The 57,671-nt window shown below is 47.8% G+C and carries 48 protein-coding genes and 1 pseudogene (1 of these 49 running past the window's edge); 15 read left to right on the top strand and 34 right to left on the bottom strand.

Annotated features, from left to right (window positions below):
- Positions 1-160, bottom strand: the 5' end (the start) of a protein-coding gene (locus tag AB6805_RS28840; protein ID WP_370912899.1) for a RagB/SusD family nutrient uptake outer membrane protein. Its footprint begins 1,529 nt before the window's first position; the window shows 160 of its 1,689 coding nt (coding positions 1-160); it begins with the start codon at positions 158-160; its stop codon lies beyond the left edge, outside the window.
- 23 nt (positions 161-183) lie between these two features.
- Positions 184-3,255, bottom strand: coding sequence for a SusC/RagA family TonB-linked outer membrane protein (locus tag AB6805_RS28835; RefSeq protein WP_370912898.1), 3,072 nt, complete (start codon positions 3,253-3,255; stop codon positions 184-186).
- A 321-nt stretch (positions 3,256-3,576) separates the two neighbouring features.
- Here AB6805_RS28835 and AB6805_RS28830 point away from each other — a divergent pair, with 321 nt between their 5' ends.
- The 5 genes from AB6805_RS28830 to AB6805_RS28810 all read left to right on the top strand — a co-directional run bounded on the left by AB6805_RS28830 (position 3,577) and on the right by AB6805_RS28810 (position 12,196).
- On the top strand, positions 3,577-4,617 hold the full coding sequence (locus AB6805_RS28830) for a LacI family DNA-binding transcriptional regulator (RefSeq protein WP_370912897.1): 1,041 nt from the start codon (positions 3,577-3,579) through the stop codon (positions 4,615-4,617).
- A gap of 155 nt (positions 4,618-4,772) precedes the next feature.
- Positions 4,773-6,923, top strand: coding sequence for an alpha-glucuronidase family glycosyl hydrolase (locus tag AB6805_RS28825; protein ID WP_370912896.1), 2,151 nt, complete (start codon positions 4,773-4,775; stop codon positions 6,921-6,923).
- Between the two features lie 27 nt (positions 6,924-6,950).
- Positions 6,951-7,700 (top strand): SDR family NAD(P)-dependent oxidoreductase, encoded by a 750-nt coding sequence (locus tag AB6805_RS28820; RefSeq protein WP_370912895.1) that lies wholly within the window; start codon positions 6,951-6,953, stop codon positions 7,698-7,700.
- A gap of 13 nt (positions 7,701-7,713) precedes the next feature.
- Positions 7,714-10,245, top strand: a complete 2,532-nt coding sequence (locus tag AB6805_RS28815) for a glycosyl hydrolase 115 family protein (RefSeq protein WP_370912894.1) — start codon at positions 7,714-7,716, stop codon at positions 10,243-10,245.
- A gap of 31 nt (positions 10,246-10,276) precedes the next feature.
- Positions 10,277-12,196 (top strand): sialate O-acetylesterase, encoded by a 1,920-nt coding sequence (locus AB6805_RS28810; protein WP_370912893.1) that lies wholly within the window; start codon positions 10,277-10,279, stop codon positions 12,194-12,196.
- A gap of 21 nt (positions 12,197-12,217) precedes the next feature.
- On the opposite strand, the gene AB6805_RS28805 is transcribed toward AB6805_RS28810, so the two are convergent.
- Genes AB6805_RS28805 through AB6805_RS28795 form a run of 3 tightly spaced genes read right to left on the bottom strand, consistent with a single transcriptional unit; the run spans position 12,218 to position 15,068 of the window.
- Positions 12,218-13,243 (bottom strand): ABC transporter permease, encoded by a 1,026-nt coding sequence (locus AB6805_RS28805; RefSeq protein ID WP_370912892.1) that lies wholly within the window; start codon positions 13,241-13,243, stop codon positions 12,218-12,220.
- Positions 13,185-14,204: an ABC transporter ATP-binding protein gene (locus tag AB6805_RS28800; RefSeq protein ID WP_370912891.1), complete on the bottom strand. Its 1,020-nt coding sequence runs from the start codon at positions 14,202-14,204 to the stop codon at positions 13,185-13,187. The genes AB6805_RS28805 and AB6805_RS28800 overlap by 59 nt, the downstream gene beginning before the upstream one ends.
- Positions 14,205-14,210: 6 nt before the next feature.
- Positions 14,211-15,068 carry an NEW3 domain-containing protein gene (locus AB6805_RS28795; RefSeq protein ID WP_370912890.1) on the bottom strand — a complete coding sequence of 286 codons (858 nt, stop codon included), beginning with the start codon at positions 15,066-15,068 and terminating at the stop codon, positions 14,211-14,213.
- Between the two features lie 214 nt (positions 15,069-15,282).
- Here AB6805_RS28795 and AB6805_RS28790 point away from each other — a divergent pair, with 214 nt between their 5' ends.
- Both AB6805_RS28790 and AB6805_RS28785 read left to right on the top strand, forming a co-directional pair.
- On the top strand, positions 15,283-15,939 hold the full coding sequence (locus tag AB6805_RS28790; RefSeq protein ID WP_370912889.1) for a 4'-phosphopantetheinyl transferase superfamily protein: 657 nt from the start codon (positions 15,283-15,285) through the stop codon (positions 15,937-15,939).
- 164 nt (positions 15,940-16,103) lie between these two features.
- Positions 16,104-16,475 (top strand): response regulator, encoded by a 372-nt coding sequence (locus tag AB6805_RS28785; RefSeq protein ID WP_370912888.1) that lies wholly within the window; start codon positions 16,104-16,106, stop codon positions 16,473-16,475.
- Positions 16,476-16,857: 382 nt separating this feature from the next.
- Here AB6805_RS28785 and AB6805_RS28780 read toward each other — a convergent pair whose 3' ends face one another.
- From AB6805_RS28780 to AB6805_RS28765, 4 genes are all read right to left on the bottom strand, one after another.
- Entirely contained in the window at positions 16,858-17,631 is a 774-nt protein-coding gene (locus tag AB6805_RS28780) for a hypothetical protein (RefSeq protein WP_370912887.1), read from the bottom strand.
- 70 nt (positions 17,632-17,701) lie between these two features.
- Positions 17,702-18,229 (bottom strand): hypothetical protein, encoded by a 528-nt coding sequence (locus AB6805_RS28775; protein ID WP_370912886.1) that lies wholly within the window; start codon positions 18,227-18,229, stop codon positions 17,702-17,704.
- A 77-nt stretch (positions 18,230-18,306) separates the two neighbouring features.
- Positions 18,307-18,837, bottom strand: coding sequence for a GNAT family N-acetyltransferase (locus AB6805_RS28770; protein WP_370912885.1), 531 nt, complete (start codon positions 18,835-18,837; stop codon positions 18,307-18,309).
- Positions 18,838-18,842: 5 nt separating this feature from the next.
- Entirely contained in the window at positions 18,843-19,364 is a 522-nt protein-coding gene (locus tag AB6805_RS28765; protein ID WP_370912884.1) for an N-acetyltransferase family protein, read from the bottom strand.
- 66 nt (positions 19,365-19,430) lie between these two features.
- Between AB6805_RS28765 and AB6805_RS28760 the strand changes: the two genes are divergently transcribed.
- Entirely contained in the window at positions 19,431-20,903 is a 1,473-nt protein-coding gene (locus AB6805_RS28760) for a PLP-dependent aminotransferase family protein (protein ID WP_370912883.1), read from the top strand.
- A 5-nt stretch (positions 20,904-20,908) separates the two neighbouring features.
- Here AB6805_RS28760 and AB6805_RS28755 read toward each other — a convergent pair whose 3' ends face one another.
- Positions 20,909-22,336 carry a hypothetical protein gene (locus AB6805_RS28755; RefSeq protein ID WP_370912882.1) on the bottom strand — a complete coding sequence of 476 codons (1,428 nt, stop codon included), beginning with the start codon at positions 22,334-22,336 and terminating at the stop codon, positions 20,909-20,911.
- 276 nt (positions 22,337-22,612) lie between these two features.
- Complete coding sequence (locus tag AB6805_RS28750) at positions 22,613-25,009, bottom strand: TonB-dependent siderophore receptor (RefSeq protein WP_370912881.1); 2,397 nt, start codon at positions 25,007-25,009, stop codon at positions 22,613-22,615.
- 278 nt (positions 25,010-25,287) lie between these two features.
- On the opposite strand from AB6805_RS28750, the gene AB6805_RS28745 reads away from it, so the two are divergent.
- The 4 genes from AB6805_RS28745 to AB6805_RS28730 are packed head-to-tail and all read left to right on the top strand — an operon-like array spanning position 25,288 to position 30,444.
- Positions 25,288-25,962: a response regulator transcription factor gene (locus tag AB6805_RS28745; protein ID WP_370912880.1), complete on the top strand. Its 675-nt coding sequence runs from the start codon at positions 25,288-25,290 to the stop codon at positions 25,960-25,962.
- Positions 25,963-26,013: 51 nt separating this feature from the next.
- Positions 26,014-26,688, top strand: coding sequence for a response regulator transcription factor (locus tag AB6805_RS28740; RefSeq protein WP_370912879.1), 675 nt, complete (start codon positions 26,014-26,016; stop codon positions 26,686-26,688).
- Entirely contained in the window at positions 26,685-27,968 is a 1,284-nt protein-coding gene (locus AB6805_RS28735) for a sensor histidine kinase (RefSeq protein ID WP_370912878.1), read from the top strand. Before AB6805_RS28740 ends, AB6805_RS28735 begins: the two co-directional genes overlap by 4 nt.
- A 55-nt stretch (positions 27,969-28,023) precedes the next feature.
- Positions 28,024-30,444 (top strand): TonB-dependent receptor domain-containing protein, encoded by a 2,421-nt coding sequence (locus AB6805_RS28730; RefSeq protein ID WP_370912877.1) that lies wholly within the window; start codon positions 28,024-28,026, stop codon positions 30,442-30,444.
- Here AB6805_RS28730 and AB6805_RS28725 read toward each other — a convergent pair.
- From AB6805_RS28725 to AB6805_RS28710, 4 genes are read right to left on the bottom strand one after another with little or no spacing between them, the layout of a single operon-like run.
- The gene (locus AB6805_RS28725) at positions 30,428-31,354 is read right to left on the bottom strand and encodes a transporter (protein WP_370912876.1); all 927 of its coding nucleotides are present in this window, start codon (positions 31,352-31,354) and stop codon (positions 30,428-30,430) included. The two genes, AB6805_RS28730 and AB6805_RS28725, sit on opposite strands and share 17 nt — an antisense overlap.
- Positions 31,355-31,367: 13 nt before the next feature.
- Positions 31,368-32,408: a cytochrome-c peroxidase gene (locus AB6805_RS28720; protein WP_370912875.1), complete on the bottom strand. Its 1,041-nt coding sequence runs from the start codon at positions 32,406-32,408 to the stop codon at positions 31,368-31,370.
- 11 nt (positions 32,409-32,419) lie between these two features.
- Positions 32,420-33,301, bottom strand: coding sequence for an MbnP family protein (locus AB6805_RS28715; protein ID WP_370912874.1), 882 nt, complete (start codon positions 33,299-33,301; stop codon positions 32,420-32,422).
- A 13-nt stretch (positions 33,302-33,314) separates the two neighbouring features.
- Positions 33,315-33,680, bottom strand: a complete 366-nt coding sequence (locus tag AB6805_RS28710) for a hypothetical protein (RefSeq protein ID WP_370912873.1) — start codon at positions 33,678-33,680, stop codon at positions 33,315-33,317.
- A 186-nt stretch (positions 33,681-33,866) separates the two neighbouring features.
- On the opposite strand from AB6805_RS28710, the gene AB6805_RS28705 reads away from it, so the two are divergent.
- A complete protein-coding gene (locus AB6805_RS28705; RefSeq protein ID WP_370912872.1) occupies positions 33,867-34,340 on the top strand; it encodes an RDD family protein in 474 nt (157 codons plus the stop codon).
- A gap of 59 nt (positions 34,341-34,399) precedes the next feature.
- Here the strand turns inward: AB6805_RS28705 and AB6805_RS28700 are convergent, their stop codons facing one another.
- The 18 genes and pseudogenes from AB6805_RS28700 to AB6805_RS28615 all read right to left on the bottom strand — a co-directional run bounded on the left by AB6805_RS28700 (position 34,400) and on the right by AB6805_RS28615 (position 55,249).
- A complete protein-coding gene (locus AB6805_RS28700; RefSeq protein ID WP_370912871.1) occupies positions 34,400-35,884 on the bottom strand; it encodes a DUF1254 domain-containing protein in 1,485 nt (494 codons plus the stop codon).
- 16 nt (positions 35,885-35,900) lie between these two features.
- Positions 35,901-37,004 carry a formylglycine-generating enzyme family protein gene (locus AB6805_RS28695; protein WP_370912870.1) on the bottom strand — a complete coding sequence of 368 codons (1,104 nt, stop codon included), beginning with the start codon at positions 37,002-37,004 and terminating at the stop codon, positions 35,901-35,903.
- Positions 37,005-37,213: 209 nt separating this feature from the next.
- Positions 37,214-37,774, bottom strand: coding sequence for a DUF4136 domain-containing protein (locus tag AB6805_RS28690; RefSeq protein ID WP_370912869.1), 561 nt, complete (start codon positions 37,772-37,774; stop codon positions 37,214-37,216).
- 31 nt (positions 37,775-37,805) lie between these two features.
- A complete protein-coding gene (locus AB6805_RS28685) occupies positions 37,806-38,618 on the bottom strand; it encodes a hypothetical protein (protein ID WP_370912868.1) in 813 nt (270 codons plus the stop codon).
- Positions 38,619-38,635: 17 nt separating this feature from the next.
- Positions 38,636-39,685, bottom strand: a complete 1,050-nt coding sequence (locus AB6805_RS28680) for a DUF481 domain-containing protein (protein WP_370912867.1) — start codon at positions 39,683-39,685, stop codon at positions 38,636-38,638.
- Positions 39,682-40,701: a hypothetical protein gene (locus AB6805_RS28675; protein ID WP_370912866.1), complete on the bottom strand. Its 1,020-nt coding sequence runs from the start codon at positions 40,699-40,701 to the stop codon at positions 39,682-39,684. The genes AB6805_RS28680 and AB6805_RS28675 overlap by 4 nt, the downstream gene beginning before the upstream one ends.
- 339 nt (positions 40,702-41,040) lie before the next feature.
- A complete protein-coding gene (locus AB6805_RS28670) occupies positions 41,041-42,342 on the bottom strand; it encodes a BatD family protein (protein ID WP_370912865.1) in 1,302 nt (433 codons plus the stop codon).
- Positions 42,343-42,359: 17 nt separating this feature from the next.
- Positions 42,360-44,084 carry a VWA domain-containing protein gene (locus tag AB6805_RS28665; protein WP_370912864.1) on the bottom strand — a complete coding sequence of 575 codons (1,725 nt, stop codon included), beginning with the start codon at positions 44,082-44,084 and terminating at the stop codon, positions 42,360-42,362.
- A complete protein-coding gene (locus AB6805_RS28660) occupies positions 44,077-45,069 on the bottom strand; it encodes a VWA domain-containing protein (RefSeq protein ID WP_370912863.1) in 993 nt (330 codons plus the stop codon). The genes AB6805_RS28665 and AB6805_RS28660 overlap by 8 nt, the downstream gene beginning before the upstream one ends.
- A complete protein-coding gene (locus tag AB6805_RS28655; protein ID WP_370912862.1) occupies positions 45,047-45,547 on the bottom strand; it encodes a DUF4381 domain-containing protein in 501 nt (166 codons plus the stop codon). The genes AB6805_RS28660 and AB6805_RS28655 overlap by 23 nt, the downstream gene beginning before the upstream one ends.
- 6 nt (positions 45,548-45,553) lie before the next feature.
- Positions 45,554-46,504, bottom strand: a complete 951-nt coding sequence (locus tag AB6805_RS28650; protein ID WP_370912861.1) for a DUF58 domain-containing protein — start codon at positions 46,502-46,504, stop codon at positions 45,554-45,556.
- On the bottom strand, positions 46,504-47,463 hold the full coding sequence (locus tag AB6805_RS28645; RefSeq protein WP_370912860.1) for an AAA family ATPase: 960 nt from the start codon (positions 47,461-47,463) through the stop codon (positions 46,504-46,506). The genes AB6805_RS28650 and AB6805_RS28645 overlap by 1 nt, the downstream gene beginning before the upstream one ends.
- A gap of 73 nt (positions 47,464-47,536) precedes the next feature.
- The gene (locus AB6805_RS28640) at positions 47,537-49,087 is read right to left on the bottom strand and encodes an arylsulfatase (protein WP_370912859.1); all 1,551 of its coding nucleotides are present in this window, start codon (positions 49,085-49,087) and stop codon (positions 47,537-47,539) included.
- A gap of 150 nt (positions 49,088-49,237) precedes the next feature.
- Positions 49,238-50,318 (bottom strand): annotated as a pseudogene (locus AB6805_RS28635) (DUF1214 domain-containing protein).
- A 306-nt stretch (positions 50,319-50,624) separates the two neighbouring features.
- Complete coding sequence (locus AB6805_RS28630) at positions 50,625-51,338, bottom strand: outer membrane beta-barrel protein (protein WP_370912858.1); 714 nt, start codon at positions 51,336-51,338, stop codon at positions 50,625-50,627.
- Between the two features lie 17 nt (positions 51,339-51,355).
- A complete protein-coding gene (locus AB6805_RS28625; RefSeq protein ID WP_370912857.1) occupies positions 51,356-52,558 on the bottom strand; it encodes a BamA/TamA family outer membrane protein in 1,203 nt (400 codons plus the stop codon).
- A 28-nt stretch (positions 52,559-52,586) separates the two neighbouring features.
- The gene (locus AB6805_RS28620; protein ID WP_370912856.1) at positions 52,587-53,120 is read right to left on the bottom strand and encodes a hypothetical protein; all 534 of its coding nucleotides are present in this window, start codon (positions 53,118-53,120) and stop codon (positions 52,587-52,589) included.
- 17 nt (positions 53,121-53,137) lie between these two features.
- A complete protein-coding gene (locus AB6805_RS28615) occupies positions 53,138-55,249 on the bottom strand; it encodes a hypothetical protein (protein WP_370912855.1) in 2,112 nt (703 codons plus the stop codon).
- Between the two features lie 957 nt (positions 55,250-56,206).
- Between AB6805_RS28615 and AB6805_RS28610 the strand changes: the two genes are divergently transcribed.
- On the top strand, positions 56,207-56,833 hold the full coding sequence (locus AB6805_RS28610; protein WP_370912854.1) for a DUF4136 domain-containing protein: 627 nt from the start codon (positions 56,207-56,209) through the stop codon (positions 56,831-56,833).
- A 21-nt stretch (positions 56,834-56,854) separates the two neighbouring features.
- On the top strand, positions 56,855-57,469 hold the full coding sequence (locus AB6805_RS28605; protein WP_370912853.1) for an outer membrane beta-barrel protein: 615 nt from the start codon (positions 56,855-56,857) through the stop codon (positions 57,467-57,469).
- Here AB6805_RS28605 and AB6805_RS28600 read toward each other — a convergent pair.
- Positions 57,452-57,671, bottom strand: a 220-nt coding sequence (locus AB6805_RS28600) for a hypothetical protein (protein WP_370912852.1), incomplete at its 5' end; no start/stop codon positions are given. The genes AB6805_RS28605 and AB6805_RS28600 overlap by 18 nt on opposite strands.

Below are 57,671 nucleotides of genomic sequence, written 5' to 3'. Positions count from 1 at the left end.
CGTACAGGTTATTTACTGATGCATCAAAATCTTCCGTTGTTTTAAAGGCATTGGAAGTACTGAGGAACGACAGCGCTTTTTCATCCAGGAAATCATGCTTACAGGAAGTCGCGGGTGAACAAAGCATTAATACGAGTGATATCCGATATAATGTCTTCATAAAAAATATTTTTACAACGTGGATTAATAAACAATACTCAGACCTACGGTGAAACCTCTCAGGACGGGCCTTCCGCCGATGATCAATCCCATAGGATTACCATCGTTGTCGTTGGCTTCAGGGTCCCAGCCTTCCCAGTTGGTCCAGGTATAAAGGTTTTTACCACTCACGTACAGGTTGATCGATTGTGCCTTGAATTTCTTCAGCAGCGAGGTGGCGAGGTTATAAGACAGCGACACATCCTGCAGTCTTACAAAGCTTCTGTCCTGGTACATGTTAGGTTCAATCTTCGCACGGGAGCCGGAGATATTCCTTGGATATTTACCCGTTGGATTGGAGGGCGACCAGAAGTCGATGCCCTGCAGGTTATTCACTCTGATGCTGTTGTCTTCCCGGAAAAACGACGGGTTGTTATTGCCGAGGTATCCATCTTTACCACCCTGCACTGAATTCAGGAATAAGGTAAGGGTAAAAGCTTTGTAGGAAAATGTCTGCAATAAGCTCATGCGATAGGCAGGCTCCTGCCGGCCGAGAAACACTCTGTCGGCCTGCTGGGTGATATCATTGTCTTTGTTTTGATCTACGATCCTGACGGAGCCCACCGGGAAGCCTGGAATCCTTGTATCATTGAGCTGATAGATCCCATCTAATTTATAGTCGTATATGGCCTTGATGGATTTACCGACAAACAATGAACTTGACACGAGGTCGTCTTCTTTGCCATCTCCGTTAGCATCCACACCTGTAAGCGTAACGATCTTGTTATTGTTAGCGGAGAAATTAAAGGAGGCAGACCATTTGAAATCCTTTTTGTCTATGACGTTGTAGTTTAAAGCGGCTTCAAAGCCGGCGTTACGGATCTGGCCGAGATTCGTATAAATATTGCTAAAGCCGGTTACGCCGGGAATAGCCACGCTGTACAACAAATCGTAGGTATTATTCCGGTAATAGTCTAAACTGCCACTCAGCCTGCTGTTGAAGGCGGCGAAGTCAACGCCCACATTCATTCCCTTTGTACGTTCCCACTTCAGGTTATCGTTTCCTAATGAGGCTACCTGCTGACCAAATGCGGTGGTACCGCCATCGCCATATACATACGCAGCGCTGGTGGTTACCCTTGCAATGGAAGTATAGCGCGATGTTTGGTTGCCTGTTACGCCGTAACCGGCGCGTAGTTTAAGGTAGTTGAACGGCGTTACGCCCTTCATGAAATTTTCTTCTGATGCTATCCAGCCGAGTGCCAGTACAGGGAAGGTGCCATATTTATTATTCTTTGCAAATCCCGAAAAACCGTCGCGGCGCAGTATGGCGGTCAGCAGGTATTTATCCCGGAATTTATAGTTGACGCGCGCCATCTGGTAGGCCAGGTTTTCTTCCCATGCATCCGACTGTGCCAGCTGGATGTTGCCCTGGGAAAGGTTGTTGTAGCTAAGTGTCAGCCGCGGAAATCCTCTCGCTTCAGAAAGGGTGCTGTTGAACTTTCTTCCTACGGCGCCATATAATAACGTAGCGGTGATATCATGACTGCCAAAGGTTTTGGAATAAGTAAGAATATTATCAAAGGTATAATCATAATAATCCTGGAACTCTTTGTAGGCCCTTCCTGTTAGTCCTGCGTCATAGATACTGGAAAAGAAGTGTTTTGATAAGCGGTAGTTGTTACCAAAGTTCATCCGGTAGTTGAGTCCTTTCAAAAAAGGAAAGTCTATGTCCGTGTATATATTGGCGAAATAATAGTTTGTTCTGTCGTAGTCGTCTACGTTATAGGTGGTGAATGGATTTGGCTCCAGCGTATTCATCGGAAACGGTATCAGTTTACCGGCGGTATCATATGGAACGATGAGGGGCGTCATGCGTTGCAGGCTGCCGAAAGACGGCTCTGCGCCATCCTGGTTGATAAACGCCGCGGAGGACAGCAGGCCCACTTTCCACCAGGATAAAGGCCTAGTTTCGATGTTGGCGCGGATAGATTTTCTTTTAAATTTATCGTTGATGATAAAACCTTTCTGCTCTACCAGGCTGCCGGACAGCAAATAGGTAACGCGGTCGCCGCCGCCGGAGATGCTGAGGTTAGTTTCCCCGATCGTGCCGGTGTTGGTGCCTTCTCCAAACCAATCGTAGTTATTGGGCAGCAGTCCGCCTTGCGGGCTGCGGATACTGTTATCTGCCACGTCTTCAATTTTGAAGTTGGGGTTAGGTGTTGTATAATCCGGGCCCAAGTAAGCTTTATCGTAAAATGCTTCTTTCAGATAGTTAAGATATCCTTCCCGGTCGTATGGTTTCAGGTTGCCGACGGTTGGGTATTGGTTGGTATAGGAAGTAGAAAATGAGATGCGTGGTTTCTGGTTGATCTTTCCTTTCCTCGAAGTAATCAGTATCACCCCGTTGGAGGCTTGTGCGCCGTAAACCGCGGTGGAGCTGGCATCTTTCAGTACATCAATGGTAGCGATGTCGTCGGGGTTGATGTAAGAAAGGGAGCCGGTGTATTGAATACCATCGAGAATGATCAGCACGTTCTGGTTACCGTTGAGTGTTACGCGGCCCCTGATGGAAATGGGTGGGGTGCCGCCGGCAACGGTAGCGATGCCTACGTTTAATCCTGGCACGGTTCCCTGCAGGTACTGACCTATATTGGTGTTGGGCGCTTCACGCAGTGTTTCCAGGTTTACGCTGGCTACGGCGCCGGTTAAGTCCTTTTTTCTTTGCGTTCCATATCCTACCACTACCACTTCCCCGATATCCTTTGTGGCGGGGATAAGTTGCACTTTTATGTTGGTATTGTCTTCCACCCGGATTTCCTGGCTGGCGTATCCGATGCTGGAAATAATAAGGACAGCACCTTTGGCGGCTACCACAGAAAATTCACCGTTGGCATTGGTCGTTTGTCCTTTGTTAGTGCCTTTTATGGCTACGGAGGCGCCGAGAACGGGATCGCCGCCATCGCCGGTAACGCGTCCGTGGATCGCTTTATCCTGTGCCAATGAAAGAGGCGGCCTGGCTAGAAGGCAGGCGGTAAAAAGAGCGATTGTCAATATGCGGCTGATTGACAGCCTGACTATGCCCTGTTTGTGCTTTAATTTTTCAGTTTTTTTCATAACGATTAATGTCGTTTAGACAATTATAAAAAATGGAAAAGGAAGAGATGGAGTCTGTCTATCGTGGTTGCTCCTTTTTATTAAGCTATAAATTGATCAGGGACGCCCGTAAAAAGGTGAGCGCTACAGTTGTGTTCCTTGATTTTGGTTGATCATTCAGTTGTTTCATAACGGGCGTTTTGCGTAAAAAAAATTGATCGCTGGCTGATGGTCAGGGTTTGTTCTGTGAAACGAATATAAGAAAAAATCAGATTTACGTAACCGATTGCATTTTTTTATTCAGAAAAAGTTCATTTCCTTTGAGCAACAAGCTGTACTAAAATGTCAGAGGACCGGGAAGTAACGATATACGACATAGCCAAATACCTGAATGTTTCTGCCGCCACAGTGAGCAGGGGGTTGAAAAACAATCCCATGATCAGCAAAAACACCCGGAAAAAGATCGTGGAGGCCGCAAAATCGCTTGGTTATCAATCCAATACATTTGCCAGTAGTTTAAGGAGCAGGCATACGCATACGCTGGGCGTACTGGTACCGCGACTGAACAGTCACTTCATGTCGTCGGCGCTGGCTGGCATGGAAAACGCCGCCAACCGCCATGGTTACAACCTTATTATTGCGCAATCGCTGGAAGATGTGGAGAAGGAAAAACGCAATGCCGCCACCATGTTTAATAAAAGAGTGGATGGACTTCTCATCTCACTTTCCTCCAATACACAGGACATTAACCACCTGGAGCCTTTCTTCAAACGGAAAATACCGGTCGTGTTCTTCGACCGCGTGTTCCCTCATGAGGAAAGCACCTCCGTTGGCATCAATAACCAGGAAGCGGCCTATAATATTACCAAACACCTGATCGGGCAAGGCTGCAAACGGATCATGCACCTGGGGGGAAATTTACTACGGAACGTTTACCAGGAAAGACTGAACGGCTATAAGCAGGCGCTTCACGACCACCACCTGGCCTTCAGCAAAAAACTTTACTTAACCAGCACGCTTTCAGAACAGGCGGGGACAGACGCCGCCAGGTACATCCTGGACCTGCCCGCCGGCGAGCGTCCGGATGCGGTATTTTCCGCCAACGACACAGCCGCCGTGTATTGCATGCTGGCCCTTAAAGCCGCCGGCCTCCGTATCCCGGAAGATATTGCCTTCGCCGGCTTTAATAATGACCCCATCAGCCGGGTGATTGAGCCCAACCTCACTACCATGGACTATTCCGGCAATAGCATCGGGGACACCGCCGCTACCTATTTAATTAACCACCTTAAAGGGATCAGCAACCTGTATACCACCGATGCCATTACACTCCGTGCGGAAATGGTGATCCGGGCTTCCTCCCTGAAAAAATTACGGGAATAGGTTTTTTTTTAAGATATTTACGCAACCGATTGCGAAAATAGTGCGTAAAAAGCGGCTATTTGCGTTATTTTGGAACCGTTATGAAAGAATTATTCCACGATGATGATGAGCTATTCCGGTAGCTTTATCAGCCACATAAAATAGTTATTGCCGGTATGAAAAAACTCACGTTATTGATAGGATGCCTCTGCTGTTTTCTCATCACAAAAGGAGAAAACGGATATGATCTCTGGCTGAGATATACACCTGTTGCAAATAAAACATTGCTGCATTCCTACCACGAAAATATTACCACCATCATCACCAGCGGATCATCCCCTACGATGGACATTGTAAGCAATGAACTGTCGGCAGGCCTATCCGGTTTACTGCAAACTACCATTCATCACGGTGCTGCTATTAACCGCAACGGCGCTGTCATTGCAGGCACACCCCGCTCCTCTTCCCTGATCAGCAACGCCGGGATTTCCATACCGCTGCAACAGGCCGGTGAAGAAGGATTCGTTATTATCTCTAAAATACTGAACGGCAAACGTTGCATCCTCATCAGCGGCAACTCGGAAAAAGGAGTGCTGTATGGTACCTTTCATTTCCTTCGCCTGCTGCAAACGGAGCAATCCATCCAGCAGTTAAATATTATTTCCGCACCGAAGATCCGGCTTCGGATGCTGAATCATTGGGATAACCTGGACCGGACCGTAGAAAGAGGCTACGCCGGTTTTTCTATATGGAACTGGCATACGCTGCCCGGTTATATTGATCAGCGGTACATCGATTATGCAAGGGCCAATGCATCCATTGGCATCAATGGCACCGTAGTAACCAACGTAAATGCAAATGCCCTTGTGCTCACCAAACCTTACCTGGAAAAAGTAAAAGCGTTGGCAGATGTACTCCGGCCTTATGGCATCAAAGTCTATCTCACCGCCAGGTTCAGCGCGCCGATGGAAACCGGCGGACTAAAAACCGCCGACCCGCTGGATACGTCCGTACAGCGTTGGTGGCAGGAAAAAATAAAAGAAATATATACCTATGTGCCGGACTTCGGCGGCTTCCTGGTGAAGGCCAACAGCGAAGGACAACCCGGTCCGCAGGATTATAAACGCACCCATGCCGATGGCGCCAATATGCTCGCAGATGCCATCGCTCCTTTTAAAGGCGTGGTTATATGGCGCGCATTTGTTTACAGTCACGAGAACCCGTTAGACCGCCACAAGCAGGCCTATGATGATTTTGTTCCACTGGATGGTACCTTCCGGTCAAACGTATTGGTACAGGTAAAAAACGGGGCCATTGATTTCATGCCGCGGGAACCCTTTCATCCGTTGTTTGGCGCCATGCCTAAAACGCCCTTGATGATGGAGTTCCAGGTAACGCAGGAATACCTGGGTCAGGCTACCAGCCTTGTATTCCTGGCGCCGTTGTTTAAAGAAACGCTGGAGAGCGACACTTACGCTAAAGGCAAAGGCAGTACCGTTGCCAAAGTAATCGACGGCAGCCTGGATCATCATTCCTTAACAGGCATGGCCGGTGTTGCCAATATTGGCAATGACATCAACTGGTGCGGTCATCCGTTTGCGCAGGCCAACTGGTATGCACTCGGCCGCCTCGCGTGGGATCATACTTTGTCCAGCGAACAGATTGCAGACGAATGGCTGCGGATGACGTACTCCAATAATCCTACATTCCTGAAACCAGCATCTCGGCTGATGCTGGAAAGCCGCGATATCATTGTACAATATTCCAATCCTCTTGGCCTGCATCATATTATGGGTACCAGTCACCATTACGGACCCGCGCCCTGGGTAAATAACCAGCAGCGCCCGGAATGGAATCCCGTTTATTATCACAAAGCAGATAGCGCCGGCATAGGCTTTGACCGCACTGCTACCGGCAGCAATGCCCTTGCACAATACCAGCCGGCAGCGCGGGCGCAATGGGAAAACAGGCAAACCTGCGATGAAAAATACCTTTTGTGGTTTCATCATGTGCCCTGGACTTTCCGGATGAAAAGCGGCAACAGCTTATGGGAAGAACTGTGCTATCAATATTATAAAGGAGCTGAACGCGCCGGTAAAATGCAGGATACCTGGAAAAGTTTACAGCCATTTGTAGATACACAAAGATTTGAACAGGTAAACATGTTGCTGAAAATTCAACACGAAGAAGCGATCTGGTGGAGAAATGCATGTATATTGTATTTTCAGACCTTCAGCAAAATGCCCATACCGGCGTCGTACGAACAACCAGGCAAAACACTGGAGTACTATAAAAGCCTGCGGTTCCCGTTTGCACCGGGTATTTAACCACAGCATATTAAATCAACGAAGAAGATGACACCAACAAAAAGAAAATTAGCGATTGTAACAGGCGGCGGTTCAGGGATTGGCCTGGCCATCGCCGAAAAGTTCGTGGAACAGGGAATCGAGGTGGTGATTGCAGGAAGAAACCAGGAAAGACTGGATGCCGCCCAACAAAAACTTGGCGCGCATTGTCATGCTATCAACTGTGACGTAACCGACCTTTCCGCCCTTCCCGGTTTTGTACAAACAGTGATTGACAAATACGGCCCCATCAATATACTGGTGAACAACGCGGGTACCAACATGAAAAAGGATTTCACGGAAGTAACGGATGAAGAGTTTCAACAGGTAGTCCTTACCAATCTTACAGCCGTTTTCACGATGAGCCGTGAGGTAGTCAAAAATATGCTGCAGCAGCAGGCTGGCTGCATTATCAATATCAGCTCTATGGCTGCCCAGTATGGTATTCCTAAAGTGATTGCGTATTCTGCCAGTAAAACGGCTATCGACGGCATGACCAGGGCAATGGCTGTGGAGCTGTCGCCCAAAGGCATACGGGTGAACGCTATTGCACCCGGGTTTATTTATTCCGACATGACGGCAAAAGCATTGGACAGTGATCCGGAAAGAAAAGCAAAGGTATTTGGCAGAACGCCGATGGGAACAATGGGACAGCCAGCCGACATTGGCGAGGCCGCGTGGTTCCTTGCCAGTGATGCGGCAAAATTTATTACCGGCGTGATATTACCTGTAGATGGTGGAAACAGTATTGGTTTTTAACAACGCTTAGCCGATGAAACGGATCATATCTTTCTTAACAATAAGCCTGCTGGCTATTTGCTGTGATGCGCAATCGATCATTACAGATAACGCATCAAAAGCAGCGTTTGCCCTGACCCGCGCGGTGATTTGCGTGGACCCGGACGACGGCCAGCCGGTGTTGCAATCGGCCAGCTGTTTGCAACAGGATATTGAGATGGTTACCGGCGTAAAGCTTCCGATATCAGCGACCATTCCCGATGGCCCCGCGATCATCATCGGATCCAATGAAAGATCCAAGCTTGTGCGTGCGCTTACAGCAGCGGGGAACATCCATCCCATCTCCCTGAAAAACCAATGGGAAGGGTACCTTATACAAAGTACTGCCAACCGTTTGATTATTGCGGGAAGCGACAACAGGGGAACCGCTTATGGCGTATTTGAAATATCCCGGCAACTGGGCGTATCGCCCTGGTACTGGTGGGCAGATGTGCCGGTAAAAAAAAGAACGCAGTTGTTTGTTAAACAGCATATCACGATCAGCGATGCGCCCAAAGTGAAATACCGCGGCATTTTTATAAATGATGAAGCGCCCGCATTGGCTAACTGGAGCAAAGAAAAATTTGGCGGCTTTAATCATCGCTTCTATGAAAAAGTATTTGAACTGATCCTCCGGCTGAAAGGCAATTACCTCTGGCCCGCCATGTGGGGTAATGCGTTTTATGATGATGATTCGTTAAATATCCGGATGGCGGAAAAATATGGCATCGTGATGGGCACCTCCCATCATGAACCATTGATGAGGGCGCACGATGAATGGAGAAGATATGGAACCGGGCCGTGGAATTACGACAGCAATGCCGTAAAACTAAAAGCCTTCTGGCGCACCGGTTTACAGCGGGCTACCAATGAAAAGATAGTAACAGTGGGCATGCGCGGGGATGGCGACGAGCCCATGTCGAGAGAAACAGCAACGGCTTTACTGGAACGGATTGTTGCTGATCAACGAAAAATCATCAGCGATGTAACCGGGAAACCCGCCAGTGAAACACCGCAACTCTGGGCCTTATACAAAGAAGTGCAGGACTACTACGACAAAGGAATGAGCGTACCGGATGATGTAACCCTGCTGCTTTGCGACGACAACTGGGGCAATATCCGCAAACTGCCCAAACCCGGTGAGAGAAGCCGCCAGGGAGGCTATGGCATCTATTATCATTTTGATTATGTAGGGGCTCCCAGGAATTACAAATGGCTTAACACCAATTCAATTGCCAGGGTATGGGAGCAAATGCACCTTGCCTGGGAATTCAATGCCCGGCAAATCTGGATTGTAAATGTGGGAGATATCAAACCAATGGAATTTCCCATTTCCTTCTTCCTGGATTATGCCTGGAACCCGGAAAAGACCAGCCCCGGCGACCTTCAGCAATATACCGAACAATGGGCTGCCGCCCAGTTTGGAACACCGTATGCAAAAGATATCGCAGCTATCATAGCCGCCTACACAAAATTTAATGCCAGAAGAAAACCCGAGTTGCTGGATGCCAATACCTACCGGCTTAACTATGATGAATGGGGAACGGTGGTAAAAGATTACAACGAACTGCTGAAAAAAGCCAGCGCGATAGATAGCCTGTTACCCGCTGCGTATAAAGACGCCTACTTCCAGTTAGTACTGCACCCGGTGAAGGCATGCGCCAATTTGAATGAGCTGTATTACTATGCAGCGCTCAACAAAGAAGCTATTAAGAATAAACAGCTAATGGCCAATACCTATGCCGACCGGGTAAAAGCATGCTACCTGGAAGACTCGCTGATCACGGTTGCTTATCATCAATTAAACAACCGGAAATGGAACCATATGATGGACCAGACGCATATTGGCTATACCAACTGGCAGCAACCTCCGGTGCAAAAAATGCCCGCGGTGAAATATTTGCCGGCAGATTCAGCGGAAGAAAGAAAAGCACCGGGCACGCACAAGCTGATGCGCGCAAACATTCCCGGCGGTGTTACCGGTAACGTTTTTTACCAGGAGGAAGAAAAAGGCGTTTCCATAGCAGCAGATCATTTTACGAGAGCCATTCATTCAAACGGTATTACGTGGACGATTTTGCCGGATCATGGAAGAACCGGTTCCGCCATCACGCCTTTTCCGGTTACCGCAAAAGAGCAACAACCTGTTGGCAATGCGCCGCATGTGGAATATGATTTTTATACTTACAGCAAGGGTGAAGTTACCGTCAAAGCTTATTGCTCTCCCACACTGAATTTTCACAGCAACAAAAATGGTTTGCAATATGCAGTATCCATTGATAACGAAGCACCGCAAATCATCAGCATCAATAAGGAAGATGCCATCACTTACACCAGCATCTGGAATAAGTGGGTAGCTGACAACATCATCATCCAATCCAGCAAACATACCCTCTCCACCACCGGTAAACATACGTTGAAATACTGGATGGTCAACAGCGGTGTGATACTGCAGCAACTGGTGCTCGATTTCGGAGATCTGAAAGAAAGCTATCTTGGTCCGCCTGAAACAATTTTTAAAAAATAACGATATCCCTTTCCGTTTTAAAGTTCCTGATATGAAAAAGATAATTCTCCTCCAGTTATTCCTGCTCGCCGTATTCAGCGGGTTCGCACAGTTGAAATTACCCCGGCTTATCCGCGACAGCATGATCCTTCAAAGGGATGAAAAAATAAAATTGTGGGGATGGGCTACCAGTAATGGAAAGGTGCAGGTCCGTTTCAATGGCAAAACATACCAGGCGAAGGCGGATGCAAATGGCAACTGGGAAGTGCATTTGCCGCCTACTAAAGCCGGTGGGCCTTACAACATGGAGATTACTGCGGGTAATAAAATTACCCTGCATGATATCCTGTTTGGAGATGTATGGTTTTGCAGTGGCCAGTCGAACATGGCGCATCAACTGAATGTTCACGATGTAATATATGCCCGCGAAATTGCGGAAGCGAACTACCCGCAGATCAGGCAGTTCCTGGTACCAGGTGGCACCGGCTTATCCGGCCCCATCCCCGACCTGCCCACCGGTTACTGGAAACCGGCCATAGGAGAAGAAACCAGGCCATTTTCAGCAGTCGCCTATTTCTTCGCGAAAAAGATCTACGAAAAATACAAAGTACCAGTAGGCATCATTAATGCCAGCGTAGGCGGAACGCCGATTGAAGCATGGATGAGTGAAAAAGGCCTGAAAGAATTCCCTGCGGCCACGGCAACGATGAACAAAAATAAAGACACCGCTTATCTCAACAGCTTCAAACGGCAACCGGTGAATACGGTGAAACCACCGGCAGACGCAGGACTGGCAGGAACCGATAAATGGTACGACGAGGCGTATAGCCCGAAAGGCTGGCGCAGGATTAATATTCCCGGTTACTGGGAAGACCAGGGCATTAAGGATTTAAATGGCGTGGTATGGTATCGCCGGGAAATAGAACTCCCTGCTGCGATGGCCGGCAAGCCCGCTAAAGTATTCCTGGGACGGATCGTGGATGCGGATGAACTTTACATCAACGGCAAACAGGTGGGGCGCACTACTTACCTGTATCCGCAACGCAGGTACCAGGTACCGGCCGGTGTGCTGAAAGCAGGTAAAAACCTGTTCGTGGTGCGTGTTACCAATACCGCCGGCAAAGGAGGATTTGTACCGGATAAACCTTATTGCATTTTCTCCGGTACCGATACCGTTGATTTAAAAGGCGACTGGCAGTATAAAGTGGGCGCCGTTTTCAGGCCTTTACCCCGCGAAGGCGTAACCGCGGGTATCAACCTGCAAAACCAACCCGCTGCATTATATAACGCGATGGTGTTCCCGGAAATCAATTATACCATAAAAGGTTTTTGCTGGTACCAGGGCGAGACGAATGCCGGTGAGCCCAGGCAGTATGCAAAGCTGCTACCGGCGCTGATCAGCGACTGGAGAGCTAAATGGAACCAGGGCACTCTCCCCTTTCTGTATGTGCAGCTCCCGGGATTTATGGACTACACCTACCTTCCAACAGAAAGCAGCTGGGCCATGATGAGGGAGTCACAAGCTAAGGCGTTGTCGGTTCCCAATACGGCGATGGCGGTGGCGATTGACCTGGGCGAGTGGAACGACGTTCATCCTGATAATAAAAAAGCGGTGGGTGAACGCCTGGCTCTTGGCGCCATGAAAGTGGCTTACAAAGAAAATATTACCTCCAGCGGCCCGCTTTACCAATCGGCTGTTACCAGGGAAAACAGCATCGTTATCAGTTTCACCGATACGGGCAGTGGGCTGATCACCAATGATGGCGAGGCGCCATCCACCTTTGAGATTGCAGGGGCTGATAAGAAATTCGTTCCGGCCAATGCGAAAATAGAGGGGAATAAAGTGACAGTATGGAGCGACGAGATCAGTGCACCCAAATACGTCCGTTATGCATGGTCTGATAACCCGGTGAATCCTAATTTATATAACCGGGAGCTGTTGCCCGCATCACCCTTCAGAACGGACGAGTGACGCGGGGAATACAGCAGATGCTCAGGTACGTATTTCCCTTCGCATAAAAAGATAATAGGAAAGCGCGAAGCATACTACAGTGGCGGCGATCAAACCGCTTACCTGCGGCCATACCACCAGCAGGCTTTCCCGCACGGAAAGCGGCGACGGTATGGCCCCTGCCATCTGCTCCATAGTGAGTGGCCCCAGGCTGCGTACAGAAGGCATCAGCAGCGTGGTAGTGGCATCGGTATACAGCTGGCTTGGTATAAAGCGCAGGAAGGTTAAAATAATCCTGTTATAGGCCAGCAACTGATCCTGGCTTAATACATCCGGATCCGGCAGGAATGCTTTCACAATAATATTCAGCAACACCTGGTAGAAGACCGTAAAGAATAACCAGATAGCGATGGCCGTTAATGCGGAGGTAGCCGTTTGACGAAACTTTACGGACAACAGGATGGAAAGGTTCAGCCAGAACGATACGTAGATCACACTTAACACTACAAAACACAGGATACGTACAAACTCTGAAGGCTCAATCCCTACGCCGGTAATAATGAGGCCGCCGCCGATCATCAGTAAGTTCAATGACAGGAACAATGTGCTGACAACAATCAGTGACGCTACAAATTTTGCATTGATCACGGAGTCGCGGTACACCGGTTGTGCCATCAGGCGGATCAGGGTACCGTTGGATTGCTCAGAGTTAATAGCATCGAAGCCCAGGCTAATACCCAGCAACGGCCCCAGGAAACCCACAAATACGTGGAAAGGAGGTAGCGTACCATCCGTGGTGGTGAGCAGCTTCAGGTATAAAAACAACCGGTCAGGATCGCCCGCATTGGACACTGCTTTGCTGATATTGGTCATGGACACATACATGGAGCCCAGGAAAGTAAGCAGTATCAGTCCGGCTAAAATGATAAACCGCCAGCTGTGTATCTGATCGGCCACTTCCTTGCGCACCATCACAAAAAATGGATTCGTTGCGCTGTTTTGTTTCTTCTCAACGCTTTTTGAACCTGCCGAAAAAAGACCGTTGAAATAAGCCACCTGACTTTTCATTGGATGTATTTTCCTTTAAATTATTTTCAAAATATTGTTGATAGATTTCATCGAGGCCATAGCTTTTCTGCTGTACGCCGGTAACATCAAAACCTTTGCCCACAAAGAAACGCACAATGTCGGGGGTAATGTTCTCCTGGCCGGAGATTTCCACCAGGGTTCCATCGGCGTTTACCTTACTGACTGCAGGCATTTGGAGGAGTTCTTTTTCCAGTGCGCCGGCATCGTTGATGGGTGTTTTTATGGTTACCTGCACCATAAAGGGCGCGGTGTTGAATAAGTTGGCCGCCAGCGTTTCAATATTACCTTCCGCCAGTAAGTGTCCGCCAACGAATATGCCTACACGGTTACACACCTGCTGCACCTGGTGCAGGTGATGTGACGACAACAAAATGGTGAGGCCCTGGCGCTGGTTTAATTGCCTGATAAGCTCCAGGAAATCCCTCACACCTGTGGGATCAATACCCAACGTGGGTTCGTCGAGGATAATTACTTCCGGTTGTTTGATCAGTACTTCCGCCAGGCCAAGCCGTTGTTTCATGCCGCGGGAAAAGGCGCCTGTTTTTTTGTGTATGGCTGCACCGAGACCTACTTCCTCCAGCATATTCCGGGCAACGCCTGTTACTTCTGTTTCCGGGATGCCGTTGAGCCGCCCTATGTAGGTGAGGTTTTCCAATGCGGTGAGTTCATTGTAGAAACCAACACTATCGGGCATGTACCCTACTTTTCGTTTTACCGGGATCGGGTTCCGGGAGGCATTTAGCCCGCAGATGCGCGCTTCGCCTGCGGAAGGTTCTGTGAGGCCGAGGAGCATTAATATAGTGGTGGACTTACCCGCACCATTAGGTCCGAGCAGTCCGAATATTTCGCCCTTCCCGATGGTGAGATGGAGGTTGTCCACGGCCTTCAGGGAGCCGTAGTATTTGGTCAGCCCATTTATTTCAATAATTGGTTGTTCCATAAGCTGCTATCTCCTGCCATATTTACGGATAAGGTAATAAACGGCGCCAAGTGCGGCCACTATCACCAATACGCCCAGCCATCCTGTGAGTGCAGATGTTTTCACCATCATACGGAAAGCTGCACTGGCGTTGGCATTGGTATTTTTAACAGAGAAGTTGGTGACGTAATCACCTGCGAGTGTTTTGTCCGGCACACTCAGTGTAGCGGTAACTTCCGCATCTTTTCCCGGTTCCAGTCGGGTAATGGTGGAGGGAACAAATGCCGCTTCCCATTGCGGGGGCGCCTGTGCGGAGAGGTCGAGGTTGTCGAGCGTAATCGTCCCCGTATTCTTCACCACCAGGTGAATTTCTTTCCGGTTTCCTTCGGTCACTTCATCGCTTAGCCTGCCTGATGGCGTGGTGAGTGTGACCGCATAGCTTCCCTTCACTACCGCTTCGAGATCCAGCTTCGCGGTATCTGTTCCGGTAATGGCCAGCACGGGGATATTATACTTGCCGGGTTTTGTTTCAATGGCCGGATTAATTTCCAGGGTGATGTCCTGGGTCTTTTCTGAATCGATGTTCAGCGATGTTACCTGTACGCCTTCTACTTTAAAGGAGGAGTTCCATCCGGCGGGCAGGCTTGCAGAAAGTTGATAGACACGGGATGCGGCAGATCCGTTATGAAGCCGGGTGTTGTAGGTAAACGTGGTGTTGGTAGCGGCTTCAATGTTAATGAGTCTTGCCGTAAAAGGTGGTGATGAATGATTGTTTCCCTGGGCAATTCCCTGTTTAGCGAATAAAACGGATACAAGCAAAAAATAAAAAAGAGAATGCGGATTCAGCGTAATCCGCCGGCGATAGTGGTTGTTCCTTGCTGACATTGCTAACATAAGATTAATAAATAATAATTATATTCTGATGAAATAATAGCTATTTACTTCTCCATATAGCGGTGGAGAATAGTGATCCGATGTTTCCTAAACGGCGGCCAATTTAACAAGAAATATTAAATGCAATTGCAAAAAAAATGTGAAAATTCCGGAGTAGATTGCAGGTGCAGCACCTGCGAGCGTTTTTTCTTAACCTGATAAAAAAATGCCGAAGACCCTTATCTCTGTTTATTACAGTTGTTATGATACACCCCTGCCCGCGGAAACTTTCAACGGGCTGGTGGCCGCCCTGCCGGAAGGTATGAGGGCGGGCATACAGCGGTTCAGACGTTGGGAAGATGCCCATGCCGGTTTGCTGGGCAAGCGTTTGCTGCAATATGCCCTTCCCGGCCATTCGCTGGCTGATATCGCATACACGGTACACAGGCGGCCGTTTATTAAAGGGGCACCCGATTTCAACATTTCCCATGCAGGTAATATAGTGGTATGTGCGGTTGCCGGCAAAGGTGATGTGGGTATTGACATTGAAAAGCCCACATCATTATCTGTTGAAGACTTTCACCAGCAGTTTACCCCGGAAGAATGGGATGCTATCCGTAACGATCCGGCATCACCGGAAATTTTTTACCGGTACTGGACCCGGAAGGAAGCCGTATTAAAAGCCGCCGGCACAGGTTTGAATGAAGCATTGCACCTGCTTAACGTTATGAATGATGCGGTTTCTTATCATCAACACACCTGGCAGCTTAGCGCGGTACCCATCATGCCCGGCTACGTATGCCATGTTGCATCCGGTGAAGCGGAGATAGCTATTAATACGCATGCGGTGAGCATGCAGGAACTGGTATCCATGTACCGGTAACGCCCGGTTTCTACCTCGGATTGTAGAAAATTATCTTCATAAAATATCCAAAAACATAAAATTATCATCACCCTTAAATTATTGATAAACAATCAGTAAGAAGTAAAATTCCCGTTTTTGGTGCGATATTGGTTTATGATACGGGCACATCAAATCGTATTGCTATGACCAGGAAAATCCTAATCACAGAAAGCGATGTTGATATAAAATTGCTTTTATCATCATTGCTTAAGAAGCATTACCAGATATCTTTCTTGAATGATGCTGAATTATTATTGAAAGGGTCATTTGAGAAACCAGATCTGTTCATCTTAAACAGTCAGCTACCGGACCACAGTATACTGGAAGTATGCAAACACCTGAAATCACATGCTGACACGAGGGAGATACCGATACTGATCATTTCCGCGTCAGAAGATATCGACTCCTTAATGGAAGAATGTCCGGGTGACGATTTTATCAGGAAGCCCTTCTCAGGGGGTGAGTTACTGGAAAAGGTACACAGTGCCATTAATACGAAGATTACGAGTAGATAACTGATGACCGGGTCGCCTTCGGCGGCCCGGAAATTGTCTTGGAGCAGGATTACATTGATTATACTTATTTGCTTGATTTTTACTTTGGGGGATTATTGTGAGATAGATGGGAGATACTGTGGGATAGGGAGAGACATGGAGGAGGATTACTTTTAACGTGTCGTTGAGGTGGACTTGATCAGGAGGTGTTCTTTTGATGAGATGCTTTTAATAAACCGGGGGAAAAGGAGGCTTAAAAGACAGGTTTCTGTGAGTATTTGGGGGTATGTGATGTTTAAGCAGATGGAAAACCAGGCAATTTGTTGTGTAGGCGCATGAGGGTTGGCGAAGAGCGGCTCTTCGTTGCGTAAAAAATAATTTTTTGAGAGAGAATGGCGTTGCTTCATTCCCGTTGTCGTTGAGCTGCCGGGTGTTGGGGCCTGCGACTGATGCGGATTGGTTCTGGCTGAAGGGACCATCGCTTTCTTACATCAGGGATGCTGCCGGCCTTGAGACGCTTTTGTTTGGTGGCTGCAGGCGCCATTACTGCTACTATATCTGCCGCGAAAAAACGGCGGTTACCCGTTGCAATGGTTCCATTAAAACTTCTTACCTGCAAGATGATCAGCAGGGTTCCTTTTCCTGGTGTATTGGCTTCCAGTTCCAAACCGTTGAAAGGCTGGTGTAAGTCGAGCATGACGGTGGTGCTGCTACGGCCGGTAATCCGGCGCTCCCGGAAACAGATACGTACGGCCGTTACCGTAACTTCCAGGTGGGAAGCCTCTCCTTGCGGCGGTAAACTTTGCGCCGGTATTTTTAACAGGCCTTGTTGTGAAACCACTGGCGGATGAGGGAAGAATTGTTCCGTTCCGGTGTAGCGGTTTACCCGGAATCCTTCGAGGCCGCGGAGACTATCACTGCTTGTTTGTATCAAGGCTTTGTTTAGCCGGTTAACGAGCGCCCCGTCGTGGTGAATATGCAGCTGTGGAATGATGGCCCGCCGGATCAGTTTTCCTTTCCTGCTAGCAACGCCAAAGTTCCTGGAAGCCTTCCGGGTAGCGGCAGTTTGCCTTACTGCTTCCGGCATGGTGCGAACGAAGTAATTTCCGTTCCTCCGGTAACCAATGATATTGCCCAGCTTACCGGTAAAGCGGAGCAACCCTGTTTGTTTTGCCATAGGCGTTAACTGTTGTTTTAAAAGTTAAAAAATAAACAACAACAATGGATGCCGGAATAATGCTGAAAAACTAGTCTTTTTTACCGTGTCCTTTTCCGTTATTACCTTTCCCGTTATTGCCTCTCCCATTGTTGCCCTTTCCGTTGTTACCTTTCCCTTCTTTATATTTTCCATTCTTTGGATGTCCTTTTACCACGTAATATTTTTCGTCGTTGCTATAACGGATGATCTGCTGTTTGCCATAATTACCTTTATACCTTTTGTATTTACTGCGGTATACATCCGGATGAAGGTATGGCCTTGGTTCATTCACCACCACTTTATAGCCCCTGTTTAAATCGTAATGATAGCTGGCGGGCAATGATGGGGCGAAGATCCATCTTCCGCCGTTCAGGTATATAAAGCGCCGTTCAGGCACGTAATAATAGGCATCCACATCGGGCAGATAATAGTATTCTGCATAGTCGTATCCAACAGGACCCCAAAGCGGCTGATTACCAATATTCACATTTACATTTATCCCGACCTGTGCCGAACCGGTATTCCCATAAAACAAACCGGCTATAGCTAAACAAGTGACAATCAATATCTTTTTCATGATCTTGTTATTTATAACCTTATAGTTCCAAACGGAGTGCCAATTTGCAGAACCCGGTATCCGGCGGGGCTTTTCACTTATCCCTGCCAGGCTTCCCTGCTGATTTCATACACAAAATTCAGCCTGGGCGCTTCTCCAAAATAAATCACTTCCTGTTCGGCAATCTTTTTTGCCCCAATACGGCCAATGGATACTTGTGAACGGATATTATTTACCCCGATATGGAAGTAAACCGATGAAACGAATTGGAAAATATACTCCAGCATGGTCGCTTTTACCAAATGGTTAACGCCCGTTCCCCAATATGATTTGGCATAAAACGTATAACCTATAAATATGCTGTTTTCCTGCTCATTATATTCATAAAACCGTGTGCTTCCTATAACATTCCCGGTGGCTTTGTCCACTATTTTAAAGGCCCCTTTGCTTTGCATGGCTCCTTCAAAGAATACCCCGAATACTTCTTTTCTCCAGCGGTCTTTATTGGGATGCTGCTCCCATATTTCCGGATCTGATGCCACGGCGTATAAAGCGTCGAAATCTTCCTGCTGCAACGGCAGGATCATTACTTTTTCGTTTTCTAACGTAGGTTGTATGTTAAAAATCATTGGTCTTATTTTAAAATTTTCTTCATCATGATATCTGTTTGCTCATCATCACCCAGTTTGAAAATATGTTTATCAAACGCCGCAAAACCATTTTTCGTGTAAAAGCTGATGGCTCTCTGGTTTTCTTCCCAAACACCTAACCAAACGTAGTGGGCATTTACCTGCGTTGCAATTTGCATCGCTTGTTCATAAAGCATTTGCCCCACTTTTTTGCCATGAAATTCCTGTAACACATAGATCCGTTCAATTTCCAGTGCTTTGTCGTCCTGCAACTCGGTTTGTGATTGCCCGGTATTCAGTTTCAGATACCCGATTACCTTATCATCCAATACCGCAAAATAAAATGACGAGCCTTCATTATTCAATTCGGCGGAGAGCTTTTCTGTCGTAAAACCCTCTTCCAGGTATTTAGTCATATTTTCTTCGGTATTCGTGGCCGAAAATGTTTCGTAAAAGGTTTGCCGGCCGATTTGTTGCAACTGCGCCATATCGGTATCCGTTACTTTCCTGATGATGATATTCTCCATATGTACTATTTTCCGGATCAAAACTACCCATAAATTGGATTACATTTGTAGTCCAATTATAATAAAATGGGTAGTCCAATTTTAGCACAGTTTTTTGATGGCCTGCGTTTCGACCCTTCTTCCGGCAGGGCCGTTTATCTTCAGTTTGCGGATGCCCTTTTGTTGCTGATAAAAAACGGGAAACTGCGTTCAGGGCAAAAGCTGCCCGGTTCAAGGGATGTTGCCGCCCTGCTGCGCCTCAACAGGATTACGGTATCCAAGGCTTATGAAGAGCTGCAGATGCAGGGTTGGCTGGAAAGCTATGTAGGGCGTGGTACGTTTGTGTCGTCGCATATTCCGGAACCGGCGCCCCATGTCCTGCGGCATGGCGGTACAGCGGCAGTTCAAAAAAAGGCAGGATTTTCTGTTACGCCGAAACCTTATGCAGAAATTTCACTGGTGAGTGCGGAGCTTCATTTAGACGACGGATTTCCTGACCCGGCATTGGCGCCAATAAAAGAACTGTACCGGGCCTACCGGAACCAACTGACAAGAAGCGGTCTTTATCACAAATTCGGTAGTTACAGTCACCCGGGCGGCTCCTATTTTTACAGGGATGCCTTATCCCATTACCTGAATGAAACCAGGGGATTAAAGACTACGGCCAAAAATGTTCTTTCGGTAAGAGGTACGTTAATGGGCGTAAACCTGGTATGTAACGCGCTGATTGAAGAAGGCGATGTTATTGTTTCCGGCGTGCCGGGTTGGAATAGAGCGGAACTTAACTTTGCTCACGCCGGCGCGAAACATATTACCATACCCGTGGATGAAAACGGCCTGGTGGTCGACGAACTTAAAAAGATCTGTAAGAAAAGAAAGGTCAGAATGGTGTATGTAACCCCGCATCATCATTATCCCACCACGGTAGCGCTGCGGCTGGACCGAAGACTGGAACTGCTCCGGCTGGCCAATGAATATGGTTTCATCATTTTTGAAGATGATTATGATTTTGACTTTCACTATAAACACCGCCCGTTATTACCGCTTGCAAGCGCCGATGAAAACGGCATGGTTATTTACTGCGGGTCTTTCAGCAAAAGTTTTTCGCCTGCTTTCCGTATGGGGTACCTGGTGGCTGCAGAAAACGTTATTGAACACCTGGCGAAAGTCCGTATCCTGCTGGACCGGCAGGGCGACCATATTTTAGACAATGCCATGGCCGGCCTGTTAAATGACGGCACGTTGCAACGATATCTCAGAAAGGCCTTGCCGGTATATGAAAAAAGGCGCAACCTTTTCTGCGACCTGTTACACCGTGAATTGGGTGATGCAGTAAGCTTCACCATTCCCGAGGGCGGCATGACCGTGTGGACGGAATTTGACCCATCGATCGACCTGGAAAAATTAGCACAAAGGGCCCTTGGCAAGGGGTTATTCCTTTCGGATGGTAAAGCCCATCAATACCGTAACTACCATGCCAATGCCGTGCGGCTTGGCTTTGCCTCTTCTTCAAACGAGGAATTGACGAAGAGTGTGGCCATATTGAAAGGGCTGATCTAAGGGTATTACAGGTTATGAATAAAGGCAATCATCAAAGCGGCCGTAACGCGTGTAGCCGGCACCGCGCCAATGGTACCTGTTAGGAGATTAGACTCTTTCGGATCATCGAAGTTAATAGGTTGCTGGTAACTGCCGGTATGGCCGTAGCCCAACAAAATGCCTGTGCGGAGATTATACTGTCTTCTTTTGATATTTACCCCCAGCTGGCAGTAATAGTTATCCCATGTAGACGTATTAGGCGAAAAGCCATCGGTATTCTCCCTGCTGGCGTAGTTGAAATCGGTTCTGAGGGAGCAATAGCCTGTTAACTGCGGCTTCAGCTGGTAACTAACGCCAACGGACATATTAAAAATGGCCTTTCTGCCTTCCCTCATTTCCAGCAATGCAATGGCGGATGAATTACTATTCCCGGTGTCGGGTCTTTGAAAAATTTCAGGCCGCGGGGTGAGGATATTATAGTCTTTTATTTTCAGAAAGTATTCCGCCGCCATATACACCTGTCCTTTGCGATAGTCATATGCATATCCAAACGCCGCACTGGCGGGCACTTTGTAGTTCGTCTTCAGGTTAGTCTGCCGCGTGTTCGCCAGCAGGTTGATGGGGTCTTCGTCCAGGAAACGGACATTGGCGATGGCCATGTTGCTCAGTAAAGTTCCCCGTCCACGTATATGAATAAGGGGCGACGACAACAAAAACCCGAAATGATGTTTCGTTACTTCATAGCTTAAACCGGCCTTTAGTTTTAAGCCGATGTGATGATAATCCACCTGGTACGCACCCTCGTTACTGGCCAGTGGCAGGGTGCTGGAGGTATTGCTGCCAATCAGTGCACGGGCGGAAACGGTTTCACTGTAATGCTGGGAACGGGATTGTCCTTCTGCCATAAAACCGATGGCCCAGCGGTCAGACAATTTAAACCCTGTGCTGATAAGGGCAGAGGTTTCCCGGGTAAGATTCTGAAAATTGTACTGACCAAGATAATATTCCAGTCCGGGGCTCCCGCTGCCGTCAACCACATTGAGCTTTGTATCCTGTTGCTGGGATACATTGTAATTCAGCACCGCAGTATGTGTAAGTGCATAGCCGATATAAACGGGTTTCCTGCGGCCCAGGGACACGATGCCGGATAACATCTGGGGCACGCTGGAAGTGATACGTGAATGCAGGCTTTTCCCGGTACCGGCGCCATCTTTTATTTTGATGGACTCCACCTGGTACACGGTTCCTGAAATAGAAGCGGTTTTCTTTCTGGTAAGCGCCTGCAATGCGGGATTATAAAAAAGAACGCCGCTATCTTTATTATTAGCAATAACAGCACCGGGCGTAAAAAAGCCACCAGGGCCATAGTTTCCAGACCAATAATTGGCGTCCTGGGCAAACAATAACTGGCTTATGCATATAAAAAGGATGCAAGTGATAATTGCTCTGTTCATCATGCTGTACTTGAGGAGTGAATAAAACGGTTCCCTACTGAACAACTAAGCCGCGAAATTGTTTGGAGCGGATTTTGTCTTTCTCGCTGATTACGCTGATTATACTGATTACTCGGATTTTTACTTTTGGATTTTTTTGGATTTTTAGATTAATAATTAAGGGAGATAAAAGCGAGTATCCGCTTCTATCTCCCTTAATCCTCTATAAATCAAAAAGTAAAAATCCGAGTAATCAGTATAATCAGCGTAATCAGCGAGAAAGACAAAATCCGCGCATTAGAATTTGTAAGACACCGTGCCCGTAAACTGCGTAGGCGGTATTGGATTGATGCTGTAGTTTTCGTGTACGTAGTAGCTGTAGGTGTTGGTAACGTTAGATACTTTACCCATTACTGCGAAGCGTTTGAAAGCGTATCCGGCGCTCAGGTCGAGGGTAGAGAAACCGGGAACAGAAATCAGGCGGTTATATTTTTGTGTTTGATTGACCGTGTTGTTCCAGCCTGCGTAGCGCTGACCGAGGTAGTAGTATCCAACGCCGAGTTTCAGACCTTTCAGTTTTGTTTCCTGTAAGGTATAGAATGCGCTGGCATTGGCGGTATGATTGGGGTTACCTACCAGGCGTTCGCCTTCTATGGAGCTGCCGTTAAGTCCTGATGTTTTTTCGATGGTCATGTTGTTATAGCTGTAGCCTGCTATCAGATCCAGACCGGCTACAGGATGCCCTGCGATATCCAGTTCCACGCCCTGGCTGAGGGTTTCGCCGATCAGTGTTTTAATGTTGGTGTTACTGTTAACGGTGGTGCCATCGCTTAAAAACGCCGCCATTTGTGCGTAGTTGTTATTACGGATGCGGTATGCAGTAACGTTAACGGACAAACGTCCTTTCAGGATATCATTTTTCACACCCAGTTCATATTGTTCGATAGTGGATGGCTTCAGGTTTGCGCCATAGATATCCTGGCCGCTGTTGGGCGTAAATGAAGTGGAGTAGCTGGCGAATACTGCGGTAGAAGCGATAGGCTTGTACACCAGGCCGAAGCGCGGTGAAAATGCGTGATCGTATTTGGATTTACCGGCCGTTTTGCCACCTTTAAAGTTATAGGTAACCGGGGCTTCTGTTTGCAGGTAAGAGAACCGCACGCCTGCCAGTACTTTGATTTTTTCAGAGATGCTGATCAGGTCCTGTACGTAAGCGCCTAACCTGTTTACCGGTGCATTGAGAACGGTTTTCAGCGTGTCTGCCGGCATATCGGTACGGTATGGGAACTTATTGGGTTCGTATACATTGATGATATCGTAGATACCGGTGGTTTTGTTGATGGATGGTACGGTGTAGCCGTAGGTGCCTGTGAGGTACCTGTCGGCGTCCACGCCGGCGAGAACCGTATGTTCTATGGCGCCGGTTCTTACGTTACCGGTTAAATCCACCTGTGCGGCGTAGTAATCTTCATTGGTACCATTTCTTCCCAGCGGGCGGGCCCAGGTGCTGTCGCCTTTTGCCTGGATCCTTTCGATGGAGTAATAGTCCCTGTAATATTTAGAGTAAGCGATATTGCCGGTTATTGCCCAGTTATCGTTCAGTTTATGTTTGATGTTGGCAGATGCGGTGGTTTGTTGTGTATGTGCATATTGCCATGGAGCGCCGTAAAAAGTATTGCGGGGCACTTTGATCAATGCGGTATCGCCGATGGAACCAGTACCAAAGTCGGGGGTAAAATCGTGTTTCAGGTAATCTGCCTGCACTACTAATTCCGTGCGGTCGCTCAATTTGAACAGCAGGGAAGGATTTACATAATATCGTTTGGAGTGTACCTGGTCGCGGTAGCTGTCGGCTGTTTCGAAGGTACCGTTTACGCGGTAGGCTATCTTTGACGACAGGGGGCCGTATACATCGAAAGCGGGTTTCAGTAATCCGTAGCTGCCGGCACGGAGATTTACTTCACCACCGAAATTGAATTTGGGTTGTTTGGTTACCATGTTCATCACAGCACCGGGAGAAACGTTACCATACAGGATGGCGGCGCTGCCTTTCAGCACTTCTACCCTTTCGAGGGAGCTCATTTCGGGCATAGCGCCGGAGTTAACGCGGGCGCCGTTTTTGAAGGTATTGGTGCTGGAAAATCCGTATCCGCGGGCATTGAATGTTTCCTGGGTACCGGCTCTCATGGAGGCCATGTATACGCCGTTGATGTTTTTTACCACGTCGCTGAGGCGTTGTGCCTGCTGGTTTTCCAGTACTTCATGGCCGATGATGGACACGCTTTGCGGCAGGTCCATTACCGGTACCGGTAATTTGCCGATGCTTACCGGTCTTTTATTGATGGTTCTTGTTTTAGTGCCGTCTACCACTACTTCGTTCAACTGGCTGGCGGTTGCTTCCAGTGCGATATTTACTGCGGTTACTTCATCTGCGCCAATGGTTACGGATTGGTTCAGTGTTTTAGCGCCGGTGTAAGAGATGATCAGTGTATAATTACCGGGCTTTACATTCTTCAATGTAAAGAGACCTGCTTCGTCGGTCAGGGTACCTTTTTTAGTATCTTTTAATCCAATTGTTACAAATGCTGCAGGCTGCCCGTCGGCGGAGCTGATCTTTCCTTTAATGACACCTGTTTGTGCCAGTACAGTAAGGTTGATAAAAATGAGGCCGAGAATAAAGTATAAATGTTTCAACGAGATTAATTTTGTGCAAAGAAAAATCAATCCTGTCGATTAGCTCAGACGGATCGGGAAAAGTTCGATGGCCCTTGTACACCGTGATTAACCCCTCTAAATGCGGTGATACCGCCGTTATCCATCTCCCTAAAAGATAAACAAAGTACCAAACAATACACAAGTAGCTGTTATACAACATATTAAGAAAGACGCCCAGGATGACTATGTGACGCTAGTCCCATACCGCCAACGGGTAAATTCAGAATTAATTCAGAATTGAAGTTTAATTTAGTGCCATGAAATTACTGATTATAGAAGACGAGATACAGCTGGCACAAAGCATTATCTCTTATTTATCAGGTGAAAATTACGTATGTGAATATGCAGGTACCTATCAGCAGGCATTGGCAAAAATAGAGATGTTTGACTATGAATGTATCCTGCTGGACTTGATGTTACCCGGCGGCGATGGTATCAGGCTGCTGGAAGAAATAAAAAAACGGGAGAAAGACGAGGGCATTATCATCATTTCTGCGAAAGACTCCTACGAAGATAAAATACAGGGATTAAAAACCGGGGCAGATGATTACCTGGCAAAACCGTTTCATTTACCGGAGCTATCGGCCAGGATTTTTTCCGTTATCAGAAGAAGAAAATTTAATAACAATAATATTATCCGGCAAAATGAACTCACCATTAACCTGCTGGCTAAAACAGTGCTCATTAATAATGCACCTGTAACCCTCACAAAAAAAGAGTTTGACCTGCTACTCTATTTTATCAGCAACAAAAATAAGGTTATCTCTAAAAATGCGCTGGCGGAGCATCTTTCAGGCGATATTGCCGGTATGCTTGACGACCACAATTTCATTTACGCCCACATCAAAAATCTGAAAAAGAAACTAACGGAGGCCGGGTGCGGTCATTATCTTAAAACTATTTACGGCACCGGTTACAGGTGGGAAGTGTAGTACTCCTTTCAAATTTCAAATTTATTCAAAATTCGCCCCTACTTTTGAAAGATGAAAGTACTCCTCATTGAAGACGAGCAACAACTGGCAGACAGCATTATCCGTTATTTATCGGGTGAGCATTACCTGTGTGAACATGCGAAGAGCTACCAGCAGGCGTATGAGAAGATCCACCTTTATGAATATGAATGCATATTACTTGACCTGATGTTGCCCGGAGGAAATGGCATCAAACTACTGGAACAAATAAAAGAAGAAAATAAAGATACCGGTGTTATTATTATTTCTGCCAGAGATGCCATTGATGATAAAATAAAAGGGTTGCAGACAGGCGCAGACGATTATCTGGCTAAACCATTCCATCTTTCGGAGCTAAGCGCCCGGATCTATTCCGTGATTCGCAGAAGAAAATTTCAGAACAGCAATATTATTGAACAGAACGAACTAAAGCTGGACCTGCTCGCAAAAAAAGTACAGGTGCATCAGCAGGAGGTATTCCTTACCCGGAAAGAGTTTGATCTGCTGATGTATTTCCTCGGCAATCAGAACAGGGTGCTTTCAAAAAATGCGCTGGCAGAGCATCTTTCAGGGGATATTGCAGACATGCTGGACGACCATAATTTCGTGTATGCACATATCAAAAACCTGAAAAGAAAACTTAGTGAAGCAGGTTGTGATAATTATCTGAAAACAATTTATGGAACCGGTTATAAATGGGAGATATGAATAAGCTGCTTAACAAATCGATGAAGGCATTTGTGTTATATGCCGGGATTGTACTGGCATGCAGTATTCCCGCGTATTACGCCATCATCGACTTTATCTGGGAACATGAATTAAAAGAACATAACCGGATTGAGAGTGAAACCACCCGGCAAAACTTACAGGCGCTTTCCCTCACCAATGAAGAACTTACCGAAAGTGTGACGCTGTGGAACAAACTACGGCCGGAAACACAATTGCAACCCGCTGCAGCAGTACGGCCGGATTCCACCTATAACATCTACCGGAAAAATAAATATATACCTGCAAAGGGCTGGGACAGGTTCCAGGGGCTTGTTACTTATTTTACTATCAACGGAAAAGTATTCCGGCTCACCCAGGAAGCCAATATGGAGGAATCCCATGAAACCATTATTGCCATTGCGGGTGTGACATTCCTCTTTTTCCTCATCCTGCTGGGCGGTCTTATTTTTATCAGCCGGAAAATATCGGAAAAACTGTGGCGGCCTTTTTACAACAGCCTGCAAAAGATTCAGTCGTTTGACCTTCACAAACAATACGCCATTCAATTTGAGAAAACCGGCATTGAAGAATTTGAAACGCTTAACCATCACCTGGAAAAACTGATTGCGGGCAATATTGCAGTATACAAACAACAAAAGGAGTTTACACAAAATGCGTCGCATGAATTGCAAACGCCATTGTCTATCGTAAAATTTAAGCTGGACCTTTTATACCAGAGCAAGCCGATAACGGATGAACAGTCTGAGCTTATTAACGAGGCACATCAGTCGTTATCTAAGGTAACACGGATCAATAAAAACCTTTTACTACTGGCTAAAATTGAAAACAGCCAGTTTTCCGGGAAAGAAGCCATCAACCTGTCGGCGCTGCTGGAAAATCATATTTCATTACTGGAGGATTTCCTGGAGGACAAGCAACTGCAGGTGATCAGGCACATTACGCCAGGTGTGGTATTATCAGGGAATAAAGTGTTGGTGGAAATTATGCTGACGAATCTTATCATGAACGCCGTGCGGCACAGCAACCTGGGCGATACTGTGATGATGACACTGACGGAGCGCCAACTAGAGTTTTCCAATATGGGTGCAGCTCCGTTAGAGGAAAAGATCCTTTTCAGGCGTTTTGGCACCTCCTCTCCCAACAGCACCGGCACCGGGCTAGGGCTGGCCATTGTGCGCCAGGTATGCCGCCTGCATGGCTGGCAGGAAAGCTACCGTTTTGAAAACGGCTTTCATATTTTTACTGTGGCATGGGCATAAATTCTAAATTCCTGCCAAATCGTATTTCATCTTTGCCATCATAAAGTATGCAAGGATGAAACGATTGATCTATTTTCTCTTACTGGTATTACCTGGCGTTGTGACACAGGCACAGGAGAAAGACGTAACGGTTTCCGGAACGGTAAAAGATGCTAACAGTAAAGCCGTGTTGCCATTTGTGAATGTAACCTTACACAAAACAGCCGATTCTTCTTTTGTAACCGGGGTTATTACCAGCGAAACAGGCAGCTTCCGCATGGGGCCACTGGCAAGCGGACAATACCTGCTGAAGATCTCCTATATGGGTTATACTACCCGCTGGCAACCATTGCTGGTAGGACACCTCAGCCAATTCCTGGATGCCGGCAATATAGAATTGGTTGCCGGCGTAACGCATATCAATGAAGTAACTGTTACCGGGAAGCAGGATGCGGTAACGGATAAGATGGATAAAAAAACATTCCTGTTATCTTCCAATATCAGCCAGGCCGGCGGTTCTGCGCTGGAGGCGATGAAAAACCTCCCCGGCGTTACTGCCGGCCAGGATGGCAAAGTGCTGCTGCGCGGCAGCGATAAAGTAATGATACTCATCGACGGTAAACAAACCGCACTCACCGGCATAGGCGGGCAGGCCGGCCTGGATAATATCCCCGCCTCCGCCATCGAAAAAATTGAGATCATCAATAACCCTTCCGCGAAGTACGATGCCAACGGTAATGCCGGCATCATTAATATCATCTACAAAAAAGAAAAAAAAGAAGGTATTAATGGAAAGATAGGTCTTACTACCGGCCTGGGCGCCCTATGGGAAAAGAAAGGTAATCTTCCGGGTATACGCCCACAGTACACCGCAACGCCCAAAATAAACCCTTCGCTATCACTGAACTACCGGAAAAACAAAGTAAACCTTTATCTGCAGGGTGATCATCTCTATACCAAAACCCTTAACAAAAACGAGTTTACCGAAAGAATATATGATCACGGCGATAATACTTTGCAGCAGCTGAAAAGAAACCGGACCACCAATATTACTACCGGCAAAGCTGGTATGGACTGGCAACCAGATGAAAACAATACAATCAGTATATCCGGTTTATTCAGCAGTGAAAAGATCCTTGACCGGGGTGATGAGCCCTTCTTTGCCACGGATCTCAGCGAAAGGAAACGGCTGTGGCAATTCCTCGAAGACGAGCTGAAAACCACGGCTACCTTTTCTGCCGGCTGGCAACATGCCTTCAAACAACCGGGGCGTACGTTGAACGTGCAACTGAATTATACTTTTCACCGGGAAGATGAAAAGTATTTTTTCACGAACATCATGCCTGCCTATACCGGGTTGGATTCTTTTAAACTCCTGTCTGATGAGCATGTGGCTGATCTGAATGCCGATTATGTGCATCCGTTAAAGTATGGCCGTTTTGAAGGAGGGATTAAATTCCGGCGGCGTTATATTCCTACCAATATGCAATTCAAACCGGGTATCCAGTCTCCTCTCGACACCACTGCCGGCGGCTGGGCCAACTACGGCGAAATCATACCCGCCGCCTACGGTATGTTTGTATTTGAAAACAGAAACCTCGAAATAGAAGCGGGTATGCGGGTGGAGTATGTTGACCTGCAGTATGATGTGAATCCTGAACACCGTACCTATAAAAGCGATGGATACCACTATATACAACCGTTTCCAAATGTGCGGCTATCTTATCTTATCAATGATCAGCATAAATTATCTTTTTTTTATAACCGGCGGGTAGACCGTCCGAATGAAGTAGACATCCGTATCTTTCCAAAGTATGACGACGCTGAAATTATAAAGGTGGGCAATCCTGAGCTGAGGCCGCAGTTTACCAATACATTTGAACTGGGCTATAAAACCAGCTGGCGCAATGGCTACCTGCACCCTGCACTTTATCACAAACGGATGGATGCCACTATTACACGCATAGGCAGCACCGTTAGTAACAGCACACTGATCTATAACATATTCCAGAATGCGGGAAAAAGCTATAACACCGGTATTGAAATCAACCTGGCGCAGCAGATCAGCCGGTGGATAAATTTCAACCTATTGCTAAACGGATACCAGAACATCATTGCTGCTTTTACCGTGGTGAATAAATACCCGGTGGAGAACACCTATTCCTCATCGCGGCAGGAAATGTTTTCCGGCAACATTAAATTCAATGCAATGTTCCAGCTGCCACGGCTGGTGGAAATACAGCTGACAGCGATCTATCTCGCCCCTGATATCATCCCGCAGGGAAAAATATATTCCCGTTTTTCAGTTGACCTTGGTGTAAAAAAGAATATTGGCAACAACGAGTTTTTTGTGAATGCCACAGATATAGCCAATACCCTGCGCATCCGCAGAACGGTGGAAGGCAATGGTTTCCACTACACCGGCACGGATTACCTGGAAACACAGGTAATCCGCGTGGGATATAGTTATAAGATGGGTACTAAAACAAATAAGTAACATGCACCATTACGCGGTTGCCTGCTTTAATCCGGGTATCAGCCAGCTGTTGTGAAATAACGGGTTGGAAATTTCCACCTATGGAAACAACGCCCATGGTGGCTTCCACACCCAATGTGGTCAGCAGTGAATGTCCGCCCGAAATATCCACGGCATACTTTTTTCCTTCCGTATCTTTTTCGGCGGTTTCATACAGTATCCCTGCATTGGGCGCCAGCGTAACTTTCTCCGCTGCCCTTATTTTATAATAGGCCAGTATGTTTGCGGTGAATTTATTCCCATACTGGTAATCGTATTTATTATAGCTATTGATTTTGTAACTCACGTTGGTATTTACCCCGAAGTCCATTAGCCGCACATCGTACATGGCATTTAAGGTAAAGTCGGTGCTGGCGGTGCCCAGCTGGAAATTATTGGGCGTATCTTCATTTTCCTTATGTTCAGTTGGCTCATATTTCCCCGTAGGTACTTTAATGCCCCCTCCTATCCATAACGATTGCACCAGCAGTTTGCCGCCACGGGTAGTATGCTGTTTATCCAGCAGCTGGTAATAGCCAACCACCGCTATATCTCCGATACCGGATTTATGCATGGTGACGCCCTGGTTTTCGCGGCTGTTGAAGTTGACCGGTATAAACCCCAGCACCCGGAAACGTTTGCCGATGTTCCATCCGCCCCAGAGTTCCGCTGTCTGGTAGGTTTCGTTGGTAGTAAGATAGGATGTGGCGCCACCGGGACCCAGGTGGGAACGCAGCGTTTTGTACTGGTAGCGGATACCGATAAACTTCTTTTTAAAATCCGGCAGCAGGCCGATGTAGTAGCTTCCTACCCCGCAGCCGCAGATATCACAGGCCCTGGCTTCGTAGCAACCGGTGGTGATCATCAGCAGCAGCAATAGTATTTTTTTCATCTGTCGTATCATTTTATTGCGATTCTTCTGAGAACCGTTTGTCTTTAACAAAATTCCGGTCGTTCAGCGTGTTGAGGAATACCAGCAGTAATTGCTGCTCTGCTGCGCTGAGTGTGATGCCGGGTTTCGCGTTCATTTTCAGCAGCGGATCGAGCGTTGGGCCGTCCTCCACTTCCGCTGCATAATGATTTAATACGCCCTGAAGTGTATAAAAGCGGCCATCGTGCATATAAGGAGCGGTGTAAGCGAGGTTACGCAGGCTGGGCACTTTAAACTTATACTTGTCCGCCGGGTTTAGTGTGATCGGGTACCGGCCTTCATCGTTGTTTGGACCCGTGCCGATGCCATTGTTCCGGAAGGAATGATCCGTGAACAGCGGTTCCTGGTGGCAGCTGTTACATTTTTGCTGAAACACGGTATAGCCCTGCTGTTCTGCCGGTGTAAACGTGGCCTGCTTACGGGTTACGCTGTCGTATTTCGATTGATCGCTGACCACCATTACCATGAATTGCGACAGTGCTTTCATCATCCGCGCGGTAGTTATTTCTTCTGTGCCGAATACTTTTTTAAACAGTGCCGGGTAGGGCGTTGTTTGACGTAGTTTATCCAGCACATTGCCCATTGTTTCATCCATTTCCACGAAGTTGGTGATGGGTGCTACCGGTTGCAGGTCGAGGTCGAAAACGCCGCCGTCCCACATGAAAGTGGTATTCCATGCCAGGTTCATGATGGGTGGTGAATTGCGGCTGCCGAGCCGGTCGTCGATACCATGACTTACATCATGCCCATGATGCGTAAAGGCGGCGGTTTGTATGTGGCAGCTGCCGCATGAAATGGTATTGTTGCGGGAAAGCCTCGGCTCATAGAACAGCTTGCGTCCCAGTTCGAATCCTTCTTTTGTAATGGGATTACTGACCAGCTTATACACCGGCGCGGGGAATCCCGCGGGCTGCTGAAAGCCGGTAAATGTATTGGCCGGATCTTTTAATTCATCATTTTTACCGCATGCAGACAAAAGGAGTACCAGCAGGATACGCCAACTAAGTTTAGCCATGACCGTTAGTTTTAATTTTCCGTATGATCGTGGTGGAACATATGGCTGTAGTTATCCGCTATTTTTGCGCTGAAGTCGCCAAACATCACGGTGGGATTGGATAAGATGCTAACGGTGGTAGCGCCATTGAACATTTTCAGCACATCTGCCATCAGGTGGATATTTGCTTCCCTGCCCTGCCTGACCTTTGCGGTGCCGCCGGCAGTGAGATTGATGGTAATGGTCCTGTTATTGTTTAAGGTAGGTGCGCTGTATCCGCCGAAGCCACCGATATGGTAACGGAATTTGTGTTGCCCGCTGGGGTCTGTTGGAGCGGCGTCTGAGGTGCCTTCCATTTTAAAGAAGATGTAGCCCATATTCCAGCCCCAGTACATACCGTCGTCCATTCCGCCGGCAGGGTCCAGCACGCCGGTGCGTTTGCTTACGTCCATTACGCTGCTGAGGCTGTCCACACCCAGGATGAAGCTGAGGGAAGTATATTCACCTTCCGGCACGCGCACTTTTACAAACTGCGAGGCGGGGTCTGATTCTGATACCAGGAAATAGCTGCTGTCTTTAGGAACGGTGTATTCCTGTCCGCCGGCATTCCTCACTTTGATATTGGTGATAAAATATTTCAGGCGGTCTACTTTAAAAGATTCTCCTGCCGCATTCACATAAGTACCGGTATTCAACTGGAGGTTTTTATCGCCTGCGATGTTATCAAACTGAATAGATAGTGTCGCTTTCGTGGTTTCATTAGCTGCCGGGGTGGTGTCGTCTTTTTTGCAGGCGGTGATGCCGCTGCTGATCACCAGGATGGTGAGTATAATTTGCCTGATACGGTACATGTTAAATGGTGTTATAAAGAAATAAGAATGAATGATCCGGGCAATAGAAGGCCCTGTCTGCATGGGCTGCAGACCTTTAAAGCATATGCGAAACCGGGGCGATGGGCGGGCGGAAAACGGATGCGGGCTGGTCAACAGGAGCGCCCATATTATCACATACCGGGTAACTGGTACTTACAGTAGTGAATGCTGGTTTCAAAATATTATTATCAGGAAGACAGGCATAAAATATTTCGCTCCTGTTATCTGTTTTACTCCAGGGGCTTTCGTGTTCTTTCCGGTCTTCCTCGCGGAGTTGTTTTGCCAGGTGGCATTTACCGTTACAATGCAGTTGTGGTTGATTGCGGTTAATACACAAATTTTTCGCGATGTACTCCTGGTTTACATAAAACCCGAGCATCACCACATAACGGCCTGATAGCTGGCAAAACCAGATCATCATTAGCAGTACCGTTATCATTTGTTTCCGCATTCCTTACGTGGTTGTAATTTCCTGCAAAGTTATTTCTTTGATAAGTGTTTGCCTGAAAATGAACGGGACAATGATTTAGATAAAGTGACTTTTTTTCCGGGGAAAAATAAAAACCACCTGATTATTTTATAATTTACTTTAAAATCCTTTTAACCTATGGAATTACAAACACAAGAATCCATCTTTACGGATGAGGCCACGCTTGAAATGGCTGGTCATGGCCGGCGCCTGGCGAATTACATCATAGACCTGGTCAGCTTTTATATTGTCCTGATAGTGGTAATAATACCTATTACGATTGCCTATCCGGATCTGCTGGATTTTGCGGATTCGCCCGGGATGGACTATCTCGACAGGTTGCTGGCCATGGTGGCATATGGCTTTTATATGGGTGTGATAGAAGCAGTATTTAAGGGAAAATCGCTCGGCAAACTTATCACGGGCACCCGTGCAGTAAATGAAGATGGGAGTGAAATATCGGCTAAAACCGCTTTTCTGAGGGGGTTGAGCCGTGCAGTTCCGTTTAATGCTTTCAGTGCGTTTGGCGGCTGGTGTCATCCGTGGCACGACCGGTGGACAGATACGTATGTAATTGATGTAAAGAAATCAATTTTACCGGTGGGGAAATAGCTTACAGAAGCTCCGTTGTTATGACGGAGCTTTTTTGTTTTATATACCTGAGGTGTTATTTACTTTTTCACTCTTGTAATATCCTCCATCTTCCAGCTCTTATCGAAATATGCGGCGGTTGGGCCATAAAAGCGCATATAGGCAAACCAGTGTTTACCGGGTAAGGTTTGTACCCAATTCTTTTCTTTTCCTTCCGGCGCTTTTGGACCAAAATAGAGGTCTACCGAGCCGTCGTTATTTTTGATCAGGTCTTTCCTGGACGAGAGGTCTGCATTTCGTTGGGGGTTATCTATCAGGCAGCGGGTATTGGAATCATACACGGTGAGCGACCAGAAGTTTACTGCCGGCGGGTTAGCGGGTACATGCAATGTATAGTTAAGGTCACCGAGCAGCCATTCGCCATCTTTATCTTCATAGGCGCCGAGGTAAGCCTGCCCAACATTGGCTATTTTGGTGATCATCGCTTTTGAGTAGGTAACGGCTTCAAAAAAATAGGAAGTACGCTGGAAGAACTCATCATAACTGGCTGCGCGCTGGGAGGGGTCGCCGATGATCATCACATAATCCCATTTCCGGTCTGGCCAGTGATACACACTATCGAAACGTTTTGCAAATGAATTTACCATGGCCATTTGTTTTCCTCTTTCTGCCGCAGCGATCAATATTGTTTTTTGCCTTTCTGTGGGGGCAAATGGTTTACCCTTCTTTACACCCAGGTTATCCAGCCAGGCCATAAAAAAGCGGTCGCGTTCCTCTACCGGTTCTTCCTGGATGATAGCGTGTAGCCGTTCCCAGTAGGCCAATCCATCCGGTTGTCCGCCAAAATATTTTTTACCGGAGGGGCTTACTACTTTTGTCGGTGTAGGGTTTGCTCGTTGAGCATAAGGATATATTTTAACGGCGTGTACCAATGCTTCTGCCTTTTGGGGATCGGGGTCGAGTGCCCGGAAACCAAAGAACACATTCATGGTATTACAGGGAACGATAAAAAATCCGGGGGCTTTAAAATCTTTTTGTCCGGGTGGCACTAAAACATATTTACCACCCTTTCCCTTGTCAGGGCCCATTTCACCAATGACCGCCTGTTCGCGTTGCCAGAAATCGGCTAATCCACCGGCTGTATGACCTTGGGGCATTTCAATAACGGTGGGACCATTTCCGGCCAGGTCTATAAAATCCATGATATATGGTGTGGTAGCATTTGCTGTTAAGATACCCAGTTTATCTTCATAGGTATTATAAAATACGAGGTCGTTGCTGTTTGCCCCGAATACATCATAATGCACATGTTGCCATTCCGCAAAAGCAACGATGGGTAGTCCCCACAGGTAGCACTGTACTGCTTGTTGGTAGTCCATTTTATCAAACAGGGTATTGATGGATTTTCTGGCGGGAATATCCTTGTCTACGTATACAGCAGCTGTATCCGGATCGCTGATGGCCACATTATCCTGCTTGTTGTCCGATGCCGGCGCAGTGTTTTTCTGAGAGTTGCAGGAAAATATGACCAGGCCCATTAGCAGGCCACTTAATACATTTTTCATGATGGGTATTTTAGTATTATTTATTCTGCACCAATATAGTTTTCTCTTTCCCGTTGTCTTTATCTTTCACGCAGCGGAAGCCGATATGCGAGGCGCCGGAGTCAAAGGAAGTACCTCTTCTCGCGCTGGGGCGGTAGTTTACGCAGTAATCATTGGCGCATAGAAAGGAGCCGCCTTTGGTCACTCTTTTTATGGCGTACTGGTCTTCCGGGTCGTAAGTGCCGGCCGGGCCTTGCGGGTCGACCTGTACGGCGTGGACATTCATTTTTTTATAGAAGGAAGCGTCGTACCAGTCGGCGGTCCACTCCCATACGTTGCCGGTCATGTCAAACAGTCCGTAGGGATTGGCGGGAAAACTGGCTACCGGCGCGGTTCCTTTAAATCCATCTTCTCCCAGGTTCTTATCCGGGAAATGCCCCTGGTAGGTATTGGCCATATACCGGCCGCCGGGTTTAAAATCATTTCCCCAGGCATAGCGTTTTTCTGCCTGTCCGCCTCTTGCGGCGTATTCCCATTCTGCTTCCGTGGGCAGGCGTTTGCCGGCCCATTTAGCGTAGGCGTTGGCATCTTCCCAGGCAATTTGTACTACGGGGTGTTTCCAGCGGCCCTCGAGGTTACTGCCCGGACCTTCCGGGTGTTTCCAGTCGGCGCCGGCCACCCATTTCCACCAGTTGGAAATATCGCCGGTGTTTACCGGGTGATCCGGGGCCACAAATACCAGTGCGCCGGGCACCAGCAAGTCGTCGTCGGGTTTAGGCGTTCCGGGGGGCAATTGTTTGCTGATATCTTCCCATAGGGGTTTCCGTTCGGCTACGGTGATATATTTGGTAGCGTCGGTAAACGCTTTGAATTCTTCGTTGGTGACTTCCGTTTTATCTATCCAGAAGCCCTCTACCTTAACGGGATGTGCGGGTCTTTCCTGGTCGTATGCATCTTTTTCATCGGTGCCCATCATAAATTGTCCACCAGCAATCCACACCATGTTGCCGGGATCCTTCTTATCAGCGGCGGTAGCATACCTTGAGGGAACGGCGCAGCAAACAGCTTGTCCTGTTTTGTCCGCGGCCTGCTGCTGCGGTTGTTGCTGGTTGCAGGACACAGCTATTATCAATAACGGCAAATACCTTTTTTTAATCATCATTGTACATCTCTTTAACAGATAACAAAAAGACAATACTCACTTCTTTACGGCACCGTCGTTCCAGGAGGGCAAGCGCCCTCCCGGGCCGACAGATGGAGGGAAAAGAACCATGCGACAGATAAACACCAACATGTTCTCATGTGGGTTGTCAACATAACAGTTAATTTATTGCTGTATCTAAAATGCTACTACATTTTTGCCGGGAAGCTCGCCATGATCTTTGTTACGGCGGCAGGGATCTTTGTATCCGGATCTTTGATCGGACCATCGATCTGGCTATTGCCTACGCCTTGCCATAACAGGGATCTTTTTTCGCGGTCTATCACGTCAATGATGAGGGAACCGTCGATGTATTTATCTACCGAGAAGGTGGTGTTGCTGGAACCCATGCCCATGCCGCCACCCCAGTAGTAAGGTCTGTAGAAACCACCGTAGCCATAATAATCGGTATTAGCCGTTACGTTTTGGCCTTGTTTGGCAATGGTGATTGGATTTACCAGCAGATCAGCGCTGGTGGTATCAGATTGTGTATAGCCCTTTGCCACCATAGCGGCGATCACGCCATTGTTGATACGGTCCCTGTTTAATTCGCTGATGGGGCTTCTCTGACCGGCGGGGTTATAGAGGGCAAAAGTTTTGTACCCGGTAAAACTGGCTTGTTTATTCACGTCTGAAGTTACCTTCAACGTGGGTCCGCAGGCGGCCAGCATCAATAGTGCAAAGGCAGAATAGAGGAGTGTTTTTTTCATAATATTCAGTTTATGTGAGGTTGTAAAAGAATCATTTAGCTTTTTTTGCCCACTGCAGGTTCAATCCAAAAAACACCTGGTATGCAGGCTGACCGGCGCCTTCGCTGTATACGGTGAGTTGTGGTTCAACAAAAATGTTTACCATCATATTGTTTGCCTTGAACACTTTACCTGCGCCAAGGCCAAATGGGATCAGGGTGCGTTGGTTCTCAAAATCAAACGTCCATATGGCGCCGGCGCTACGGGCATACAATCCCGCTGCTATGTTGAAAGTCATCGTTGGCTGAAAGGCCAGTACACTTACTTCCTCGCGATCGGACTGCCCTGCAAACGAGTGCTGGTAGGTAACCAGTGAACCGAGTACATGTCCGCCGGGGATATGATGTATGGCGACAAACGCGCCACCTGCCTGCCATTTACCGGTGCCTAGATAATCGTTGCTGCCGGTGGGAAATACGATCATCGGCCCTATTGCCAGATCTGTGGAGGCGCCGTTTTTAGAAAAGCGGATCGCGTCAAAGATCTGGATATCACCGAGGCCTGAATTATAGCCCATCTTATTATCTGCCGGCAGCGTAGTAAACGGAACTGTGGCACGGATAATCTGCCGGCCTGCCACCATTACTCCTCTCAGGTTCATGGTGTTGGATACCTCCGTAGTGCCCCGCTGGTGCATGGTGATAAAATCGTGGAAACTGATCTGATTCAGCTCCGCCAGGGGATTATTGGATTTCGCAATTTCCTCCTGCGACAGACCTGCGCCGGGTAAAGGCGCCTGCTGTGCCTTTAGTAAGACAGGTGTAAGCAGCATGCTGCATAGTACCATTAGTTTATTACCTTTCATTTGAGATGAGTTAAATATTACCATGAATATCCTATGCTGAACACCGTTCCAAAATCCACTTTCTGTGCGCTTACATCCGGTGGTTTACTATCGTAATCGAAATAAAACTGCACGTTCAGGTTCAGGTGCGTTACAATTTTCCAGTACAGTGTAATGCTCTGGTCCACGCGCCAGCGGCCTTTCTGCGACAAGCTAAAAAACAGTGAATTCGTGGCCTGCATAGTGAGATAGGGAGTGCCCAGCTTGTACAGGTAGTAGTTCACGAACAGCGGAATTTCGGCAGACACGGCACGGCCGGCGTTGATACTGTCTGTGCTGTATTCCTTCTGGATGGAAAATCCTGTAGCCGCTCTCAGGTCGTTTTTCCTGCTTTTAATGAGTATGGGCCCCGCGCCCTCTGCCAGCTGCATACGTGCGCTCAACCCTAATTCCGTACTGCGCTGGAACTGAACAGAGGTCACCGCAAACCATCGCTTCCAGAATTCGATATATGCCTGCACTGCCAGATCTGCTTTTTCTATTCCTTTAAACTCATTGTCGATTGTATACATCAGGTCTCCCGATGTTAAAAACAACCAGTTCTTTGTGCTGTAGGTCATATTGTGGCTTTCATTCACACGGCCTATATTACTGGAACGGGAGTACGAAAAACCAAGACTGGCGGATCCATCGAGCCGTTTCCAGAAATCATCATCCATGTTTTCGATATTATCCAGGTCTTCAATGAACAGTTCCGTAGTATCGTGGTCTTCTATGAGCTTTACCCATCCGGGGCCACGTCCGGGTTCCAGGATGCCCAGGTATTTGATGTTCGCCACACTCTCTATCCGGTATAATTTTCTGCGGGCGGTAATTGATTTTATATTTCTCAGTTTAATCGTTACCATGTCTTCCAGCTTATCCGGGTCCAATATCAGTTCACCACGCTGGATTTTTTTTACCTTACCCCGGATCTGATCTCCATCCATAAATTCAATCACATCACTTTCTCCGGGGTGTAACGTCTGCGCATATACGACAACAGGCAGCAGGCCCGTCAGCAATAATATGATACCGATCCATCTCACCAGCGCCACCTGTAGTTTCCTGATAATAAAAGCGACTTTCGCCCACCCAGAAACCCCGCTTCCGTTCTAACCTGCCACCGTTTATTGAACTGGTATTGTGCGCCCACCACCAGGCTCCAGTTAGAAACAGGATTTTTCTTCAGGGAATAATTGATCGTGATATCATCCGGAAGATTATTCATTTTGTTCTGCACGGCCTGGGCGATGCGTTTTACCACCACCTGTTGAGCGCGGGGTAAATCCTTGTACCATTGTTCTGTTTCGTCAATGATCTTTTGTGCCTGCGCGGGGTCCATCGTGGGTTTGAGATCTGCCAGATCAATAGATCCACTGGTACCTTTATTTACAAAGAAGCCGGTGGTGCCTACCCATACTGCCACTGATTTTCCGGGCTTTTCCGGGAACTGAAAATTATACCCGACCCTCGGGGTGACCATGAAAGTTTTTACCACATCATCCAGCTTGTCGAGATGCGACCAGGTGTAATTAAGATCTGTGATGGTGATAATACCATGATAGCCACCGGCCAGTGTAGTTCCGAGTCCCATTGTATATCCCTTGAAATCGGCTTCGCTGGAAAACTGGAAAGGGGCATTAATATTTACATTGGTTTTTGCCTGGACCAATCCCAAAATCCCATAGAGGTCCACGAATGGCAGGATCCAGAGATCCACCCTGGTGGTGGCGCTTTGCATATGGGCTTTTACATCGCCAAACTGTATAAAGTCGAGCGGTACCGGCTCCACATCGTTGAAGCCCACCTTCAGGTCGGTGATATTCACTTCCTGTTGCCCGCCCATAAAATTGAGCATGGCGCCTACCGGGTATTGGATGCTAAACCCTTTTTCCACCACCTTGCTTCCCAGGATGGGGAAGCGGTAGGGATATCCGGCCCTGCGCAGGCTATCTTTATAGTGCTTGTCGTTGTTACCTATTTTCATACCGGCTCCTGCCTGGGCCATTGCCGTGGCTTCCAGCAGCATAAATGAAAATGATATGAGTGTATATTTCCACATGGCTGGTATGAATTAAAGTGAATGGCAGGGAGAGAACTCCCTGCCGGCTACATAGGTTTTGCCAACTATTGTATCCTTTGATTTTGTTTTTATGACGATAGAAAAAATTTTCATAGACATCCTGGCGTTTATGGCATGACAGGGCATGCCGGTTCGGCAAATAGCTGCACTAAAAGGAATCAATGTCAGGATGATGCTTGCTTGCTATGCCCAGGATACAACGGGTATGTTGACTGGCTTTAATAACGGATTTCTACAGCGTGGAAGAGAACCAGTTTCCCTTGTCTGAATATTAACATCTCATAAAAGAAAAATGTTCTGATACAGAAAAATAATACTTCAGTTTCCTGTCCATTGACGGTTACCGGGCTGTATGAAATTATCTTTTTTGTGTTTCCATTTGTTCCGGTAACTGCGGAAACGATGTTTCAGTTGCGTGATGGTGACATTGTTCTCTTGTTTATTACCATATACGGCCATGTCATAGCTGATAAGATCTTTTAAGGCGTCTGTTTCCTGCTGCTGACGGAGCGTAACAGCTACCGCGGGGGACTCACCATTTTTCCGCCAGCGGTCCCACCACTGATAGAGGGAAGTCATTGCCGGCGCTTTCATAAATTGCCGGAACCAGAAGCTTTCACTTTGGTGGTATTGCTGCAAAAGGTATTTTATTTTTTTTGTGAGATAGCGGCCGGTTCTATACAGCAGCCACATCAGCAACAACACGGCGAGTGCATATAAACAGGCCTTATACCAGATCATGCCTGCTATCATGCGCGGGCCTTTCTTAGCTGGTTTCAAAGGTGTGCTGGCTTTAGCGAGGCTATCTTCCAGGGTGGTGAGCATCCCCAGGTGCGGATTATCTGCCACCTGTAATTTCACAGCGGGCAATGTACGTGTATACAGGCGGGCAGCGTATGGATTCCACCAGGAAACTTTTTCCGGCGGCAGTTCAAAAGTGCCTGCTTTTGTGAGCAGCCAGGTAGATGACTGCACGCGTTCACCATTGGCAGTATACTCATCGCGTGTATCCTTCAGCGTTACCTTGCCCGGGTACACTTCTGCCCATGATACTTTGCCTGTGGGCAGTGCGGGAATAAACTGCGGGAGGGTGCCGGAAGCATCTGTGGTTACCGTTCTTTCAATCACATCACCTACTTTCAGGGTACTTAATTGTTTGCTCCAGTGGTCGGCGAGCTTTACATCGCCGGCCACCAGCCATTCTTCATTATGCGGAAAACTTTCAGGCACCGGCTTCACCACAAAAGATACCGGCGTGGTATGCAATACCACTTTGCTGCTGGCGGCACCGGCTTCCAGCGGCGTAGCTACGGTGATGGTGATGGATGGCACGCTGAACATGCCTTCCTTATAAGGGAAAACGATATAATAAAACTGGATACCGGAGTATTCGATACCATGATCTGTAAACCTGCCGGTTTGCGAATGCGTGAAAGGCACCACAAATGTGCCGGGGATCTGGATATTATCAAACTCCGGCGGCTGTGTGTACCAGGTGGCAGTGAGCACTGTGCAAGTAACCTTAAACGGCTGCTGGATATAGACATTATTCCGGTCCAGCTCTACTTTGGCAAAGCATTTCAGCTGGGCATGCAGCATGTTGCTGCACAGTATATGCATGACCGTTATATAATATTTCACCATCGTTGTGTACCTGGTTTTACCTGTTGATAATCACGTTTCCGCTGCAGTTCAAATCTTTTATGCAGAAATTCCCCGGGGTCGGCCGGTGGCCGGCGGAGAATGATGTTTTTCATCGTGTTATTACCGCTGGTATCTTTGCCGGGTTCGCCGGACTGGCCTTCCTGTGCCTGGTGGATATTGGATTTTACTTCATCGGTCATGCGTTCGCCGGTTTTGGGCATGTCTTTCACTTTGGTGTCGGCGGAGAGGCTCGGGTCTTCTGCTGCGCGTTTGCGTTCTTTGAGGGGGCCATTCTTTTTATCTTCCTTTATTTTTTTATCCGGCTGATCCATGTTGATGATGGAATCCACCTGCATTTTTTGTTTGCTTACTTTGCTGATACTGTTGCCAGCTTTTGCTTTCAGGGACGAGTCGAGCGAAGCCGCGTCTGTAAAGGCATTCATCGCTTCGTCGTAGCGGCCCAGCCTGGCGAGTGCGAGGCCGTGGTTATAATGCCCTGCTGCGGAGCTGTCGAGTGCAAATAAAGCCGCTGCCGCTTCATAGTCGCCCGCCTTGTAAGCCGCTGCGGCTTTATGCGTAAGATCCGTGAACCGTTCCGCCGCCTGGGCGTAGTCCTGGTTTTTATACAATACCTGTCCCTGGTAATCTTTTGTGTACCACCAATCGGCTTCGCGGCTGTTCACGCTGCAGCTGGTGAACAGCAGGCCAAGGGGAAGCATGCACCATTGAATGGTCCAGCCTTTCCGGAACCAAAGCAGTGAGAGCAATCCTACCGGGATAATGACCAGGTACCCCATGTCATCCCAGGCTTTTTCATCCGTTTTAATATCTTTTTTAAAGATGAGGTGTTCGCGGATGCGTTTGGCGATACTGCCTACATCTGTGGTGTCTAGGGTTAGGCGGTTCACCCGGATACCCGGGTTGGCGGCGAGTGATTGCAATACACCTTCATCCTGCCGGGAGGTGGCCTGTGGGAAGCCCGGCACCTTTGCGCCTGCCGGCGACGACATCAGTAATATTTCGAGGTGATGAATGGAGCTGTTAATGTAATTGGTGAAGAGTGCGGCGTCGGCAGCGGTCACCTCATCGGTGAGGAGCAATATGTTGCTGGGCGCCAGCACGGGGTTCATGAGCGTATCGATGTACTTCATGAGCAGGGTTGTGTTGCTGCCCGGCACGGGCATCTCATTGGTGCGGAGTACGCCGGCCTGCAGTTTCACCAGGCTATAATCTGTTGTAAAAGGCATTACCAGGTGCGGCGTGCCTGCATACGCCAATATGCCGGCCTTTGCGCCTGGATGTGCGTCCAGGAAATCGCTGAGTTTGAGTTTTGCCCTTTCCAGCCGGCTGGGAGGAATATCTGTGGCGTCCATAGAAGCCGAAAGGTCCATTGCCACCAGTACCACTGCCTGTACTTTTTGCCCGGGGATTACCGTACGGTGCCAGGTGGGTCCTGCGATACCGATGATGGCCATACTTATTCCCAGTGAAAAAATAATAAGCGGTAACCACATAGCGCGGCTGCTACCCGGCGAAAAAAGATAGGGACGTAATACCGGTGAGATGAATTGTTTCCATTTCTGTGGTTCGCGGTTGCCGATAATGAGTATGATGACAATGAGCAACAAGGGTATGAACAGGTACAGTGCCGCCGGCCGCAGAAAATGGAACTCCTGCCAGTTGATGGGCCAGTGCGTATGTTCAAGCGCCTCATGCATAGGGCAGCCATTTACGGGTGAGGTGATAGCTGCCGGCAATAAACTGGAATATCAGCGCAAGTATAACGCCGGCTGCCAGTGGATAATAATACAGCAGGGTTACGGGCTCGTAGTTGTCTTCCTGGTATTCCACTGGTGTGAGCTGGTCCAGCGCTTTGTATACGCCACTGAGTCCTTTTTCATCCAGGGCGTTGAAGTACCTGCCGCCGGTAGTGCGGGCAATGGTTTTCAGGGTATGTTCATCGAGGTCGTAGCCTCCGCTGCCGGAGGCTTTGCCGATGCCGAGTGTATAGATGGCAATCGAATCTTTACCGGCCATGCTGGCTGCGTCCTGGGGCAGCAGGTCTGTGCCGGTGTCCACGCCATCGGTGATGAGCAGCATGACTTTTTGTTTGAGTGTATCCTGTTTTAATATCTTCACGCTGTAGGCGATGGCATCGCCTATATTGGTCATTTGCCCGGCCATGCCTACTTCTGTTTGATCGAGCAGCCAGTTGATCATGGGCAGGTCGGTAGTAAGCGGCGCCTGGATATATGCGTTGCTGCCAAATACCACCAATGCCATCTGGTCACTTTTTCTTTGTGCGATAAATTCTTTCATGAGTGATTTCACGGCTTCCCAGCGGGTCATGCGTTTACCATTTACCACCCAATCGGTTTGTGCCATGCTGAAAGAAATATCTGCGGCGATTAAAAAGCTGCGCACTGTTTTAGGGCGTTTGCCGGGTTTGCTTACATACCGCGGAGAAGAAGCTGCCGCCAGCAGGCAAATCCAGCAGCCTATCAACACCATGTACATCCAGATACTTTTGCGGGTGATCCAGGCGGCCTTCCGGGGCTTTTCACCGGACACTTCTGCTGCCCGCTGAAAGAACGGGGCTATCAGGGCCGTTCGCCGCCTGCGCAGCGGCGGCAGCAGTGCAAATACCAGCAGCGGCAGTGGTAACAGCAACCATACCCATTTATATGCGATTTCCAGGTGCATTTTTATGATAGCGTATCCAGTTATTGGTTTTTGAAATAAAGCGATCCGTTTCTGTTTTGTCCACCGTTTTGGAATGACTGTATAACGTTTCTGCCAGCAGTTGACCCTCTTCCGCAGAAAACTGATCCCGGCGACGGTTGCGCTGGTTCAGGAAAGTAACCCATTCATTTCCGCGCAGGCCGGCTACTTCTTCACGTCCGTATACTTTCATGGCAATGCGTTTCATCAGCATATCTGCCTCGTATATCTGCTGCATGTATTCCTGTTGGGCATGAAGGGTAATCATCCGTTCGCCCAGCCACAGCAGGGCATACCGGCGATACCTGTTGCGCCGCCGGTACCTGGCAAACAGGTATGCGCCCATTAAGAGCAGCAGGATGAACACTACTTCTGTCACATACCATCCCGGCGTATGAAAACTGAACGGCACCGGCGCCGGTTCTATCAGGTCTCCGAATTGTTGTAAAGGTTGTTGCATAACTTGTCAGTTATTGGTTTTTCCAAAAAAGTGCATGATCTGGCTGGTTACGGGCAATGCCGTATCCATAAATATTACTGGTATACGATAATTCCTGAACCGTTCTGTTAGCGTGGCTTTCATGGTTTCAAAGTTCTCCGTATACCTGTTACCGTTGTGTTTATATTCATTATTCCATAATAACTGTTTACTACCGTTGGCGAGTACCAGCCTGCCGGCGGGCAGTTGTGCATCCAGCGGATCGGTGAGGTGTACCAGCATTACATCATTGTGTGCGGCAATATGCCGGAGATGCCGGACCGTATCATCATCGATTTGAGAAAAGTCGCTGATCACGGTTACTACGTAATCGTGTGTGACCAGCGTGCCGGTCCTGTGCAGGATTTCATTGAGCGCGGGCGTATGCGGCCTTATGTTGGTGCGCAGCGGCAGTTGTGCGTTCATCTTCGCAATACAGGTCAGTAAATATTGCACATGCGATTTACTTCTGGCAGATGGAATATATTCGTTGTCATCTTCATTAAAAATGATGCCCCCTACCCTGTCGCCGCGCCGAACGGTATAGAATGCGCTGAGGGCGGCTACCTGTGCGGCTACCACGGACTTCATCCGTTCCTGTGATCCGAAGAACAGGGTGCTGGTCTGATCCACCACGATGAAGGTGGGTCTTTCTTTTTCTTCATTGAATACTTTGGAATGGGTAACGCCGGTGCGGGCGGTTACGCGCCAGTCGATGTTCCGGATATCATCACCGGGAACGTATATACGTACTTCTTCAAAATCCAGTCCCCTTCCCCTGAGCCGGGAGGCATGCCGTCCAGCCAGGATGCTATACACCGGGTGTTGTGGCAGCAATGGGATATCCTGCACATAATATTCAAAACGCATCATTTCATCGAGGGTAATGACTACTCCCGGAGGATATGCGGCGGCGATATGTTTTTTCTTTTTCTCCATTATGGAACGGCCACTATCTTTAACAGTTCATCAATTACTTTATCTGCATTCATGCGGGCTACATTGGCCTCATAGCTGAGAATGATGCGGTGGCGGAGTACATCGTGCACAATAAACCGGATGTCGTCGGGCGTAACATAATCGCGGGCGTTGAGCCAGGCGACCGCGCGGGCGCAGCGGTCGAGCCCAATACTGGCCCTGGGGCTGGCGCCATAGTTGAGCCATTTGGCTAAACCATCGCTGAGTTTTTCCGGGTAGCGGGTACCGTTTACCAGGTCGGAAATGTAGTTAGCCGCGGCGTCTGATACTTTTACTTCGTTGATTTCTTTACGGGCGTCGAAGATCACCTGTTGCGGGATGGCTGCTGTTGCCGCTTCCTTTCCTTTTGATTCTTCGCGTACCAGTTTTACGATACTGATTTCACTTTCCTGGTCGGGGTACGTGATGTTAATTTTGATCACAAACCGGTCCAGCTGGGCTTCCGGCAGCGGGTAGGTCCCTTCCTGTTCGATCGGGTTCTGGGTAGCGAGCACCATAAAAAGGGGCTCCATTTTATGGGTTTTGCCGGCCACGGATACCTGCCGTTCTTCCATTGCTTCCAGCAGTGCGGATTGTACTTTGGCGGGCGCCCGGTTTATTTCATCGGCCAGTACCAGGTTGCTGAAAATGGGTCCGGGCTGGAAAATAAATTTCTCGGTGGCTTCGGGCTGATAGATCTCGGTGCCGGTAACATCTGCCGGCAGCAGATCCGGCGTAAACTGGATACGGCTTAGTTTACTGTCGAGGTGTTTTGCCAGGCTTTTCACAGCGCGTGTTTTCGCCAGGCCGGGCAGTCCTTCCAGCAATACGTTGCCGTCGGTGAGTAAGCCGATGAGTATTTTATCTATGACGTCAGGCTGACCAATCACGTCGTCGCCTATACGCTTTCTGAGTTCCTTTACCTGTTCTAATGTAGTCATCTTTGAAAGTAATTAAGAGGTTGTTCCGGGGTAATGGAACAACCTCTTTTTTTGACATTAACGAACAACACACTTATTTTGTACCGGCCTTCAACGCATTGGTAAACTCCTCTACATTGAAAGAAGCTGGCCGTTGCCGGGGTGGAAATTGCTTGTAGGTAGCGAGGTAAGCGCCCACTTCTTCTGCTGATGGTAAAACCAGGAAGGCGTGGTCCATAAACCATTTTTCATAATAGTTCGATGCGTGATCATATGCATACTCAAATGGATCAGCTCTCAGGTCCTCCAATACAGGCGCGCGCAAATTATCCATTGGTTCACGCCATACCTTCATTCCTTTTGCTTCCTGCAGCATGTAGTTAAACTTCCAGCGATCTTTCCGGTAAGCCATCAGGTCGCCATCATCACTGAAATAAAAGAACTGGGTACGGGGGCCTTCTTTCACCTGGCCGGTGAGGTAGGGCACCATGTTATAGCCATCGAGGTGCACGCGGAAGTTTTTACTTCCTGCGGAGAAGCCATTCCGTACTTTAGCCGGCAGATCTGCTTCTCCACCGGCGGCGGCTACGAGTGTAGGCAACCAGTCTTCTGCAGAGAAGATATCATTAAACACGGTACCGGGTTTAATATGACCGGGCCAGCGAACCACGCATGGAACACGGAAAGCGCCTTCCCAGTTCATGTCTTTTTCACCTTTGAAAGGAGAAGCGCCGCCGTCGGGCCATTCTAATTTCATGGCGCCGTTATCAGTAGAGTAAATAACGATGGTATTTTCTGTAAGCCCATTATCGTCGAGAAACTTCAGCAGGTCTCCCACCATATCGTCGTGTTCCACCATACCGTCGGCCTGTAAACCCAAACCGGTTCGACCATCGGAAGATGGCTTCAGGTGGGTATTTACGTGCATACGTGTAGAGTTAAACCAAACAAAGAAGGGTTTTGAGGCGTCCTTTTGCCGCTTCATAAAATCAACGGCAGCGGCCAGGAATTCCTGGTCTACTGTTTCCATCCGCTTCTTGGTTAACGGACCGGTATCTTCTATTTTACCATCGGCAGTAGATTTAAGTACGCCGCGTGGACCGAATTTTTTCTTGAAGGCAGGATCTTTCGGATAATCCTTATTTTCCGGTTCTTCTTCTGCGTTCAGATGATACAGGTTGCCGAAGAATTCATCAAAGCCGTGTGCCGTAGGCAGGAATTTATCTTTGTCACCCAGGTGATTCTTCCCGAACTGGCCAGTTGCATATCCCAAAGGTTTCAGAAACTCAGCAATGGTAGGATCTTCTTTCTGCAATCCCACATCGGCGCCGGGTAAACCTACTTTAGTTAACCCGGTACGGAAAGGACATTGGCCGGTAATAAATGCGGCCCTTCCTGCGGTGCAGCTTTGCTGGCCATAATAATCCGTAAACATGGCTCCTTCGGTGGCAATACGGTCGATGTTAGGGGTTTTAAATCCCATCATACCACGGTTCCAGCAGCTGAGGTTCCAGAACCCGATATCATCGCCGAAGATGACGAGGATATTTGGTTTCTTCTGCGCAGATGCATCCTGGAACGAGAGCATCGCTGAAAACAGGCCTACACCAAAAAGTAGCCGGTTAAAGATTGGGAAGCGTTTCATATAAACCTTTGTTTAAGTACACAAAATCTCCGTCGCATGGGATAAAACAGGGTTACCCATAGCATGGAATAAAAAGATGAGATGATGCAATTTGGTTTATACTTAAGAAGGGAATCTTTGTGTTATAAACACCAGAACATTTCTTTTTGTTTATTTTCTTTGTATTGGCGCCGGAAACCATTTTCCATCGAGTACTTCCGGTTTGGATACATACATTCTGAACGTGAGCGCGAAACCTTTCCCTGCAGGTGTGGGCAGCCAGTTGACCCCATCGCTGCCGGGGGGTTGTTGATCCGAGCCAGATACTTTTTGATCCATCGGGATTGGGTTTGAGGCCGGAAACGTTGTTGATACTATAGCGCTTTAAGCTGTTATCCACTACATGATAATCCGGTACGCTGTATAATGTTACCGACCAAAACGCGTTCACAGCAGAATCGGGCCATTCCCCTTTCGGGAAGCGGATTTCATATATATTGCTGCCATTTAGCAATTGTTTGCCGCTGTCTGTAAGGCCTACAAAGTAAATGGCTTCACTGATCACATTCGCCCAGAGGCCTCCGTAATTAATAATATCACGGGCCATGATATCGTTGCCAAACTTACCGGCTACATAAGACACCGACCAGCCGCCTTTTTGCGTACCAAATCCTTTAGCGCCTTCCATGAAAGCCGGAATAGCCTGTTGTTGCACAATTTCTTCCACGTGTGCAACAGCGGAATCACCGGTATGCATATATGCTGCTACCTTTTTTGTGAGCGCCTGATACCTGGCAGCTTCCGGCATGGGGTCCGGATAAGAATTCAATATGGCATCCGGCTTATCAAAGATGGCTGCGCCTATCAGTTTAGCGTTGGTAAATTCCGGTACTTTTACCGGCGGATCAATTTTAATACCTTCCGGTACGTTAAGTGTGAATGCCTGTTGCAGCTTTACGGCTTCCTGGGGGGAGCCTTTGAGTTCCACCCTTGCCAGCATTTTTGCTTTGGCAGAAGGGAGTTCTATCTTTACCGCATCACCAATGTTTGGGGGATTGGTGCCTTTAATCACCAGTGCAAACTTTCCGAAAGGGTGATCCGGATAATTGCGTTCATTGACATTGGTGATTACTTCTCCCCAGCCATCGAGGAGTTGCGCGGTGTAGTACCGGTCTTTTACTTCCGGCACATTTAAAATTACAGCATGACTGCTATCCACTGTCAGCCAACATTCCAGGTAGGCAACATCCATGTTCGGGTTTACGAACTGTGCGGAGCCGAGCGGGTTATATTTGATCTTATTATAGCCCACTTTTTCTACATTGATGTCGTTGTTCTCCTGTCTTAGTACTATATAACGACCAAGCATATACGTATATGCGTCATTAATTTCTTTATCGGTGGGTACATGATCCTCTTTAGGTTTGCAACCCTGAAAGATCAATACCAGTAAGATCAGTCCTACGATTTTGTTTAGCATATGTGATGTTTTAGTTACCAGGATTTATGTCCGAAAGACCATGTAGCTGACACGGATGGACCGTTCTTCTCATAAGAATTATTTCTTGCCTGATTTGCTACCGCCACCGATGGGTATTCCAACCGCCAGCAGTACCTGCCTGTTATATGCGCTCATGTCAGTATCTTTATAAGCATTCACGAACCCGAGGTTGAATTGTGCATTCAGCCGCAGACCTTTGCCTTTCATTAGTACGTACTGCACATCGAAGGTGGCGCCTGCATCGGCGAGGTGCGTATGGTCTTTGCTGTTATACCGATACGAAAGATCGCCCTGGTCCATTGATTTCTGATAGATGTCCTTTGCGTTTGTCCTTGCGCCCAGGTGCGGTCCTATCGCTATTCCGAAGGAGGGACTGAACTTATAGCGGATCAGCGGCGCCACGGTGAGGTAGGTAATGTTGCGGTCTATTTCCGTTCCAATCAGCTGCGGATCATCGGGGGTGATAAATGTATTTTCATACCGGATGTCTTTTGCGCCTTTGGGTGATTTCATCACGATATCCATCACCACCTGCCATTTGTCGTTAAGATCATAACTGGTATAGGCGCCGATAGCGAACCCGGCGCGGGGGCGTTGCCCGGTGGCGTTTTCCAGCCAGCTGGAAGAGGCGCCCAGTATAATTCCCAGCTTCAGGCGGTCGTTTGTGATTTTTTTTCCAAACAGTAATGCGATCAGTGCCTGGCCTTTCAGGGTTTGGCATCCTGTTAATAGCAGGAATACTACGAGGCTGTATTTTTTCAGGTAAGACATATAAAAAATTTAAGCGGTCATTTCAACCATGCGCTGCCAAACTGTATATAGAAGCCCCATTGTTCCGGGCCCCTGGCGATATCTGCACCCATGTACACTCCGAATTTTCGCGCCAGCAGGTACCTGAAACCGGTACCATAGCTATAGTCCCAGGCGGCCGATCCGAAATCCGCATACTCGTCGAACGCTTTACCCACGCCGGTAAAGAATACGGCGCTCCATCGCCTCACAATATTCCAGCGTTGCTCTGTTTCTATGAGCATGTTTACGTTTCCCTGGTAGCGCCCTTTGGGAATGCCTCTTAAATCGATGGATGGTTTAAAATAGAAAGGGATGTCGCCGAACACCTGCTGCAGATCCGCCCGGAGTCCGCATACCCATTTCTTTTTATTGCCGATGGGAATGTAGTGGTAAGCGTATGCTTCTATGTTGGTATAATCGAAATCGCTTCCGAAAATATGGCTGGAGAAATTAGCGCCTACATGCATCTTGGTGCCTTTACCGGGTGTAAATTCATTGTCTCTTTTATCATATTCCACCAGTACTCCTGCAATGCTGCTGAGGTTATCCATTTCCTTTGGTTTGAATAATGAATCCGGCAGGATGGACTTTTCCAGTTTCGCGGTCGTTTTGATAAACATGTACCGTATGCCCGCATGCCAGTTGGAGAAGCCGAGTTGTTTCTGTACCTGCAAAAAAACAGGGATACTTTTCAGGTTGACGCCGAACTCTGTTTCTCCTTTTACGGGAAGTGTTTTGTAGAAGTCCATGTTCAAATTAATATAAGCGGCAAATGCTTTATAACGCATTCCCCAGGGAATGATGGTACCACTTCTGCCAGCGCCGGCGCCCCAGCTTTTATTGGCCGTATAAAAAGCGAATCCGCCTGTTATATCCGGGGGGATAGCGGCCATGTTCTTATGCTTTGTGTAACTGGCCGGCTGTTTCCTTTTTCTCAGGAGTACGGGGGCGATAGCGCCACCGATGCCGATGGCCGGTTCTGTGATCAGGATGGGGATGGGTATGAATCCATTTGCATCGATCATAAAATCGCTGAAATCAATGGCATGATCCAACGAATCGTGGAGGCTGATCTTCTTTTTGGGTGGTTTCATTTTTTTTGAAAGGGGATCCTGTGCCGTTACGGACAGGGAGATTCCTGCCACCAGCCAGAGGAAGATCAGCCATTTTATTTTTATGAAGGAAGATGTTGTACGCATGCCTTTCATTTTAACCGGACAATGCCCGTTACCTGCGGGTGATACTTTTCAGATGTTGCACCGTCCCTGCCTTGTCTGATTCCAACTCTTTGATAAAGGGCAGTTGCCGCTGCAGATATACCCGGGAGGATTGCTCTATATAGTTATCCAGTTGAAAGAATTTGGCGGCCCGGGTGGCGCCCAGCACTTTATTCATTTTGCGGAAGTAGCGCATCTGCAGCCGGCCAAACTCAAGATCGTTATTGATCATTTGTTTGGTAAGGCTATTTAATTTTGCATTGTCGAGCGACGTGAATTCTTCATTATACATTTTCAGCAGTGCAATCCTTTCCGACAGCCAGGGGCTTTTCTCTGTTTCATATTCCAGTAAGGCTTCTTCAAACGCCCTTTCTTCCAGCCGGGAGATGTTCAGGTTATCTGCCAGCAGGGAAAGCCTGTTTTTCCCGAAGATGGTTGTAACCAGGTCATCTTCCACTATGTTATTACTTACTACGGTAGCGGTCTGGGCAGTAACACTATACGTGATGCTCATCATCAGCAACCAGGAAATCAGTGTTCTCATATACTACGTTTTTAGAGTTAATGTCTTCTTTGAAATCGGCCGGAGCGGAAGTTGCCCTGGGGGCGTTGGAACGATTGCCGGAAGTTTTCGTTGTGCTGCCAGCCGCGTTGTCTTTGCTGGAACTGGTGTTCCATTTGCTGTCTGCCTGCGCCATCGGAAGCGGGTCGCCACTGATTGCCTTCCCTTTGCTGCCAGCTGCCGGCATTATTTCTTTGAAATACGTTCCCGTTCCGGTCGGCCTGGATGTGGGGGTGTTGTGTAGCGCCGGATAAGTTGCCGTTCCTCGCGCGGGATACCGCTCCCTGTGTGGCCCCTGATAAATTACCCTGGGTAGCGCGGGAAATGCGGCCTTGTGTAGCGCCGGAAAGGTTCCGGTCACGTGTTACCACATCGGTGCGGTGGTTATAAATATTGTTGGTATGATTGTAAAAGTTATTGACGTGGATGTTATTGATCACTACCGGTCCGCGGCCATATACATGCGGGTAAGGATAAAAGAACGGGGGCCGGTAAATGGGTGGTCCCCACCAGCCGCCGCCAAAATTGTAGCCGATACCAAAATGAAAGAAGCCTACGCTTACGCCGAAGCCGATGCTCCAGCCGGTCCAGGGATTATACGACATGCCGAATCCCCAGGTAACAGGGCGGGGATAATACATACTGCCATACCAGGGCGCGTAGGCATAGCCCGTGCCATATACCACTGTAGGACCCATCACATAGCAGCCGGTATAACCTGGGGTATAGCCCATGTAAATTACCTCCGGGGTTACGTCATATACATACACATACTTCACATTGTACACCGGGGAGCTGGCGGGTATTTTGTCCACGTCAGCGGGTCTGCTGGTAGCGGCGGTCCAGGGGCCGTTGGGGTTGTTGCCTGTAAACCATACGCCTTTGTCTACCACATAATAGGTATTGCCTTCCTTCAGAACGGTGGAAGCGGTATTAACTGCGTATTCCAGGCCCGTATTTGACACGGCGGAGAACTTCGGCGCCCCATCATAGGTAACGGTAGTTGTGGCCTTCTTCCGGTCTACTTTGGCCGTTTGCGGCACCTGTGCATCCATTACGGCTTCTTTGGCCGCCGGTGTTCCGGGCACGCTGGCGAGCACGATATCTTTTTGGGTGCCTTCCGGTATTTTGGCAAAGTCTTTTGGCAGGTTGTCCGGCGCCACATAATCCCAGGGGCCTTGCAGGCTGCGCGACAGGTACCAGCGGCCTGACAGGAGGATATAATATTCCTGGGTGGAAATCTGCATAAAGATGTTATCCGGAGAATTGCTCATGTAGAGCAGCGAGGTACCGGCAACGGGTGCGAAGTCGGGCGTACCGTTGCTTTGAAGCAGTTCTGCGGGTACTGTGCTGACTACAATCTGTGGTAGTGAGTCCAGCGGAATGGGGATTTCTTTATTATCGGCCGTTATTTTTTGCCCTGCTTTCTGTATGGCGGATGGCGGCTTCTTTGCAAAGGTCCAGGCGCTGGTGGGGTGCGATGCGCTGAACCATCTCCCGCCTATGAACAGGTAATACGGGCGACCACTTTTTTCCTGCACTATCAGGAAGGGGGAATTTATTACGCGTAACATTCCCAGTGTTTTATCGGGTTGGGTTTTCGGTTCTCCGTCGATGGTAACGAGTAAAGAATTTTGTTCCTTGAAGATGATCTTTGGCGGATCATTTTTCAGTGCGGCATCGGCAGCGGCGCCCGGATTATTTTCAGCGAGTTCACTTAGCAACTCATCCAGTGTTACGTGGAGATCATGCTTTGGTAATTCCTGTTCCAATAAACGTTTTAGTTGTAACACTTTTGTGGTATCTGCATTGCCTGGAAACTTCACGTTTTCCACTTTCAGTTCCTGCATGGTAACGATGCGCGTATCCCTGTTTGTTTCCACTTTTGCATCCAGCCATACGGCGCCAAATACCGGGTCTGCGCCGGTTTTCTGAAAGGACACAGCGGCGATGGCCGACAGGTTATTATTATTGAACGATTGCGGCTGTGGCTGATACACCACGATGATACCTTGCTGAGTAGTAATATGATACGGCCACTGTTGTGCAGTTGCAGAAAAGGCGAAGCCGCAAAAGCAGGCCATCAATAAAAATATACGGTGTAACATCATATGCTTTTGCTTTCGTTTTATGTTAAAAGAAAAAAGCTTTCATGTCCGGAAAATGAATGACTCATTTGTAGGAACATGCCGTAAGATGATGTATCGCTTATGCCCGGGAAAATCCGTGAAGAGAGAAAAATAATGCAGCGTGTGAACACGCCGCATGTGTACCTTTTAAATTCCACGTTACGAAAAAGAAGTATTTTACAATTTGCCCGTAATGCCCTACCATTCTATAATGCAAGGTGATTAACCACTTATAAAATGGCATCATTGCCGAAAACAAATGTTACTTAATAAGGAAGATGAATTGCTGCTATGCGGAATGCTCAGGAGAAAAATAAACGAGGTGATAGCTGCAAGATAATCGCTTCTTATATATCTGCCAAAAAATAAAAATATTAACCGTCCACTAAACAATTGTGTTACTGCTACTGTTTCTATGGGTATCCAAACACACCGGAATTATTTCTAAAAAATAAAAATCAATATGTTTGAACATTTCCACGAACCGCACTGTTACTATAGGAATACTGTCACCAAAAGTATCATTAAAGACATTGATTAAAAGACATTATCCAGATCACCAAATGCGCTTAACCATTTAAAAGAATAACAGAACGAGTTCAAAGCAATAAGTAGCATTATCCCTAAGCATAGTTATGTAGCATCATCAAACATCGCCTTAATCAGGGTGTAGCCGTAACGGCCATCTGTAGAACACGGGCTTTTATCCTAAGGATAGGATACGGTAACGTATCGACTATTCTTCCGGGTAAAAAAATGACTGATGCATTTTTAACAACTCAAAGCATAACTATGAATGCAAATACTTTTACTTCTTCCATCCATCAGGGACCATAATTACGGTGGCATACCTGTGCACACAACGATAGCAGGTATTTCTACAGGTAACGGATCGATATCCGAAGGGATAGTTATTGTTATGACTCAAAAATAACCGCAATGAAAAGATTTAATCATCTCCTGTTAACAGCGCTGGTAATACTTTCGGCTTGCCGCAAAGAGCCGGATCTATCAGATCTTTCGGGCAACTTTGTTGTGCAAACGGACAAAGACCCGGCTGCTCAGTTCAATACTTATAAAACGTTCTACATTTCAGATACCGTTGCTTATATCAGCTCCAATCCAAAAGACAGTATCCTTACGGACAATACTGCAAAGTCGCTGGTAGCACAGATCAGGAAGAATATGGAAGCAAGAGGTTATACCTATGTAGGCAGAAACCGGAACCCGGATCTGGGCATTAATACTGTAGCTGTGAAAGATGTAACCGTGGGTATTGTTTATCCTGGCTACTGGTGGGGTTATCCGGGATATTGGGATCCCTGGGACTGGGGTTGGTATTACCCTTATTATTATCCCTGGGCCACTACCTACTCTGTTACTACCGGCAGCGTGATTGCAGAGATCATTGATGTAAAAAATGCGCAGGCTAACCAGAAGCTGGATGTTGCGTGGACGATGAACCTGAACGGCGCCTTAGGCAGTTCCGCATCCACCAACCTGCAACGTGCGCTGGATGGTATTGACCAGGCATTTGCCCAGTCGCCTTACCTGAGTGCCCAATAGTTTACCATTAAAAAGAAAATTATGAAAAAGTATATTATACTGGGATTATTGTTTACGCTGGGTACCGGGAGCAGCTTTGCCCAGGGCAGGATCAATAACCTGTTTGGTTTATCCTGGGAAATAGCGATTCCCACCAACAACGAGTTCCTCGACAAAACCAGTTTTGCCGGCGGCAAAGCGGAGTACCGTTATTTCCTGAAGCAGGCGCCGGTATCATTTGGTGTTGCGGTGAGCTGGAATTCTTTCGAGCAATATATTCCTACACAAACGATCACTTACAAGGATGGCAATTCAGCTATTACAACAGATATGGACCGGGTGATTTATACCGTACCTGTTATGGCTACTGCGCATTACTACTTTAACTATGGTAAAAAAGCGATGCCTTATGTGGGGTTGGGGATAGGTACGCAGTATGCAGAGCAGAATATTTACTACAATATATTTGAGGATACGCAAAACAACTGGGGATTTGCCGTACGTCCTGAAATAGGTGTACTGATACGCCCTAACGGCGGTAACTGGGGCATTTTACTGGGCGCAGCCTATTCTTATGCGACCAATAAAAATGACTTGTTTCAAAACGATAATCTTAAGAGCTTCAACTTCAATATCGGATTATTCCTGAACAACTAAAAAGCTTATAATGATATTTAAGAATTGATGATTGCTAATTTGTTTATGCTTAGGAACGGCTGTGTCTTGTCTAAGACGCAGCCTTTTTATTATTACTGATCTTCTTCTTATATCAACATAAAAATAAGAGGCTGTATCATAAATAAATGATGCAGCCTCTTCTATTTTGCTGATATATTTATCAATTTGAGATAAAATCTTA

Source organism: Chitinophaga sp. RCC_12 (assembly GCF_041360695.1).
Lineage (GTDB): Bacteria > Bacteroidota > Bacteroidia > Chitinophagales > Chitinophagaceae > Chitinophaga.
This window is presented reverse-complemented; position numbering and strand designations above follow the sequence as displayed.

Excerpts from the sequence above, each read along its gene's own strand:
- AB6805_RS28835 (WP_370912898.1), bottom strand. The coding sequence starts at position 3,255 with ATGAAAAAAACTGAAAAATTAAAGCACAAACAGGGCATAGTCAGGCTG.
- AB6805_RS28830 (WP_370912897.1), top strand. The coding sequence starts at position 3,577 with ATGTCAGAGGACCGGGAAGTAACGATATACGACATAGCCAAATACCTG.
- AB6805_RS28825 (WP_370912896.1), top strand. The coding sequence starts at position 4,773 with ATGAAAAAACTCACGTTATTGATAGGATGCCTCTGCTGTTTTCTCATC.
- AB6805_RS28820 (WP_370912895.1), top strand. The coding sequence starts at position 6,951 with ATGACACCAACAAAAAGAAAATTAGCGATTGTAACAGGCGGCGGTTCA.
- AB6805_RS28815 (WP_370912894.1), top strand. The coding sequence starts at position 7,714 with ATGAAACGGATCATATCTTTCTTAACAATAAGCCTGCTGGCTATTTGC.
- AB6805_RS28810 (WP_370912893.1), top strand. The coding sequence starts at position 10,277 with ATGAAAAAGATAATTCTCCTCCAGTTATTCCTGCTCGCCGTATTCAGC.
- AB6805_RS28805 (WP_370912892.1), bottom strand. The coding sequence starts at position 13,243 with ATGAAAAGTCAGGTGGCTTATTTCAACGGTCTTTTTTCGGCAGGTTCA.
- AB6805_RS28800 (WP_370912891.1), bottom strand. The coding sequence starts at position 14,204 with ATGGAACAACCAATTATTGAAATAAATGGGCTGACCAAATACTACGGC.
- AB6805_RS28795 (WP_370912890.1), bottom strand. The coding sequence starts at position 15,068 with ATGTCAGCAAGGAACAACCACTATCGCCGGCGGATTACGCTGAATCCG.
- AB6805_RS28790 (WP_370912889.1), top strand. The coding sequence starts at position 15,283 with ATGCCGAAGACCCTTATCTCTGTTTATTACAGTTGTTATGATACACCC.
- AB6805_RS28785 (WP_370912888.1), top strand. The coding sequence starts at position 16,104 with ATGACCAGGAAAATCCTAATCACAGAAAGCGATGTTGATATAAAATTG.
- AB6805_RS28780 (WP_370912887.1), bottom strand. The coding sequence starts at position 17,631 with ATGGCAAAACAAACAGGGTTGCTCCGCTTTACCGGTAAGCTGGGCAAT.
- AB6805_RS28775 (WP_370912886.1), bottom strand. The coding sequence starts at position 18,229 with ATGAAAAAGATATTGATTGTCACTTGTTTAGCTATAGCCGGTTTGTTT.
- AB6805_RS28770 (WP_370912885.1), bottom strand. The coding sequence starts at position 18,837 with ATGATTTTTAACATACAACCTACGTTAGAAAACGAAAAAGTAATGATC.
- AB6805_RS28765 (WP_370912884.1), bottom strand. The coding sequence starts at position 19,364 with ATGGAGAATATCATCATCAGGAAAGTAACGGATACCGATATGGCGCAG.
- AB6805_RS28760 (WP_370912883.1), top strand. The coding sequence starts at position 19,431 with ATGGGTAGTCCAATTTTAGCACAGTTTTTTGATGGCCTGCGTTTCGAC.
- AB6805_RS28755 (WP_370912882.1), bottom strand. The coding sequence starts at position 22,336 with ATGAACAGAGCAATTATCACTTGCATCCTTTTTATATGCATAAGCCAG.
- AB6805_RS28745 (WP_370912880.1), top strand. The coding sequence starts at position 25,288 with ATGAAATTACTGATTATAGAAGACGAGATACAGCTGGCACAAAGCATT.
- AB6805_RS28740 (WP_370912879.1), top strand. The coding sequence starts at position 26,014 with ATGAAAGTACTCCTCATTGAAGACGAGCAACAACTGGCAGACAGCATT.
- AB6805_RS28735 (WP_370912878.1), top strand. The coding sequence starts at position 26,685 with ATGAATAAGCTGCTTAACAAATCGATGAAGGCATTTGTGTTATATGCC.
- AB6805_RS28730 (WP_370912877.1), top strand. The coding sequence starts at position 28,024 with ATGAAACGATTGATCTATTTTCTCTTACTGGTATTACCTGGCGTTGTG.
- AB6805_RS28725 (WP_370912876.1), bottom strand. The coding sequence starts at position 31,354 with ATGAAAAAAATACTATTGCTGCTGCTGATGATCACCACCGGTTGCTAC.
- AB6805_RS28720 (WP_370912875.1), bottom strand. The coding sequence starts at position 32,408 with ATGGCTAAACTTAGTTGGCGTATCCTGCTGGTACTCCTTTTGTCTGCA.
- AB6805_RS28715 (WP_370912874.1), bottom strand. The coding sequence starts at position 33,301 with ATGCAGACAGGGCCTTCTATTGCCCGGATCATTCATTCTTATTTCTTT.
- AB6805_RS28710 (WP_370912873.1), bottom strand. The coding sequence starts at position 33,680 with ATGATGATCTGGTTTTGCCAGCTATCAGGCCGTTATGTGGTGATGCTC.
- AB6805_RS28705 (WP_370912872.1), top strand. The coding sequence starts at position 33,867 with ATGGAATTACAAACACAAGAATCCATCTTTACGGATGAGGCCACGCTT.
- AB6805_RS28700 (WP_370912871.1), bottom strand. The coding sequence starts at position 35,884 with ATGAAAAATGTATTAAGTGGCCTGCTAATGGGCCTGGTCATATTTTCC.
- AB6805_RS28690 (WP_370912869.1), bottom strand. The coding sequence starts at position 37,774 with ATGAAAAAAACACTCCTCTATTCTGCCTTTGCACTATTGATGCTGGCC.
- AB6805_RS28685 (WP_370912868.1), bottom strand. The coding sequence starts at position 38,618 with ATGAAAGGTAATAAACTAATGGTACTATGCAGCATGCTGCTTACACCT.
- AB6805_RS28675 (WP_370912866.1), bottom strand. The coding sequence starts at position 40,701 with ATGTGGAAATATACACTCATATCATTTTCATTTATGCTGCTGGAAGCC.
- AB6805_RS28670 (WP_370912865.1), bottom strand. The coding sequence starts at position 42,342 with ATGCATATACTGTGCAGCAACATGCTGCATGCCCAGCTGAAATGCTTT.
- AB6805_RS28665 (WP_370912864.1), bottom strand. The coding sequence starts at position 44,084 with ATGCATGAGGCGCTTGAACATACGCACTGGCCCATCAACTGGCAGGAG.
- AB6805_RS28660 (WP_370912863.1), bottom strand. The coding sequence starts at position 45,069 with ATGCACCTGGAAATCGCATATAAATGGGTATGGTTGCTGTTACCACTG.
- AB6805_RS28655 (WP_370912862.1), bottom strand. The coding sequence starts at position 45,547 with ATGCAACAACCTTTACAACAATTCGGAGACCTGATAGAACCGGCGCCG.
- AB6805_RS28650 (WP_370912861.1), bottom strand. The coding sequence starts at position 46,504 with ATGGAGAAAAAGAAAAAACATATCGCCGCCGCATATCCTCCGGGAGTA.
- AB6805_RS28645 (WP_370912860.1), bottom strand. The coding sequence starts at position 47,463 with ATGACTACATTAGAACAGGTAAAGGAACTCAGAAAGCGTATAGGCGAC.
- AB6805_RS28640 (WP_370912859.1), bottom strand. The coding sequence starts at position 49,087 with ATGAAACGCTTCCCAATCTTTAACCGGCTACTTTTTGGTGTAGGCCTG.
- AB6805_RS28630 (WP_370912858.1), bottom strand. The coding sequence starts at position 51,338 with ATGTCTTACCTGAAAAAATACAGCCTCGTAGTATTCCTGCTATTAACA.
- AB6805_RS28625 (WP_370912857.1), bottom strand. The coding sequence starts at position 52,558 with ATGCGTACAACATCTTCCTTCATAAAAATAAAATGGCTGATCTTCCTC.
- AB6805_RS28620 (WP_370912856.1), bottom strand. The coding sequence starts at position 53,120 with ATGAGAACACTGATTTCCTGGTTGCTGATGATGAGCATCACGTATAGT.
- AB6805_RS28615 (WP_370912855.1), bottom strand. The coding sequence starts at position 55,249 with ATGATGTTACACCGTATATTTTTATTGATGGCCTGCTTTTGCGGCTTC.
- AB6805_RS28610 (WP_370912854.1), top strand. The coding sequence starts at position 56,207 with ATGAAAAGATTTAATCATCTCCTGTTAACAGCGCTGGTAATACTTTCG.
- AB6805_RS28605 (WP_370912853.1), top strand. The coding sequence starts at position 56,855 with ATGAAAAAGTATATTATACTGGGATTATTGTTTACGCTGGGTACCGGG.